Genomic DNA, 57,671 nt, shown 5'->3' with positions numbered 1-57,671 from the left:
TGCTTAAACCTGCATATCCGGGACTTAAACGATCCTTAGTGGACAGTCCACGGAGTGAACTCCAAGCCCTGAGATCCCAGTTGTTGGCGCGCCACGCGGAGCGTTCCGTCCATTCCCACTGTGGCGATCACCACACGGCCCCGGCTGTCGAACGCCGCCGCGGGCGGAACCACCGAGGGCTCCCCGGATTCTTCCCACCACACCCCGATGTCCGGTCGCCCGTCCGGGTGCGCACCGATCGCCGTCACTCCTCCGGTGCCCTCGCGCACGAGCACCGTGCAGCCCCAGCCCTGGATGTCGGCTCCCGCCACCCCGGCGACCGGCCCGATCCCCTCCGGCCCGCCGAGGCCTATCGGCACCTGCGCGCCCGGCCACCAGACGCAGACCTCGTTGCTGCCCGCGTAGCGGAAGCGCACGACTCCGCCCTCCGGGGCCACGGAGAGGCTGCCCGGGTACGGGCTCACGGGAATCCGCCGGTTCTCCACCCAGGCCGCCTTCACGTCCTGCTGGAAGAAGTGCCCCGCGGAGGCGGTGTCGCGCGCCCTCGCCACCAGCTGCACCCCGCCCTGCGCGGCCGGGAAGGCGACCAGCTCGTCGGCCACCCGCAGCCCGCCCAGCGCTTCCCAGCCGGTCATGCGGCCCTTCGGGGTCTGCCGCCGCACGCTGACGCTGTGCCCGAAGTTGCGCACGAACACGTGCAGGACGCCGTTCGCGTCGAAGGTGGCCACGGGGAAACCGGTTTCCCGGGCCATCTGCCAGCTCGACGCGTTGGGATTGCCGACCGTGGTCCAGGGGCCGAGGGGCCGGCCCGTCTGGTACTGGGCGGCGTACACCACCTCGACGTCGGAACCGCTGTCCTTGCGCTTGGTCCGGCTCAGGCCGATCAGGTACGCGTAGCCCTCGGGACCCCGCAGCACGGTCAGCGCCGGCATCAGCTCCGGGCCCTGGAGCAGTTCCGGTCCGCTCCAGCCTTCGGCCTCGGTGCGTCCCTCGGTCCAGCGGACCACGCCGGCAGCCGTCGGCAGGTACGCGGACAGTCGCCCGTCCTTGCCCGCGAGCAGCCACTGGGACGGTCTGGGGTAGCGGGAGCAGGCCGCGGCGGGCAGCGCCGGGTCCGCGCCGGCCCGACGGCAGTCCACGAACACGGGGGTGCCGACGGCAAGCTGATAGCGGCGTGCGGCCCGGAGCGTGCTGCGCGCCACCTGGCCGCGGGCGGCCGGCTCGCTGACGATCGGGAGTTTGCGCTCGCGGTCGAAGTCGGTGTGCACGGGGTCCGGATCGAGGGTGCGTACGCGCACGGGTTCGATCTCGTGGAGGACGTCGAGGATCTGGTTCGTGAGATTGCCGTCCGCCGCGTACAGGAGGAACGGTTCCCCGGGGAACCTGCACCCGCGCCGCTTCGCCTGCGCCACGGCCGCTTCCATCGCACGCTGCTCGGCGGGTGCGCCGCCGTCGAGCCAGACCAGTTCGATCACCGATCCGGCCGGTTCCGAGTTGATCAGGGGCACGGCGTCGGCGGGGCCGGCGACGACGATGGCCACCGTGGATGCCAGGCCCGCCTGTGTGGGAGAACCCTGCCGAAGCTGCTCGCCAGAGGCGTCACCGCGTCGCGCACGACGTCCGGTATTTCGGGCCATGGCTCCCACTCCCCCTCCCCCGCGCTGTGGGGACTCCGCTATTTTCCGCATCACGGCCGACCAGGAGGACGATAAGCGCACTCCCATTCGACTCGGAAATCTGCTTATAGTGCAGCGGCATCCGGCCACCTTTGCCCGCTGCCCTCCGACCCAGGGCCCCGAGGATTCGAGCAGTATGACCCAAGACACCACCGTACGCAGTCGTAGGCGAACCGGAGGGCGCGGGGTGCGTCCGCGCAGACGGCGCGTCTTGAGGATCGTCCTCCTCGTACTGGTCCTGCTGCTGCTCGGCGCCGCCGGCACCGGCTGGTGGGCGTACAACCACCTCAACGGGAACATCGACAGCGTCGACCTGGACCAGGCGATCGGTGTCGACAACCGGCCGGCGAAGGTCCCGGACAGCGGGCAGAACATCCTCGTGCTCGGCTCCGACTCGCGCGCAGGCGCCAACGGTGAGCTCGACAAGGGCGATGTCAGCGGCTCTCGCTCGGACACCAACATGCTGGTGCACATACCCGAGGGCCGCAAGAAGGCCACCGCGATCAGCATCCCCCGCGACACCCTGGTGACCCGGCCGGAGTGCAAGGACAAGAACGGCAAGTCGATCGCCGGCGCGAACCGCGTCATGATCAACAGCATCATCGGCACCGGTGGCCCGGCCTGTGTCGTCAAGACCGTCGAGCAGATGTCCGGCATCCGCGTCGACCACCTCGTGAAGGTGGAGTTCGCCGGCTTCAAGGAGCTGGTGGACGCGCTCGGCGGCGTGGACGTCACCCTCGACAAGCCCATCAAGGGCGGCCTGAACCTCGACGCGGGCACGCACCGCCTGAACGGCACGGACTCGCTCAAGTTCGTCCGCACCCGCCACGGTTACGGGGACGGCAGCGACCTCGGACGCATCGACCTGCAGCAGAAGTTCATGATCGCGATGCTGTCCGAGATCAAGAAGCAGGACGTCCTCAGCAGCCCGGCCCGGCTCTACAAGCTCGCCGACGCCGGCACCAAGGCGCTGACCACCGACGCCGAACTCGACTCCCTCAAGGGCCTGTCGGACTTCGCCCAGAGCATGAAGGGCGTGGATCCGGAGACCATGGAGACGATCATGCTCCCGGTCGCCTACGACAAGATCGACATCAACCGCGTCGTCGCCGTGGAGCCGCAGTCCGGCCAGCTGTGGGAGGCCCTGCGCAAGGACCAGCCGATCCCGGCCTCGGCCAAGAAGTCCCCCGCCACCGGCGGCTGACCGCCGCCCCCTCCGGCTCGTAGCCCCGGCCCCCCATGGGAGCCGGGGCTCGTCGGCGTTACGAGCCGTCGCCACCCAGGACCGCGCGCCAGTCGCCGCTCGCGTGCCACTGCCCCGGCGGGTACTCGAACTGCACCTCGCCGAGGAGTACGAACCCCGCCGCGCGGCATACCGCGTTGGACGCCGGGTGGTCGACGGACGGGAAGGCGTGCAGGTGGCGGCGGGTGCCGTGGACGCCCGCATGGGCGACGAGCGCCCGGGCGGCACGGGCCGCGAGCCCCCGGCCCTGGAACTCGGGAAGGATGCTCCAGCCTGCCTCATAGACCTCCTCGTCCTGCCAGACCCGCTCCCAGAAGCCGATGCTGCCCACGCTCTCCCCGTCGGCCACGACCCGGAACATCCGCCCGGCCCCCGGCTCCCGGGCGCTCAGCGCCAGGTAGCGCCGGTGCCGGTCCCGGAGCTTGGCCTCGGGCTCCGGGCCACCCAGGTGCTCCGTCATGGCCGGCTCGTTCTTGCGCAGCAGCAGCCAGAAGTCGTCTTCCGCCCAGGGTTCCAGTCCTACGGTGATCTCCATGACCTCACCGTAGGACGGGGTCATCGGCCCTCGCGCGCCGGGTTCGGGGTCATGCCCTCGCCCCGGCCCAGCCGGCTGTGCTGCCTCCCGTAGAGGAAGTAGACGACGAAGCCGATCACCATCCAGATCCCGAAGCGCAGCCAGGTCTCGGCCGGCAGGTTCAGCATCAGCCAGACCGACGCGGCGATCGACACGATGGGCACGAACGGCACCCACGGAGTGCGGAAGGACCGGTGCAGGTCGGGCCGGGTGCGGCGCAGGACCATCACGCCGAGCGCGACGACGACGAAGGCGAAGAGGGTGCCGATGTTCACCAGGGTCGCCAGCTCGTTGATGCTGGTGAACCCGGCGACGATGGCGATGATCACGCCGAGCAGGATCGTCGGCCGGTAGGGCGTACGGAACTTCGGGTGGGTCCGCGAGAAGAAGCGCGGCAGCAGGCCGTCGCGGCTCATCGCGAAGAACACCCGGGTCTGGCCGAGCAGCAGGATCATGCACACGGTGGTCAGGCCCACGGCGGCGCCGAAGCTGATGATGCCCCCGTAGACCGGATGGCCGGCGGATTTGAAGGCGTCGGCCAGCGGGGCGCTGACGGAGAGCTCCTTGTAGTTCTGCATGCCGGTCACCACGATCGACACCGCCACGTAGAGCACGGTGCAGATGATCAGCGAGCCGAGGATGCCGCGCGGCATGTCCCGCTGCGGGAGCTTGGTCTCCTCGGCGGCGGTGGCCACCACGTCGAAGCCGATGAAGGCGAAGAAGACCACGGAGGCGGCGGTGAAGATGCCCATGACGCCGAAGTTGGTGGGCTCGTAGCCGAAGAGCAGCTGGACGAGCGGGGCATCCAGTCCGGAGCCGCCCGTCTGTGGTTCGGCCGGCGGGATGAACGGCGTGTAGTTGGACTTCGTGATGAAGAACAGGCCCGCGATGATCACGATGAGCACCACCGTGACCTTGATCGCGACGACCACCGCGGTGATCCGCGCGGACAGCTTCACCCCGACGACCAGGATCACGGTCAGGACCAGGACCAGGAGGAAGGCGAGCAGGTCGAAGCTGCCGCCCGGAACGTCGGGTCCCTGGAGCGAGGCGGGCAGGTGGACGCCGGCGTTGTCCATGAGCGAGCGGACGTACCCCGACCAGCCGACGGCGACGACCGCGGTGCCGAGCGCGAACTCCAGCACGAGGTCCCAGCCGATGATCCAGGCGGGCAGCTCGCCGATCGACGCGTACGAGAAGGTGTACGCGGATCCGGCCACCGGGACGGTCGAGGCGAACTCCGCGTAGCACAGGGCGGCGAGTGCGCACACGATGCCGGCGGCCACGAACGCGAGGGCGGTGGCGGGGCCGGCGGTCTCCTTGGCGACCTTGCCCGTGAGGACGAAGATGCCGGTGCCGATGATCACACCGACGCCGAAGACGGTCAGGTCCCAGGAGGAGAGCGACTTCTTGAGCGCGTGTTCCGGCTCTTCCGTGTCGAGGATCGATTGTTCGACTGATTTGGTACGGAAGGGACCGTTCAGGTTCCTACTCACCGACGCACCTCCGCAGGGCAGACCGCATCGAAACGAAACGGGCCGGAAGGCCCACCCTCCAAGGGTGAACCTCCCGGCCCGTGGCGTGCAACCGCAGATGATCAGTCGCAGGCCGCTCGCAGGTCGGACGGCGCGGGGGGCCGCGCTCAGTCGACGGCGGCGGCCGGCTCGCTGTCGTAGCGCCCGTCCAGCTTGGCCACCAGGCCGGTGACCTGCCGCGCGATGTCCGGAGCGGTCAGACCGATCTCGGCCATGACCTCCTTGCGCGTGGCGTGGTCCAGGAAGCGCTGCGGAATGCCGAAGTCACGCAGCGGTACGTCGACCCCGGCGTCGCGCAGCGCCTGCGCGACGGCGGAGCCCACACCGCCGGCGCGGCTGTTGTCCTCGACGGTGACGACCACGCGGTGACGGTCGGCGAGCGGGGCCAGGGCCTCGTCCACCGGCTTGACCCAGCGGGGGTCGACCACGGTCGTGGAGATGCCCTGCTTGTCGAGCAGGTCGGCGATCTCCAGGCACATCGGGGCGAGTGCGCCGACCGAGACGAGCAGTACGTCCGGCCGGGTGACCTCGTCGGCCGGACGGCGCAGCACGTCCATGCCGCCGATCCTGCCGACGGCCGGGACGGCCGGGCCGACGACGCCCTTGGAGAAGCGCACGACCGTCGGCGCGTCCTTCACGAGGACGGCCTCGTTGAGCTGGGCGCGCAGCTGCTCGGCGTCGCGCGGGGCGGCCAGGCGCAGGCCCGGGACCACCTGGAGGATGGACATGTCCCACATGCCGTTGTGGGAGGCGCCGTCGGTTCCGGTGACACCGGCGCGGTCCAGGACGAAGGTGACCCCGCACTTGTGCAGGGCCACGTCCATCAGGACCTGGTCGAAGGCACGGTTGAGGAAGGTCGCGTACACCGCGAAGACCGGGTGGGCGCCGCCGGAGGCCAGACCCGCCGCCGAGGTGGCGCCGTGCTGCTCGGCGATGCCGACGTCGAAGATCCGGTCCGGGTAGGCGTCGGCGAACTTCTTCAGGCCGACGGGCTGGAGCATGGCCGCGGTGATGGCGACGATGTCCTTGCGGTCCCTGCCGAGCTTGACCATCTCGTCGGCGAAGACGGAGGTCCAGCTGGCGGCGTCGGTGGAGACGGGCAGGCCGGTGTCCGGGTGGATCACGCCGACGGCGTGGAAGCGGTCCGCCTCGTCCTGGACGGCCGGCTCGTAGCCCCGGCCCTTCTGGGTGAGGCAGTGCACGATGACCGGTCCGCTGAAGCGCTTGGCGCGCTGGAGGGCCGATTCCAGGGCCTCGATGTCGTGGCCGTCGATGGGCCCGATGTACTTCAGGCCCAGGTCCTCGAACATGCCCTGCGGGGCGATGAAGTCCTTGAGGCCCTTCTTGGCGCCGTGCAGGGTCTCGTAGAGGGGCTTCCCGACGACCGGGGTGCGCTCCAGGAGGTCCTTGCCGCGGGCCAGGAAGCGCTCGTAGCCGTCCGTGGTGCGCAGGGTGGCCAGGTGGTTCGCGAGGCCGCCGATGGTGGGGCCGTACGAGCGCTCGTTGTCGTTGACGACGATCACCAGGGGGCGGTCCTTGGCGGCCGCGATGTTGTTCAGCGCCTCCCAGGCCATGCCGCCGGTGAGGGCTCCGTCGCCGATGACCGCCGCGACGTGGTGGTCCTCCTTGCCGAGCACCTCGTTGGCCTTCGCGAAGCCGTCGGCCCAGCCCAGCACGGTGGACGCGTGCGAGTTCTCGATCACGTCGTGCTCGGACTCGGCGCGCGAGGGGTAGCCCGACAGGCCGCCCTTCGTACGCAGGCCGCCGAAGTCCTGGCGGCCGGTGAGCAGCTTGTGCACGTAGGCCTGGTGGCCGGTGTCGAAGAGGACCTTGTCCTTGGGCGAGTCGAAGACCCTGTGCAGAGCGATCGTCAGCTCGACGACACCGAGGTTGGGGCCGAGGTGCCCGCCGGTCTTGGAGACGGCGTCGACGAGGAAGGTCCTGATCTCGGCGGCGAGCCGGTCGAGCTCCTCCTGGCTGAGCCGGTCCAGATCGCGCGGTCCCTTGATGCGGGTCAGCAGCACCCGTGCCTCCTTGCAGTCGCTTGCTGGTCTGCCGAGTCTAATGTTCGCCGCTTGGGCGTCAGTAAAGCGCGGTCCCAGTCAGGTCACACCTTTGTCATACCTGTACACATCAGCACGGAGCCACACCCCCCAAAAGGGGGAATATCCGTACATTCGTACGCACACGCCTACGCGCAGGTGCCCGGCGCCACATCAAGTGGCACCGGGCACTGTGACGGTTCTTACCGCCGCGTCACACTCCGCGCACGCCGGTCAGGCGCGCCCGGCCGTCTTCTGCGTCTTGCGGGTGACCGAGTCGATCACCACGGTGGCGAGGAGGACCGCGCCGGTGATCATGTACTGGATCGGCGTCGCGATTCCCTCCAGGGCCAGACCGTACTGGATGGAGGTGATGACCATGACGCCGAGGAGGGCGTTCCAGGTCCGGCCGCGGCCGCCGAAGAGGCTGGTGCCGCCGATGACGGCCGCCGCGATCACGTTCATCAGCAGGTCGCCGGCGCCGGCGCTCTGGTTCGCCGCCGCGATCTTGGAGGCCCAGAAGAGGCCGCCGATGGCCGCGAAGGTGCCGGCGATCGCGAAGACCGTGATCCGGATCCGGTTGACGTTGATGCCGGCGCGACGGGAGGCCTCGACACTGCCACCGAGTGCGAAAACGTTTCGCCCGAACGTCGTGCGGCGCAGGACGAAGTCCGTGGCGACCAGGGCCAGTACGAACAGCACCACCGCGAGCGGCAGGCCCTTGTACTGGTTGAACACCATCGCGGGACCGAAGGTGAACACCGCGAGCAGGCCGGTGCGCAGCAGGATCTCGCCGAGCGGCCGGGACGGGACCCCGGCGGCCTCGCGACGGCGGTTGTCGAAGAAGGTGGCGAGGAAGTACCCGACCACCGCGACGGCGGCCAGTCCGTAGCCGGCGGCCACGTCCGAGAAGAAGTACGTGGTCAGCTTCCCGACCACACCCTCGGAGTCGAGGTTGATCGTGCCGTTGCTGCCGAGGATCTGCAGCATGGCGCCGGACCAGAAGAGCAGGCCCGAAAGGGTGACGGCGAAGGCCGGGGCGCCGATCTTGGCGAAGAAGAAGCCGTGGAGGGAGCCGATCAGGGCGCCTCCGGCGATCGCCGCGAGGATGGACAGCCATTCGTTGACGCCGTTGGTGACCGAGAGGACGGCCACGATCGCGCCCGAGACGCCGCTGACCGAGCCGACCGAGAGGTCGATCTCGCCGAGCAGCAGGACGAAGATGATGCCGACCGCCATCATGCCGGTGGCCGTCATCGTGATCGCGATGTTGGTGAGGTTCTCGGCGCCGAGGAAGTTGGAGTTCAGCCCCTGGAAGATGCTCCAGATGATGATCAGGCCGAGGACGACGGGCACGGAGCCCAGATCGCCGGCCTTCAGCTTGCGGCCGAACTCGTTCACGTACCCGGCGAAGCCCTGCTCGCGAACGAGCAGGCGGGGGTCCACGGCCGGGATGGCGTCGTGGGCGGCCGCCGGATTGACGGGGTCTATGTGCTTGGCACTCACTTGCGGGCCTCCCCGGTGCGGGCCGCCCGGCGGGTCACGGCGTTGTCCGTGGCCCCGGTGATGGCGGAGATGATCTCTTCCTGCGACGTGTCCTTCACGGAGAAGACGCCGTTGTTGCGGCCCAGCCGCAGGACGGCCACCTTGTCGGCCACGGCCTTCACGTCGGCCATGTTGTGGCTGATGAGGATGACGGCGTGACCGCGCTCGCGCAGCCGCTCGACCAGGTCGAGCACCTGTGCGGTCTGCTCGACGCCGAGGGCGGCGGTGGGCTCGTCGAGGATCACGAGCTGGGGCTCGCCCAGCATGGAGCGGGCGATCGCCACGGTCTGGCGCTGACCGCCGGAGAGCGAGGCGATGGGGATGCGGACGCTGGGGATCCGGATGGACAGGGTGGTGAGGAGCTCGCGTGCGCGCCGCTCCATCTCCACCTCGTCGAGGATGCCGCGCCGCTTGAGCTCGCGTCCCAGGAAGAGGTTGCCGACGACGTCGATGTTGTCGCACAGCGCGAGGTCCTGGTAGACCGTCGCGATGCCCAGGTTCTGGGCGTCGTGGGGCTTGGTGATCGAGACCGGACGGCCCTCCCACTCGATGACTCCGTCATCGATGGGGTGCACGCCGGCGATCGTCTTGACCAGCGTGGACTTACCGGCGCCGTTGTCGCCGACGAGGGCGACCACCTCGCCGGAGTGGATCTCGAGTTCTACGTCGGTGAGGGCCTGAACGGCACCGAACCGCTTCGAGACCCCTCGCAACGCCAGTACGGGCGCAGCGGACACATGAACCATCTCCTTGCCGCCTGACCGGCGGGGATGTCGTACAAAAAGAGCAGGACCACGGGGGGGATGCGAGAGAAACGTTTCTGTTCTGTCCGGCGCCCCGCCGGTGGCGGGATGGAGGCGGGAGCGCCGGACAGGCTCGGGGGCCGCTCGGCGGAGCGAGCGGCGGGGGTCTTACTTCAGGCCGGCGGTGGCGCAGGCGGCCGCGTACTTGTCGGTGCAGATCTCGTCGACGGTGTAGACGTTGTCGCGGATGACGGTGTCCTTCACGTTCGCCTTGGTCAGCGAGACGACCGGGATCAGCAGGGACGGGACGCCCTTGGTGGTGGGGCTGTCGACCTTGGCGGTGGCGGTGGTCGCGATCGGCTCACCCTTGGCGAGGGCGACGGCCATCTTCGCGGCGGCCTCGGCCTCGGGGGCGTACGGCTTGTAGACGCTCATGAACTGCTCGCCCGCGACGATCCGCTGCACGCCGGCGAGTTCGGCATCCTGGCCCGTGACGGGGGGCAGGGGGGACACGCCGGCCGCCTTGAGGGCGGTGATGATGCCGCCGGCCATGCCGTCGTTGGCGGAGTAGACGCCGATGACCTTGTCCTTGCCGAGCGCCGAGAGCGCGGCCGCCATGTTGGTGTTGGCGTTCTCCGGCTTCCACTCGACGGTGTCGTACTCCTTGCCGACGTTCACGTTGCCGTCGAGGACGGAGTGCGCGCCCTTCTTGAACAGCGCGGCGTTCGGGTCGGTGACGGAGCCGTTCATCATGACGATCTGGCCGTCCTTGGCCTTGGCGCCCAGGGCCTCCAGCAGCGCCTTGCCCTGGACCTTGCCGACCTCTTCGTTGTCGAAGGAGGTGTAGGCGTCGATCGGGCCCTCGGCGAGGCGGTCGTAGGCCACGACCGGGATGCCGGCCTCCTTGGCCTTCTTGACCGAGCCGGCGATGGCCTTGGAGTCCACCGCGTCGATGATCAGGACGTTCACCTTGTTGGTGATCATCGTGTCGACCTGCGAGTTCTGCGTGGTCGCGTCCTGCTTGGCGTTGGCGTAGACGACCTCGCCCTTGCCCGCGGTCAGGTCCTTGACCGCCTTCTCGATGAGCGGCTTGTCGAACTTCTCGTAACGCGCGGTCTGGTTCTCCGGCAGGAGCAGACCGACCTTGATCGCGCCGCCCTTGACCGCGCCGGTGGCGTTGTCCTTCTTGTCCCCGGACTCCTTCGCGCTGCCGCAAGCGGCAAGCGAGACGGCCATGGTGCCGGCGGCAACGGCGACGGCGACTCTGCGCATACGCGTGTTCATTACTTGAACCTCCCTGACGAGGCCGCAGCACTGCGGCCGAGGTGGATGTGAGTCAACCCCGGCCGCAAGTTTGCCGTCAAGGAGTGAATCCTTAACGAGATGACAACGGTGCCATCCGTTATCTAACTGAAGACAAGACGGCGGGAGCTCGTACCCCACTCCCATTTTCCGCCAAAAGCGTCGAATCGCCCATCTCACTCAGTACGAGGGCCAGCGCACCCAGTACCTCGGCGCGCCCGCCCAGGGACCCCGTGAGCACCGACAACTGTCGGGCGGCACTGGGGATCGCGTACCTCCCCACGGATTCACGGATGGGGGCCAGCACCAGTTCACCGGCGTCCGCGAGCGAGCCGCCCAGGACCACCCGGCTCGGATTCAGGAGGTTGCACAGACTGGCCACGCCGCTGCCGATGTGACGGCCCACGTCCGTGATGACCCGACGGCAGCCGGGGTCCCCGTCGCGGGCCAGCTCCACCACCCGTTCCATCGTCAACTCCGGTCCGTGGCTGCTCTGCAGGAGCGGCAGCACGTACCGGGCGGCGGCGAAGGTCTCCAGGCAGCCGCGGTTGCCGCAGCGGCAGACCGGACCCGATTCGTCCAGCGTGATGTGCCCGATCTCGCCGGCCGTGCCGCCGGGTCCGCGGTAGATCTGGCCGTTGATGACCAGCCCCGCACCGACGCCGCTGGCGACCTTGATGTAGGCCAGATCTTTCACTCCCCGGCCGCTCCCCCAAACGAGTTCACCGAGGGCTCCGAGGTTCGCGTCGTTGTCCACGTAGACGGGGACGCCCAGGCGCTGCGAGAGCTCGCGCCGCGGGTTGATCCCGGCCCAGCCCGGCAGGATCGCGGTGGACCCCAGGGTGCCGGACTCCACGTCGATGGGGCCCGGTACGCCGAGGCCGACGCCGATGACCTTGTCACGGCCGATCCCGATGCCCTCGACGAGCCGTCCCACCAGGGCTTCCGCCCGGTCGAAGCCGTCGACCCAGGAGGCGTCCACGTCCAGCGGCTCGGACTCCTCGGCCAGCACCTGGTGGGCCAGGTTCCCCACGGCCACCCGCAGGTGCGTGTGGCCGAAGTCGACGCCGATCACGATGCCGGCGTCCCCGCTGAGCGAGACGCTGCGCGCCCGCCTTCCCCCGGCGGAGGTGTCCGTGACCTCGACGGTCCCGGCCTCCTTGAGTTCCCGGACGATATTGGAGACCGTGGCCGCCGAGAGTCCGGTGCTCCGGGCGATCTCCGCCTGGGTCAGCGAACCGGCGAGCCGTACCGCCCGTACGACGCGCTCCAGATTGGCGCGATGCAGTGAAGACTGCGATCCGGGAGTCTGCACGACCCATTCACTCCTGCCCATAAGCAACGGCAAGCCGTCGCCCCCCGGCCGGGGCCGTCAGCGGCTGCATGCCCCGACTGACACGAGACCCCGGCGTCTCTCCAACTTGTGAACCTTAAGTCGAGCCTTTGCGCCTCACGACGTCAAGAGGCCGACGCAGCACGAATCGGCCACTATCGGTCATAAGTATGAGAGAGACCTCCATCCCTATCGTGCTACGGTCGCCGTGGCGCTTGTCTTCCACGGCCTTCACGGCCGGACAGGGCGTCTTCTGTAATGACAGTGCTACGCAAGGAGGTGTTCGGGATGAGTCCCGATCGAAGTCCTTGCAGCGCTCTCTTCGGCTGAGCTCCCTGAGCGGCCGGTCTCTCTTCGAGTGTGCACGCCCGCGGCCCCGCGCCGCCTCCGTGCGTTTCTGCATTCACCTTCGTAACCCCTTCCGCATGCCCTGACGCCCGTCGGGCCTGCGTCATCCATGCCCACCGGCGTGCCCCGCAGCCGTTGCCGCCGCCGCACGCCGACCCATGATCACTCCACGTGACCGCTCGGCTTCGCGCTGCCCGGACACCGTGGAGGGAGGTTTTCGTCATGACCATGCTCACCCCCCGTACCCCCACGAAGCTCGCGCCCCCGGGCCGGGCCCGCCGCGAGCGCAAGGCTGCCGAGCTGGAGGCCCGTACCCGGGTCGTCGGCGAGCGGCTCGCCGCGATCAGCGCCCGTCCGGGCGTCCAGGTCCTGCAGGAGGTGGACGCCTCCCGCAACGGCCTCACCCACGCCGAGGCCGCGCTGCGCCTGGAGCGCCACGGCTCCAACGTCATCGCCCAGGAACGCGCCCCGCGCTGGTACGTCCAGCTCGCGAAGGCGTACGCGAACCCCTTCATCGCCGTCCTGGTCTTCCTGGCCGCTGTCATGTACTGGCAGGAGCCCGGCGACCCCGGCGTCGTCATCCTCTCGGTGATGGTCGGGATCAGCGGCCTGCTGCGCTTCTGGCAGGAGTACCGTTCGGGCCGGGCGGCCGACGCCCTCAAGCAACTGGTCACCACCACCTGCGCGGTACAGCGCCGGGCCGGCAGCGGCTCCGGACCCACCACCTTCGAGATCCCGATGGACCGGGTGGTCCCGGGCGACGTGGTCAAGCTGGCCGCCGGGGACCTGATCCCGGCCGACCTGCGGATCATCACCGCCAAGGACCTGATGGTCAGCCAGGCCGCCCTGTCGGGAGAGTCCCTGCCGGTCGCCAAGGCCGACACCCGGACGGACGACCTCGGCCAGAGCGGGACCACCGACCCCGTCGAAGCCGACAACCTCTGCCTGATGGGCACTTCCGTGACCTCCGGCACCGCCACCGGGCTCGTCGTCGCCACCGGCTCCGACACCTACTTCGGCTCGATGGCCGGCTCCCTGGTCGGCGAGCGCCCGGAAACCAACTTCGACACCGGGGTGCGCAAGGTCAGCTTCCTGCTGATCCGCTTCATGCTGGTGATGGTCCCCGTCGTCTTCATGATCAACGGCTTCACCAAGGGCGACTGGGAGGCCGCCTTCCTCCTCGGCATCGCCGTGGCGGTCGGCCTGACCCCCGAGATGCTGCCGATGGTCGTCTCCGCCAACCTGGCGCGCGGCGCGGTGGCCATGTCCAAGCGCAAGGTGGTCGTCAAGCGGCTCAACGCCATCCAGAACCTGGGCGCGATGGACGTGCTCTGCACGGACAAGACCGGCACCCTCACCGAGGACCGGATCGTCCTGGACCGCTACCTCGACGTGCACGGCGACGAGGACAACGAGGTCCTGGAGTACGGCTACCTCAACGCGCACTTCCAGACCGGCTTGAAGAACCTGATGGACCAGGCGGTCATCGACCGCGTGGGCGAGGCCGAGGAGGTTGTCGTCGATGCTCGCTTCTCGATGGTCGACGAGATCCCCTTCGACTTCGCCCGGCGCCGGATGTCCGTGGTCCTGAACCGCAACAGCATCGTGGGCGACCTCGGCCGCTCCGAGCACGTCATGATCACCAAGGGCGCCGTCGAGGAAGTCCTCGACCTCTGCACCCACATGACGGACCGCGGGCAGAAGGTCGAGCTGACCGAACAGCGGCGGTGGCACGTCTCGCGCATCGCCGAGGACAACAACCGCAAGGGCCTGCGCGTCCTGGCCGTCGCCACCCGCACGATGGACACGCCGCGCGACACCTACACGGTCGCCGACGAGGACCAGCTGACCCTGGTCGGCTTCCTCGCCTTCCTCGACCCGCCGAAGGCCGACGCCGCACGGGCCCTGCAAGGCCTGGCCGACAAGGGCATCGCGGTCAAGGTGGTGACCGGCGACAACGAGCTCGTCGCCGCCCGGGTCTGCGCCGATGTCGGCCTCACGGTCGGCCACGTGGTGGGCGGCGCCGAGATCGACGGCCTGGACGACGCCGAACTGCGCGCGCTGACCGCCCGTACGACGGTCTTCGCCAAGATCAACCCGGTCCAGAAGGCCCGGATCGTACGGGCCCTGCAGGCCGACGGCCACACGGTCGGCTTCCTCGGGGACGGCATCAACGACGCGGCCGCGCTGCGCGACGCGGACGTCGGCATCTCGGTGGACACCGCCGTGGACATCGCCAAGGAGTCCGCCGACATCATCCTGCTGGAGAAGGACCTGACCGTCCTGGAGCAGGGCGTGATCCAGGGCCGGACCACCTTCGGCAACACGATCAAGTACATCAAGATGACGGCCAGTTCCAACTTCGGCAACGTCTTCTCCGTGCTGGTGGCGAGCGCCTTCATCCCGTTCCAGCCGATGCTGGCGATCATGCTGCTGGTGCAGAACCTGGTCTACGACATCGCCCAGCTGGCCACCCCGTGGGACCGCATGGACGAGGAGTACCTGCGCAAGCCCCGCAACTGGGACGCCAAGGGCATCGGCCGCTTCATGCTCTGCATCGGCCCGATCAGCTCGATCTTCGACATCGCGATGTTCGTCATCATGTGGAACGTCTTCGCCGCCAACACCGAGGCGAACCAGGCGCTCTTCCAGTCCGGCTGGTTCATCGAGGGACTGCTCTCGCAGACCTTGATCGTCCACATGATCCGTACCCGCAAGATCCCCTTCATCCAGTCGCGGGCATCCTGGCCGGTGATGGTGATGACCGTCCTCGCGGTGCTGACCGGGCTCTTCCTGCCCTTCTCGCCGCTGGCCGCCTCGCTGGGCTTCGTACCCCTGCCCGCGAGCTACTTCCCGTGGCTGATCGGCGTGCTGCTGGCGTACTGCACGCTCACGCAGCTGCTGAAGACCGTGTACATCCGCAAGTTCAACAGCTGGCTGTAGCAAGAAGGGAGACAGGCCGATGATGCTCACCGAATGGGAGATGGCCGGGCACCTGGTCGCGGCGCTCGGATTCGGGGCGGCCATCGGCCTGGAACGGCAGTGGCGGGCCCGGATGGCGGGTCTGCGGACCAACGCCCTGGTGGCGGGCGGGGCCGCGCTGTTCGTACTGCTCTCGCAGTACGGGTTCATGAGCGGGGTCTCGCAGGTCCAGTACGACGGCTCGCGGGTCGCCGCCCAGATCGTCTCGGGGATCGGCTTCCTGGGCGCCGGCGTGATCATGCGCGACGGGCTGAGCGTCCGGGGCCTGAACACGGCCGCCACCCTGTGGTGTTCGGCGGCCGTGGGCGCTCTCGCGGGCACCGGGATGTTCGTCCTGGCGGCCTGCGGCACGGTGGGCGTGGTGGGGGCGAACCTCCTGCTGCGCCCGCTGGGCCGGCGGATGGACCGCGAGCCGGGCGGCGGAGCCGAGGTGGCCACCGACTTCCACTTCGAGGCCGTGTGCCTGGAGGCGGAGGAGGCCCACATCCGCCACCGGCTGGTCGACGCACTGGGCCGGCCGGGCTACCAGCTGCGCTCGATCCGCAGCCAGGACGGCCCGGAGGCCGGCCTGGTGACGGTGTCCGCACGGCTGACCGCCGAGGGCGAGGGGGGTCGGATGCTCGAGGAAGCCGTCAGCAACCTCTCTCTCGACCCCTCCGTCTCGGCGGTCAGCTGGTCGGTCGTGCCCGACCCGTCCGCTGCGTGAGCGGCCGTGCCGGGTGAGCGGCCGTACTACTTGAGCGTGGCGGAGGTCAGACCGGCCTGGATCTGCCGCTGGAAGGACAGGTAGACCACCAGCATCGGGATCATCGCGATGGTCACACCGGCGAACAGCACCGGCAGGTCCGTCTCGTAGCCCATCTGGTACTGCAGCTGGATCAGGCCCTGGGTGAGCATGTAGCGCTCGGGGTCCGATCCGGTCTGCGGCTGCATCAGCACGGAGGGCAGGATGTACTGGTTCCACTGGCCCAGGACATTGAATATCCCCACGCTGATCAGGCCGGGCTTGGCCATGGGCAGCATCACCTGGAAGAAGATCCGGGTGTGCGAGGCCCCGTCGATCACCGCCGCCTCGTGCACGGCCGTCGGCAGCGTCCGGAAGAAGGAGTGCATGAAGAAGACGGTGAACGGCATCGAGTACGCCACGTACACCAGGATCAGGCCCTGGTACGAGTTGAGCATGTCCAGCCGCTTCACCATGAAGAACAGCGGGACGAGCGCCAGGAAGACCGGGAACATGGCCCCGCTGACGAAGAAGTAGTAGATCGGCCGGTTGCCCCAGAAGGGGTAGCGGGCCAGGACGTACGCGGCCATCGAGCCGAGCAGCATCGTCAGCGGGACCGAGAACACCATCACGATCAGCGTGTTGGCGAAATAGTCCCCGATGCCCTTGTTCCAGGCGCGGGGGAAGGCGTCGAAGTGCCAGTTGGCCGGCCAGCTCAGGGCCGATTCGCCGATCTGCACGTCGGTCTTGAACGAACCGAGCACCAGCCAGATGAGGGGCAAGATGATCAATATCGCCCACACGGCGAGGAAACCGTGCGAGAAGACGTTGAGGACCATGCCCTCGGAACCGCCGTCGCGCTTCCCGCGGGGGTGCCCGGTGGCGGCGGAGCGCTTCTTCTCGGCTGCCGCCTCGCCCGGTGCTTTGACAACTGTGGTCATCGTGGTCTCCCGCTAGAACTCGACGTGCTCGCGGCGAGTGGCCCGCAGCGTGATGGCGGAGAGGATCAGGGTCAGGACGAGCATCACGACCCCCATGGCGCAGGCGTAGCCCGCATTGCCGAAGTAGAGGAAGTTCCGCATCAGCACCGTCGCCATGACCTCGCTGTGGTGGTCCGGTCCGCCGCCGAACTGGCCCGAGGTCATGGTCGACACGAGGACGAACATGTCCATCGCGGCGATGCCCAGATAGACCGCGGAGGTCTGCACAGAATCCCACAGCAGGGGCAGCGTGACCTTGAAGAAGGTCTGGGCGCGCCCCGCGCCGTCGAGCAGTGCGGCTTCGTAGATGTCCTTGGGGACCGACTGCATGGCGGCCGAGAACAGGACGAGGTAGAAACCGACCCCGTGCCAGACGACCACGAGCAGCAGGCACCAGAGGACGAAGTTGGGCTCGTTGAGCCATTCGATGGGGTGGGCCGGGTCGACCAGGCCCAGTTTGGTGAGGAACCCGTTCAGCAGGCCCCCCTCGTCACTGCGGTACACGGCTCCGAAGAGCACCGCGAGGATGGCGAGGGAGAGCACCTGCGGGAAGAAGTAGATCACCTTGTAGAGGGCGGAACCCGCCACCCCCTGGACTCCGCCTGCTCCGCTGCGCCCGCCGGCGTTCAGCATGAAGGCGAAGAACAGGGAGATCAGGATGGTGACCGCCGGGACGAACACCAAGAGCAGCAGGTTGTGCAGCAGCGCGCCGCCGAAGACCTCGTCCTTCATCAAGGCCGAGTAGTTGTCCAGCCCGACGAAGTCGAAAGTCGGTGACTGACCCGTCCAGTTGGTGAAGGAATAGCCGAACGTCTGAATGTACGGCCAGATGACAAAGGTCAGGTACAGCGCAAGGGGCAGGATGAGGAAGCCGGCGATGAAGCCGCCCCGCCCCTTGCTGTTTGCTACGTGGCTCATGGTGTCCGTCCCTGGTGTTTCCGGGTGCCCGGTGGACGCGGTGTCAGCTGCGCTTGTTGTTCTTGGCGTTCGGGTCCTCGGTCGCCTTGTTTACCGCAGCCTGGGCCCGCTTGATCCATTCCTTGGGCTGGATGCGCTTGGCCATCAGCTCATTGGACGCGTTCTCGAGCTCGGTGCCCATCGCGCTGTACCAGTCGGCGTAGCGGTAGTTGAACGTGTTGTCCCCGGCCGCCTTGAGGGCGGCGACGGCCGACTGGGTGCCCGGACGGAGCTTGACCGTCGGGTCCACGCCGTCCTTGAGGACGGTGAGGGAGTTGGCCTGCTGGGCGAACAGGGTCGACCACTCGCGGGACAGCATCGAGCGGAGGAACTCCAGGCCACCGGCCTTGTTGGCGGCCTTCTCCGGGACGATGAAGGGCTCGCCGGCGCCGGCGCGGATGGCCTCGAAGGGCAGCTTGGACCCGGGCAGCACCGGCATCGGCAGGAACTGCATGTCGAAGTCGTCCGGGGTCTGCTTGAGCTGCTCGTTCTCCAGCCAGGAGCCGGAGGTGATGAAGGCGGCCTTGCCCTGGTTCCACTGGGTCTGCGACTCGGTGTGCGTCAGGCCGTTGGTGCCCGGCATGAGGAGGTCCTTCTCGACCAGCTCGTAGACCGCCTCGACGGCCTCCAGCGCGACCGGGTTGTCCGCGAAGGCGTTCGGCTCCAGGTTGTCGATCGCCTTCATGGCATCCAGGCCGCCCTTCTTGGCGATCAGGTCCATGATGGCGACGTTGATGTAGTACGGGTACTTGCCCTGGTGGGCCAGACCGCCGATGCCGGCCGCCTTGGCCTTCTGACAGATGTCCATGAACTCCGCCCAGGTCTTCGGCGCGGCCCAGCCCTTCTCCTTGAAGAGCTTGCCCGAATACCACAGACCCCAGACGGTGTAGACGTACTGCAGCGCGACGAACTTGCCGCCGATCATGCCGCCTTCGACGGTCCCGGGCATCAGCGTGTCCCGGACCTTCTTGGTCGGGTCGTCGAGCGACGGGGCGTCGAGCACCACGGTGAGGTCGGCGAGCTGGTTGCCCTTGGCGAGCACGTCCAGCTTGATCTGCTGGGCGCCCGAGTCGTCGACGACGTCCGGCGGGTTGCCGCCGTTGAAGCGCGGCTGCAGCTTGGAGGTGATCTCCTGGGTGGAGAGGTGCGAGGAAGTGGTGCCCCACTTCTTGTCGAACGCCGCTTCCCAGGCCTTGGCGTAGTCGTCGCCGTAACCGCCCTTGAAGACCACGACGTCGAGCTTGCCGCCCTTGGCGACGCCGAACGGGTTCTCCTTGGTGACGGCCACCTTGGACTCGTTGCCCTTGGTCGTCTCGTCAGAGCCGGAGGCGCACGCGGACAGGAAGCTCATCGTCGGTACGGCGATCAGGCCGAGTGCCGCGGAGCGCTTGATCAGGTCCCGGCGGCCGAAGCCCTCACCGTTGCTGTGCTCGCCGTGGGCGGAGGTGGATCCCATGCTCAAGTCCTCGCCTTCGTCAGGAGTGTGAAGGAGGAAGGAAAGTGCGACTGCTGCCGCCCAGCGGACATCACCGCAGGTCCCCGCCATCCCCCCGTCCGGGGCCGCTCGTTTCGCGGTGACCCGGACGGGCACAGGTATAGTCCACTTCCGCTCCTGTGAGCAAGATCATGTACCGGTATGGGCCCCGGCTTTTCCGAGTTGAGACCTCACCGTCACCTGAGCTGGACCGTCGGAGCCGCCCGCAGAAACGGAAGGGCCGTACCTCCTTAACGGAAGTACGGCCCTTTGGTGCCGATTTGCGCTTAGCCGCGAATGAGGTTGCGGAGCACGTACTGCATGATTCCGCCGTTGCGGTAGTAGTCCGCCTCACCCGGGGTGTCGATGCGGACGACCGCGTCGAACTCCACGCCGGTGTCGGTGCTGACCTTCACCGTGCGGGGGGTGGTGCCGTTGTTCAGCTCCTCCACGCCGGTGAAGGAGAAGGTCTCCTCGCCGGTGAGGCCCAGGGAGGCCGCCGTGGCGCCCTCGGGGAACTGCAGGGGCAGGACGCCCATGCCGATCAGGTTGGAGCGGTGGATGCGCTCGTAGGACTCCGCGATGACGGCCTTGACGCCGAGCAGGGCGGTGCCCTTGGCGGCCCAGTCGCGCGACGAGCCCGAGCCGTACTCCTTGCCCGCCAGGATGACCAGCGGGATGCCGGCGGCCTGGTAGTTCTGCGAGGCGTCGTAGATGAAGGCGACCGGGGAGCCCTCGACGGTGAAGTCGCGGGTGAAGCCGCCCTCGGTGCCCGCCGCGATCTGGTTGCGGAGGCGAATGTTGGCGAACGTACCGCGGATCATGACCTCGTGGTTGCCGCGGCGGGAACCGTACGAGTTGAAGTCGCGGCGCTCGACGCCGTGCTCCGTGAGGTACTTGCCGGCCGGGGTGTCGGCCTTGATGGCACCGGCCGGGGAGATGTGGTCGGTGGTGACCGAGTCGCCCAGCTTCGCCAGCACGCGGGCGCCGGCGATGTCGGAGACCGGGGTGGTCTCCATCGTCATGCCCTCGAAGTAAGGGGGCTTGCGCACGTAGGTGGACTGCGGGTCCCACTCGAAGGTGTTGCCGGTCGGGATCGACAGGGCCTGCCACTGGGCGTCGCCCGCGAAGACGTCCTGGTAGGACTTGTTGAACATGTCTTCGCCGATCGCGTTCGCGACGACGTCGTTGACCTCGGCCTCGGTGGGCCAGATGTCCGCGAGGAAGACCGGCTTGCCCTCGGAGTCCGTGGCGATGGCGTCCCTGGTGATGTCCACCTTCATGGAGCCCGCGATGGCGTACGCGACGACCAGCGGCGGGGAGGCCAGGTAGTTCATCTTGACGTCGGGGTTGATGCGGCCCTCGAAGTTGCGGTTGCCCGAGAGGACCGAGGTCACCGCGAGGTCGGCGTCGTTGATCGCCTTGGAGATCTCCTCCTCCAGCGGACCCGAGTTGCCGATGCAGGTGGTGCAGCCGTACCCGACGAGGTTGAAGCCCATCTTGTCGAGGTACGGGGTCAGGCCGGCCTTGTCGAAGTAGTCGGTGACGACCTTCGAGCCCGGGGCCAGGGTGGTCTTGACCCACGGCTTGCGGGTCAGGCCCTTCTCGACGGCCTTCTTCGCCACGAGCGCCGCGGCAACCATGACGTAGGGGTTCGAGGTGTTGGTGCACGAGGTGATCGCGGCGACGGTGACGGCGCCGTGGTCGATCTCGAAGGAGGTGCCGTCGGCCAGGGTCACCGGGGTGGGCTTGGTGGGCACACCGTTGGTGGACGCCGGGGAGTCGGACGCCGGGAAGGACTCCTTGCCGGACTCCTCGTCGTCGTTGACGTAGTTGCGCACGTCCTGCGCGAACTGCTGCGAGGCGTTCGCGAGGACGATGCGGTCCTGCGGGCGCTTGGGACCGGCGATGGAGGGGACGACCGTGGAGAGGTCGAGCTCCAGCTTCTCGGAGAAGTCCGGCTCGGCGGCCGGGTCCAGCCACAGGCCCTGGGCCTTGGCGTAGGCCTCGACGAGCGCGACCTGCTGGGCGTCGCGGCCGGTCAGGCGCAGGTACTTCAGGGTCTCGCCGTCGATCGGGAAGACGGCGGCGGTGGAACCGAACTCCGGCGACATGTTGCCGATGGTGGCGCGGTTCGCGAGGGAGGTGGCGGCGACGCCCTCACCGTAGAACTCGACGAACTTGCCGACGACGCCGTGCTTGCGGAGCATCTCGGTGATGGTCAGCACGAGGTCGGTGGCGGTGGTGCCGGCCGGCAGCTCGCCGGTCAGCTTGAAGCCCACGACGCGCGGGATCAGCATGGAGACCGGCTGGCCGAGCATCGCGGCCTCGGCCTCGATGCCGCCGACGCCCCAGCCCAGTACGCCCAGGCCGTTGACCATCGTGGTGTGCGAGTCGGTGCCGACGAGGGTGTCGGGGTACGCCTGGCCGCCCCGGACCATGACGGTGCGGGCCAGGTGCTCGATGTTGACCTGGTGGACGATGCCGGTGCCCGGGGGGACGACCTTGAAGTCGTCGAAGGCGGTCTGGCCCCAGCGCAGGAACTGGTAGCGCTCCTTGTTGCGGCCGTACTCCAGCTCGACGTTCTGGGCGAACGCGTCGGCCGTACCGAACTTGTCGGCGATGACCGAGTGGTCGATGACCATCTCGGCGGGCGAGAGCGGGTTGATCTTCGCCGGGTCGCCGCCGAGGGCCTTCACGGCCTCGCGCATGGTGGCGAGGTCCACGACGCAGGGGACGCCGGTGAAGTCCTGCATGATCACGCGGGCCGGCGTGAACTGGATCTCCTCGCTGGGCTGGGCCTGCGAGTCCCAGTTTCCGAGCGACCGGATGTGGTCGGCGGTGATGTTCGCGCCGTCCTCGGTACGGAGCAGGTTCTCCAGCAGGACCTTCAGGCTGTAGGGAAGGCGGGCGGAGCCCTCGACCTTGTCCAGCTTGAAGATCTCGTACGACTCGTCGCCCACCTGCAGCGTGCTGCGGGCGTCGAAGCTGTTCGCCGACACGACAGTCTCCTTCATGCATGAATTCGCGCGTATTGCCGCAATCCTGCCGCGAGGCACTCTGGCCTTTCCGCTAAGGTGAGGCTAAGTTAGGTAACCCTTACCAGCGGGGCGGCTGCGGCACGTCCGGGGCAGATATCTCGATGTCGAGATAACTCTAGTACATGCCGGGGGGCCGGGACGAGGCACGCACCCTCAGCCCCGCCGGTACGGTCAGCCGCCCAGTGGATTCCGCATGTCCGGATTCGACGAGCTTGACCAGGGACGAAACTGCCGATTCGGCGATCCGCTCCGGATCGAAGGTGACGGTGGTCACGGAAGGTTCGTTCTCGGCGTACGCCGGGTCCTCGCTGGCGCAGACCAGCAGCAGGCCCTCCTCCCCCGGGCCGGCGCCCTTCTCCCCCGGGCCGGTGCGCGGTCCGCCACCGGGGACGGCGATGCCGTGGCGCGCGGCGGCGGCCAGCACCTGCCGGCCCCCCGGGTCGTACACGCAGTACACGGCGTCGGGCCGGTCCGGCCCCGTGAAGGCGGAGTCGAAGACGTGCCCGGCGTCGTCATTGGGGTCGAAGGGGACCACGAGCGGAGCCCGGCGCCGCTCGGCGCACCAGTGTTCATAGGCTGACGTGACGGCCCCGGTGTAGAACTCCCGGCCGTAGCCCGCGTGCAGCGCGATCCGCCGCGCGCCGGAGGCCGCCAGGTGCTCGAGCACCTCGCGGGTGGTGGCGGTGTGGTCGTTGTCCACCCACACGTCGCCCGGCCGCGGATCGGCCGGCGGCCCGTCGAAGACCACCGGCAGCCCCCGCGCCCGCAGGGCGCGCAGCACCGGGTCGTCGGCCGGGCTGTCGATCAGCAGCATCCCGTCCACCGCCAGGGTGTGCCACAGCGGCTCGGCGCCGCGGTCGGCGGGCAGCGTGGTCAGGGCGTAGCCGTGGGCGTGCGCCGCCGAGGTGGCGGCGATGAGCAGCCGGGCGTAGTAGGCGATCCGCGCGAAGTCCCAGGCGAAGCCGGCGTACGTGGTCACGGCGATGCCCAGACTGCGGTTGTGCGGGCCGCGCCGGGCTCCGTAGCCGAGGGCCCCGGCGACCTCGCGCACCCGGCGACGGGTGGACTCGCCGACGCGGCCGGTGCCGTTGAGCGCGTGGGAGACGGTCGCGGTGGAGACCTCGGCGGCGCGGGCTATGTCGGCGAGGGTCGGGCCCGGCACCGGCACCGGCGCGGGCGCGGGCATCGGGACCGAGCCGGAGGCGTGAAGGGGGGCGGGCACGGCGCCATCGTACGGATTTCGTCGCCGGAGGCGGCTTTTGGTTAAGCCCTTAATCAAACAGCGTCCTGGCCACGCAAACGTTTGGGAGTGTGCATGTCGTCTTCTCCTTCCCTCCGGTCCCCGTTTTCCACCCGATCCACGGTGTCCCCGCTGTCCGCGGCGTCCTTGCCGTCCGCGGTGTCCGCTGCGTCCTCGCCGGCCTCGCTCTCGCGGCGGGGGCTCCTCGCGGCCGCCGGAGCCGCGGGCGCGGCGGGTCTGCTGGGAGCGGGGCCCGCAGCGGCCGTCTCCGCCCCGCCCGCCGGCGGGCGGAACTCGGCCGCGCTGGTGCTGCGCAACGCCTCGGTGTTCACCGGGACCGACCACCGGGGGCCCGTGCGGGCCGTCGCGGTAGGCCGGGACGGGAAGATCCTGGCCACCGGGACCGACGCCGCGCTGCGACGGTACGTGGGCCGGGACACCGAGGTGGTCGACGCCCGCGGCAACACCGTGATGAGCGGGATCCACGACGGCCACGTCCACCCGCTCGGGGCCGGCGAGCGCTCGCTGTCCCCCTCGTTGGAGAGCGCGGAGACCACCCCGGCCGAGCTGCTGGAGATCCTCACCGGCTTCCTCGCCGACACCGGCGGCGCGGGCGCCGAGCCCGACGGCTGGCTGGTGGTGGAGGACTGGAACCCGGTCGGGCTGCTCCCCACGGGCACCGCTCCGCACCACTCGATGCTGGATGCGCTCCCGACCCGGCGGCCGGTCGTCCTGATCGGCGGCGACGGGCACAACCTGTGGGCCAACCGGCGGGCGCTGGACATCGCCGGGATCACGGCGGCCACGCCCGACCCGGTCGGCGGCAAGGTGGTCAAGGGTGCGGACGGGAAGCCGACGGGCGTCCTCAAGGACGACGCCCAGGGGCTGGTGCGGCGCCTGATACCCGAGCACACCCGCGCCGAACTCGTCGCGGCGTGCGCCGAGGTGCTGGGGCTGGCCGCCGCGTCCGGGGTCACCACCATGATGGACGCCCTGGTGGGGCGGCACGAACTGGAGCTGTACCAGGCGCTCTCCGCCGCGGGCAAGCTGCCGCAGCGGATCGTCCCCGCGATCCGGCTCGACGCGGACCAGGCCAAGGACCCGGCGGGCTCACTGGCGTACGCACGGGGCCTGCGGCGGGAGTTCGAGGGCGTGCGGGGGCTCCGGTTCGGGATGGTCAAGGTGTTCCTGGACGGGGTCATCGAGTACCCGGCGCAGACCGCCGCCCTGCTGGAGCCGTACCTCGACGGGAACGGCAAGCCGACCTCGAACCGGGGCGAGCTCTACACCTCGGCGGCGGACTACGGCCGGCTCAGCGCCGCCTTCAACCGGGCGGGCTGGCAGATGCACGCCCATGGGCTCGGGGACCGGGCGGTACGCACCGCTCTGGACGGGTACGCGTACGCCCGGCGGGTCACGGGGCAGCGGGACGCCCGCAACGCGGTGGCGCACCTGCAGCTCGTGGACCCCGCGGACCTGCGGCGCTTCGCGCAGCTCGGGGTCGCGGCGTGCATGCAGCTGCAGTGGGCCGCGCGGGACACCTGGACGGTGGAGGCGCTGCTTCCCTACATCGGGCCCGAGCGCCACCGGTGGCTGTACCCGGCGCGCAGCCTGGAGAAGGCGGGCGCACGGCTGACGGGCGGTTCGGACTGGCCGGTGGACGCCCTCCAGGTGTGGAACCAGCTCCGGACGGCGATCGACCGGCAGGGCGCGGAAGGGGCCGGCGAGCTGTACCGGGAGCGGGAGGCGCTGAGCCGGGACACCACCTTGCGGATGCACACGTCGGGAACGGCGTGGCAGCTCCGCCAGGAGCAGCTGACCGGCACCGTGGAGCCGGGCAAGGCGGCGGACCTGGTGCTCCTGGACCGGGACGTGACGCGCTGTCCGGTGGCCGACATCAGCGGGACGGGCGTACGGATGACCCTGGTCGGCGGCCGCGTGGTGCACGAGGCGGATTCGGCGTCGGGCCGGGCGGCTTCGGCCCGGCTGGCCCGCGCCGCGGCGGCGGGCGCGCGCCCGGCCTCGTACGCCTCGGTCCACGGCGGCGGCAAGGGCCGGCACCACGCCTGCGGGCACTGAGGGCTCCGGGGCGGGGGCTTCCCGGGCGGGGGCTTCCGGAGCGGGGGGCTTCCGGAGCAGGGGGGCTTCCGGAGCAAGGGGCTTGCTGAACCCCCGCCCCGGGCGGCCGGCGCTCAGCCCGCAAGGCCGTGGCGTGCGGCCCAGGCCGTGACGGCGGCGGCGATCTCCTCGGGCCGGTCCTCCGGGCAGAGGTGGGCGGCGGCGCCGCAGTACTCGCTCTCCAGCGCGGAAATGTTCTCCTCGCTCCACGCGACCAGCTCCGGGCCGACCATCAGCGCGGGCGAGCCGTCGAAGTGCAGCAGGAGCTTGGGCACCTGCGGGCTGGCGGCCAGCCAGGCGTCGTACTCCTCGATCCGGGCGAGCACGTCCGCCGGTTCGCCGCCGATCGGCAGGGAGCGGGCGAACCGGAGCAGGGGGACCCGGCTCTCGGGGGTCGGGTAGGGGGCGGCGTAGACGGAGTGGTCGGCCTCGCTCATGGGGTTCAGCACCGTCTTGCCGATGCTGTCCTCGATGAAGAGGTTCCGCTCCAGGATCATCTCCTCCCCCACCCCCGGGGTACGGATCGCCTCGAACCGGGCGCGGGCGGCGGGCGGGTACTCCTCCCAGGTCATCGGCCGCAGGATCGTCTCCATGAAGGCGAGCCCGCGGACCTGCTCCGGGTGCCGGGCGGCCCGGTCGAAGGCGAGCGCCCCGCCCCAGTCCTGGCCGACGAGGACGACCTCGTCGAGGCCGAGGGCCTCGAACCAGGCGTCGAGGTAGCGGGCGTGGTCGGCGAAGCGGTACTCGCCGCCGGGCTTGCCGGAGCGGCCCATCCCGATGAGGTCGGGGGCGAGGACGCGGACCCGGCCACCGATCCGGGGCAGTACGCCCCGCCACAGGTGGGAGGAGGTCGGGTTGCCGTGCAGGAAGACGAAGGGGACGCCGTCGGGGGCGCCGAGCTCCTCGTAGTGCATCGTCGAGTCGCGTACGTCGATGACGGGCATGGGGAACCATCCGTTCTAGTTCGTTGGTGCCACAAACGTTCGTGACACCAACGAACTTAAATCGTTAGTGCCCCGAACGCAAGGGGTACGATCCCGCCATGACCACGGAAGAGGACCAGGGCGCCTCCGCCCTCCCGGCGCGCCTGCGCGAACTGCCCAGCCGACTGCTCTCACAGGCCTCGGCGCACGCCACGCGGCTCGTCACCGAGGGGCTGAGCGGGGCGGACGCCCGCAAATGGCACTACGCGACCCTGGTCGCCCTGGACGAGTTCGGACCCGCGAGCCAGGCAACCCTCAGCGGCCGCACCGACATCCACCGCAGCGACCTGGTCGCCGTCATCAACGAACTCGCCGCACGCGAGCTGGTCGAGCGGACCCCCGACCCCGCCGACCGGCGGCGCAACGTCATCACCCTCACGACCGCCGGCCGGCGCCGACTGCGCAAGCTGGAGCAACTGCTCGCCGCGGCCCAGGAGGAGCTTCTGTCCCCTTTGTCCGCACCGGAGCGCGAGCAGCTCGTCGACCTGCTCGGCCGGCTCGTCGCGCACCACGCACACGGCGGCCCCACCATGGGAGCTGACGACCGGTAAGTCCGGTTTCATGTACGTTGACACCCGTCTGCCACACCCAGCGCGAGCAACATCTCATATCTGAGATACGGTGCATCCATGGCAGACGACTACCTCGTACGCATCGGCAAGCTCATCCGTGACGCTCGGCAGCACCGGGGCTGGACACAGAGTCAGCTCGCGGACGCCCTCGGCACCAGCCAGAGCGCCGTGAACCGGATCGAGCGCGGCAACCAGAACATCAGCCTTGAGATGATCGCGCGCATCGGGGAAGCCCTCGACAGCGAAATCGTCTCCCTGGGCTACGCCGGTCCGATGCACCTGCGCGTGGTCGGCGGCCGCCGTCTGTCCGGCGCGATCGACGTCAAGACGAGCAAGAACGCGTGCGTGGCCCTGCTGTGCGCCTCGCTGCTCAACAAGGGCCGCACGGTCCTTCGCCGGGTCGCCCGCATCGAGGAGGTCTACCGCCTCCTGGAGGTCCTGAACTCCATCGGCGTCCGCACCCGCTGGATCAACGACGGCATCGACCTGGAACTCGTACCGCCGGCCCGCCTCGACATGGACGCCATGGACGCGGACGCGGCCCGCCGCACCCGCAGCATCATCATGTTCCTGGGCCCCCTGCTCCACCGGATGGACCACTTCAAGCTGCCCTACGCGGGCGGTTGCGACCTCGGCACCCGCACCATCGAGCCGCACATGATCGCCCTGCGCCGCTTCGGCCTGGACATCACCGCGACCGAGGGCATCTACCACGCCCAGGTCGAGTCCGGGATCTCCCCGGACCGCCCCATCGTGCTGACCGAGCGCGGGGACACCGTCACCGAGAACGCGCTGCTGGCCGCCGCCCGGCACGACGGCACCACCGTCATCCGCAACGCCTCCTCCAACTACATGGTCCAGGACCTGTGCTTCTTCCTGGAGGCGCTCGGCGTCCGGGTCGACGGCGTCGGCACCACGACCCTGACGGTGCACGGCGTCCCGAACATTGACGTGGACGTGGACTACTCCCCCTCCGAGGACCCGGTCGAGGCGATGAGCCTGCTGGCCGCGGCGGTCGTCACGGAATCCGAACTCACCATCCGCCGGGTCCCGATCGAGTTCATGGAGATCGAGCTCGCGGTCCTGGAGGAGATGGGCCTCGACCACGACCGCTCCCCCGAGTACACGGCCGACAACGGCCGCACCCGCCTGGTGGACCTCACCGTCCGCCCGTCGAAGCTCGAAGCGCCGATCGACAAGATCCACCCGATGCCCTTCCCCGGGCTGAACATCGACAACGTCCCCTTCTTCGCCGCCATCGCGGCCGTGGCCCAGGGCCAGACCCTGATCCACGACTGGGTGTACGACAACCGCGCCATCTACCTCACGGACCTCAACCGCCTCGGCGGCCGCCTCCAACTCCTGGACCCCCACCGCGTCCTGGTCGAGGGCCCCACCCGCTGGCGCGCGGCAGAAATGATGTGCCCCCCGGCCCTGCGCCCGGCGGTTGTCGTCCTCCTGGCGATGATGGCGGCCGAGGGCACCTCGGTCCTGCGCAACGTCTACGTCATCAACCGCGGCTACGAGGAACTGGCGGAGCGCCTCAACTCGGTGGGCGCGCAGATCGAGATCTTCCGCGACATCTGAGCCGGCCCCGGGTCGAGACGGTTTCCGTCCCGCCCGTGCCGTCCGTCGGCCGTCGCCGGTGTCCCCGCCTTGCCCGGGGGGCACCGGCGGCGGCCTTTCGCGTTCCGAGAATCACCCTGCCCCGGACGTACGCCAAGACCCGCGCGGGCTTCTTCATGCGCGGGATGTTTCCAGGAGCGGTGGGCCGGAGCACAGGCTTCCGGCCCACCGTCACGTGCTCAGCCCGGGTAGTTGGTGCGCCAGGGCTCGTAGTGCGGGTTGTCCTCGCAGCGGTCCATGATTTCCACCTTCTTCACCGTGTCCACCGGGCAGACGGCCACGATGAAGGAGCGGGCGATGCCGCCCGGGAAGGCCACCTCGACCTGGGAGGCGTACTTGTGGGTGTCGCCGATGGTCTGGTTGACGTCCACCCCGCCCGGGGCGTCGATGTAGTAGTTCCAGCCGCTCTTCCAGGACTTGTACAGGTCGTGGTTGTAAGTGGTGGAGACGTACGGGGAAGGCTGGTTGACCAGGACGTAACTCTCGATGTCGTATTGGCCGTTCACGGTGTCCCTGGGCAGGAAGCCCTCCTCGAAGACCACCGCCGGCGGGCGGCCGTCCGAGCGGTAGAGCTGCTTGCAGTTGATCCGCCAGGACGGGGAGGGCGTGATGCGCTCCACCTCCACGCGCTCGTCGGCGGCGGCGAAGAGGTGGTTCTGGACCCGGGGGCAGGAGTTCGCGGGAGCCGCGGCGTGGAGCGATCCCCGGGCCGCGGCGGGGGCGGAGGCAGAGGCGGACGCGGATGCGGAGGCCGGGGGCAGCAGGGCGGCGGCGAGGGCGGTCGCGAGCACGGCGGCGCGACGGCGCAGGGCGCGGAGGGTGATCATGGGCCCACCCTGGCGTCATCGCGCCGCGCTCGGCGGCACCCTCACTCGTTGGTGAGTGTGTCGGATTCCCTCTCGACTGGCCTGGATTGAGAGTGAGTTGATGACGGAACGATCCTGCGGAGCCGAAGCGCGCCCGGGGGCCTGGGTAGGCTCCCGTGCCAAGGCGGTTCGACGCCGCGTGTTCCTGGGGGGGTCAACTTCATGCCCGAGCATCGAGGCATCGCCATAGCCGCCGCCGCGGCGGCCGCCGTCCTGCTCCTCGCCGGGTGTGGGGAGCCGGCTGCCTCGAAGGGCAAGGACTCCGGGAAACCGGGATCCGCGCCCGCCCCGAGCGCGTCCCCCGGGCCCACGATGCCCGAGCTCATCGGGAAGACGTCCGCCGAAGCCGAGGCCCTCGTCAAACCGCTGCTTCCCAAGCCGGTCGAGGCCCGCAGCGCCTACGACGACGTCCCGCTCGCCGCCGACCACGGGTCGTGGGCGGTCTGCTTCCAGACCCCGGCTGCCGCCACCCCCGTGACGGGCGACGCCTCCGTCGAGATCTCGCTCGTCGCGCCCGGGACACCCTGCCCGGCCGCCGCCGGCGCCTCCCTGCATCCGCCCAAGGGGTCGAGCCCCGCCAAGACCCCGGTCCCCTCCGCGGACCCGGGCCATCCGAAGCCGAAGCCGCCGAAGCCGCCGACGTCCGGCCCGACCCCGGCCCCCGGCCCGAAGGACGTGAGCTACCGGAACTGCGCCGAGGCCAGGGCCGCCGGCGCCGCCCCGATCCGGCGCGGCCGGCCCGGCTACGCCCGGCACCTCGACCGCGACGACGACGGCGTCGCCTGCGACTAGGGCCTGTCGTCAAACTCCCTTCTGCCTCGCGGCGCCTGGCACGCGCTCTCGCCGCACCGGGCGAAAGCCAAGTACGTCCAGTACGCAGGCTTCCGCCCAGCGCGCCGAGAGCACGCACCAGACGCCGCGAGGCCTCCCTTCGGGCGACGACGGGAGTTTGACGACCGGCCCTAGGTCGTCTCTTTCGGATCTTGTCGGTCAGGCCCGGGAGAGGGGCCCGCGCTGCGGCGATATTCGGCCTGATGGTCCGTCGGCCCTCGCCCCCGGCGGGCGACCGACCGCAGAATCGCCCTTTCGGCACAGTTGTGAGGGCGGAGCCATGGCAGCAGCGCAAGCACCACGGGCAGGCAGCAGCGACCGTACGGGGATACCCCGGCTGGAGGGCGTCCCGCTGCTCGGGTCGCTCGCCGATCTGAAGTCGGACGCCCTCGGTACGTATCAGCGGGCACGGCACCTGCACGGCGACATCGTGCGGATCACGGCCGGTCCGCCGGGGCTGCGCACCGAGCTGCACTGCGTGTTCTCGCCGGAGGGGGCGCAGCAGGTCCTGGCCACGCAGGCGGCCAATTTCCGCAAGGACAACGCCCTGTACCAAGAGGTCCGCGACGCCCTCGGCAACGGTCTACTCACCAGCCAGGACGAGGACTACCTGCGCCAGCGGCGGCTGGTGCAGCTGCTGTTCACCAAGCGCCGGGTGGACGGGTACGCGGACGCCGTCGCGACCGAGACCGCTTCCACCCTGGCCGCCTGGGAGGCGGCCCCGGACGGGGTCGTCGACGTCGCGGACGAGATGATGACCCTGGCGCTGCGCGCCGTCGCCCGGATCCTCTTCGGCACCGACGTGGACGCCACCGCCGACGTCGTGGACCGGTCCTTTCCGGTCATCACCGCCTATGTGATGCGCCGCGGCTACTCCCCCGTCAACATCCCCCGCGACTGGCCCACTCCGGGCAACAAGCGGGCGGCCGCCGCGATGGACGAGCTGTACGCGGTGTGCGACGGGATCATCGCCGAGCGCCGCAGCAGTGGCAGTGGCAGTGGCAGTGGCAAGGAAGCCGGAGCCGGAGCCGGCGAGGACCTGCTGTCGTTGCTCGCCGCCGCGAGCAGCGACGACGACGGGGAGTTCGACGCCACCGAACTGCGCGAACAGGTCCTGATCTTCCTGCTCGCCGGGCACGAGACGACCGCCACCTCGCTGGCCTTCTCCCTCCACCTGCTGGCCCGCCATCCCGAGTTCCAGGACCGGGCCCGCGCCGAGATCGCCGCGGTGCTGGGCGACCGTACGCCCGGGGCCGCCGACCTCGACCGGCTCCCGTACCTCACCCAGGTGCTCAAGGAGGCCATGCGGCTCTACCCGGCGGCCCCGGTCCTCGGCCGGCGCTCGGTGGCCGCGGCCGAGGTCGACGGGCACACCATCCCGGCCGGCGCCGATGTGATCGTGGCGCCCTGGGTGACCCACCGCCACCCCGACTACTGGCCGGACCCGGAGCGCTTCGATCCCGACCGGTTCACCCCGGAGGCGGAGGCGGCCCGGCCGCGCTACGCCTGGCTGCCCTTCGGCGGCGGACCGCGCGCCTGCATCGGGCAGCACTTCTCCATGCTGGAGTCGGTGATCGCGCTGGCCATGCTGCTGCGGGCCTACGAGTTCGAGGCGGTGGACACCGAGGTGTCCGTCACCGCCGGGATCACCCTGCGCACCACCGGTCCGGCGCGCTGCCGGATCCGTCGCGCGGGCCCCTGAGCCAACCGGCCGGCCGTGAACCGGACGCCCGCCCGCGGGGTCAGGTCCCCGCGGCCGGTGTGTGGTTGCCCTGGAGACGGGCGAGGTCCGAGGGCCGCACCTGGATGACGAAGAGCGCGATCAGCGCCGTGACCAGGGTGAACACGGCTGCCGCCACGAAGGCGGCGCTGACGCCGGAGGTGAGGACCTGGTCGCTCCAGGGCTTCGGGTACTGCTTCGTCTTGGCGAAGAAGAGCTTCTGTTCGGGTGTGGCGGTGCGCAGGAAGGAGCCCACCTGGTCCTTGGCCTCGTTGCGGCTGGCCGTGCCGAAGACCGTGACCAGGATGGACAGGCCCAGCGAACCGCCCACCTGCTGCATCGCGTTCAGGAGTCCGGAGGCCGCGCCCGATTCCCGGTCGGGGACGTTCGAGAGGGCCATCAGGGTCAGGGACACGAACTGCATGCCCATGCCCGCGGCGAACAGCAGCATCGGGCCCAGGATGCTGCCCAGGTACGTCGAGTGGACGTCGGTCTGCGTGAGCCAGGCCAGTCCGGCGGCCGAGAACAGGGAGCCGCCCACCATGAACGGTTTGGGCCCGAACTTCGGCAGCCCCTGGGAGGTGATCCCCGCCGTCACCGCGATCATCGCGCTGACCGGCAGGAAGGCGAGCCCGGCCCGCAGCGGGCTGAAGCCCAGCACGTTCTGCACGAACAGGGTCAGGAAGAAGAACATGCCGAAGATCGCGCAGGCGAAGAAGAGCATGATCGCGTACGTGCCGGCCCGGTTGCGGTCGGCGAACATGTGCAGCGGCGTGATGGGTTGGGGCGAGCGCCGTTCGTTGATGACGAAGAGGGTCAGCAGGACCACGGCCGCGGCGAAGGAGCCGAGCGTCAGCCCGTCCAGCCAGCCGTCCTGGGACGCGCGGATGAATCCGTAGACCAGTGCCACCATGCCCAGGGTGGAGAGCAGGGCGCCCGCGAGGTCGAAGTGTCCGGGACGGCGTGCGGATTCACGGATCACCCTCGGGGTGACCAGGGCGATCAGCAGCGCGATCGGGACGTTGACGAAGAGCACCCAGCGCCAGTTGAGCCACTCCACGAGCACGCCGCCGGCCAGCAGGCCGATCGCGCCGCCGCCGGCCGAGACGCCGGCGAAGACGCCGAAGGCCCGGTTGCGTTCGGGGCCTTCGCGGAAGGTGGTGGTGATCAGCGCGAGGGCGGTCGGAGAGGCGATGGCGCCGCCGACGCCCTGGAGGGCGCGGGCGCCCATCAACTGGCCGGCGTTCTGGGCGAATCCGCCCAGCAGTGAGGCCAGGCCGAAGAGCAGGACGCCGAAGATGAAGACGCGCCGCCGGCCGAGGATGTCGCCGGTGCGGCCGCCGAGGAGCAGCAGGCCGCCGAAGGTGAGGGTGTAGGCGTTGACGACCCAGGACAGGCTCTCGGTGGAGAAGTCGAGTGCGGTCTGGATGTGCGGCAGCGCGATGTTCACGATGGTGATGTCGAGAACGACCATGAGCTGGCAGGAGGCGAGCACGAGCAGAGCTAGTCCGTGATGGCCTTCGCTGCCTTGGACCTTGCCGTCGGTCCCGGTGCTGGTACTGCTCGGCGTAGCGTTCGGGTCCACTTTCTCGACGCTAAACCTGTACCGGGGGTGTCACCACTCGAACGGCCTAGGCCATGCGGCATATGCTGTGTGATATATACCGTGTAGTATTTCACATGACACACTGATTCCATGGATCGCATGGATGACTTCCTCAGGCTCTCCGCGAGCACCGCCCGGTTCGCCTACGGCGCCCCGCGCGCCTTCGCCTTCGGCGACGAAGGCCGGCTCCTCTGGTTCCTCCGCTCCACCGGCCCCACCGATCCCTTCGACAGCCTCTGGGTCCTGGACACCGCCACCGGCGCCGAAACCCGGCTCGCCGACCCCCGCGAACTGTCCCCCGAGCCCGCGCCCCTCCCCGTCGTCGAGCGCCGGCTGCGCGAACGCTCACGGCTCGTCGCCGCCGGGATCGGCTCGTACGCGCTCTCCGCCGACGGGCTCACCGCGGTGTTCGCGCTCTACGGGCGCCTGTACTGTGCCGCGTACGAAGGCGCCCGCGCGGCGGGCGCCGGAGCGCCCGCGCAGCCCAAGGAACTCCCCACCGCCGGGCCCGTCTTCGACCCGCGCCCCAGCCCCGACGCCTCGCGCATCGCCTACGTCACCGGCGACGCCCTGCACACCGTCCCCGGCGGCCGGGTCAGCCCCGACGACGGAGCCCGCTGGGGCGTCGCGGAGTTCGCCGCCGCCGAGGAACTCGACCGGCACCGCGGGCACTGGTGGTCCCCCGACGGCGAGCGCCTGCTGGCCTCCCGCGTCGACGAATCCGCCCTCCAGCGGCGCTGGTTCGCCGACCCGGCGCACCCGGAGCTGCCGGCCGAGGACTTCGCGTACCCCGAGGCGGGCGGCCCCAACGCCGACGTACGGCTCTGGGTGCTCGGACCGGGCCCGGACGCCGCCGTGCGGCTCGACTGGGACACCGAGACCTACCCCTACTTCTCCGACGCGCAGTGGGACTCGCCCGCCGAGATCCTGCTCACCGTGCACGACCGGCTCCAGCGAAACGTCCTGTTGCTCTCCGCCGACCCGGACACCGGCCGCACCCGGGAGCTGTCGCGCACCACGCACCCCCAGTGGGTGGACCCCATGCTCCCCGGTACCCCGGCGCGCCTGGCCGACGGCCGGATGCTCACCTCGGCCGACACCCCCGGCGGGGCCGCCCGCGCGCTCGCGCTGGACGGCACACTCCTCACCGGGGACGGGATCCAGGTCCGCAAGGTGGCCGGCACCCACGGGAACCGCCTGCTGATCGAGGCCGGGCAGCGCGACCCCTCCGAGCAGCAGGTGCTCCTCCTGGACCCGGACACGGGCGAGGTGACCCCGCTCGCGGACGGGCCCGGGGTGCACTCCGTCCAGGCCGCAGCCGGGGCGCTGCTGCTGACCTTCGCCGACGCCGACGGGATCCGGCGCGTCCTGCGGACCGCCGACGGCAGGGAGTTCACGCCCGGCGACCTGTCGCAGCCGCTGCCGTACCGGGTGGCCCCGGTGCTGGAGCGGGTCACCGAGCACGCGGTGCCCACCGCCCTGGTCCTGCCGCGCGGGCACGTCCCCGGCACGCGGCTGCCCGTCCTGATGGACAGCTACGGCGGCCCCGGCATGCAGGACGTCAGCGCCGAGCCGCGCCGCTGGCAGCACCGGCAGTGGTGGGCCGACCAGGGCTTCGCCGTGGTCACCGTCGACAACCGCGGCACCGCGTACGTCTCGCCGCAGTACACGCACGCCATGTACCGGGGCTTCTCCGAGGTCACCCTGGAGGACCAGGTCGCCGCCCTGCAGGCGCTCGGGGCGCGCCACGACGACCTCGACCTGACCCGGGTCGGCGTCCGCGGCTGGTCCTACGGCGGGTACCTGTCCGCGCTCGCGGTGCTGCGCCGCCCGGACGTGTTCCACGCGGCGGCGGCCGGAGCCGCGCCGACCGACTTCCGGCAGTACGACACGGCGTACACCGAGCGGTACCTGGGTCTGCCCCAGGAGCACCCGGAGGTGTACGAGCGGGACAGTCTGCTCTCCGACGCCGCGAGTCTGCGCCGGCCGCTGCTGCTGGTCACGGGGCTGGCCGACGACAACGTCCACCCCTCGCACACCCTGCGGCTCTCACAGGCACTGACCGACGCGGGGCGCCCGCACCAACTCCTCGCACTGCCGGGGGTCACCCACATGACCCCGGGCGGGGTGCGGGAGAAGGTCATGGCGCTGGAGCTGGAGTTCTTCCGCAAGGAGCTGGGCCTGGCCTGAGGTGCGGTGGCCCGGCCCCCGAGCCGGGCCACCGGCACCTGAGGCGCCGCCGGAACGAAGGAACGAAGGAAACGAAGGAAACGAGGAAGGGCCCCGGAGCGAGATCATCGCTCCGGGGCCCTTCCCGTACCCGGGTTCCCCGCCGGTCCCCCGGGCGTCCGCGGCTACGCCATGTGGCAGGCCACCTCACGGGAGGCGACCGTCCGCAGCAGCGGCCGTTCGGTGCGGCAGATCTCCTGCGCCACGGGGCACCTGGGATGGAAGGTGCAGCCCGGGGGCGGGGCGGCCGGACTCGGCGGATCGCCGAGCAGCACGATCCGCTCGCGCCGCCGCTCCGCCGCCGGGTCGGGCAGCGGTACGGCGGACAACAGCGCCCTGGTGTACGGGTGCTGGGGGTTCTCGTAGAGCGACTTCTTGTCGCCCATTTCCACGATCCGGCCGAGGTACATGACGGCGACCCGGTCGCTGACCCGCTTGACGACGGAGAGGTCGTGCGCGATGAACACGTAGGCCAGGCCCAGTTCGGCGCGCAGCCGCTCCATCAGGTTGACGATCTGCGCCTGGACGGAGACGTCGAGCGCCGAGACCGGTTCGTCGGCGACGATCAGCCGGGGGTTGGTGGCGAGCGACCGGGCGATCCCGATGCGCTGCGCCTGGCCGCCGGAGAACTCGTGCGGATAGCGGTCGATGTGCTCCGGGATCAGTCCGACGAGCTCCATCAGCTCGGCGGCCCGGCGGCGGGCGTCCGCCGCGCTCGAACCCTGGACCAGCAGCGGGTCGGAGATGATCCGGGCCACCGTCTGGCGGGGGTTGAGGGAGGAGTGCGGGTCCTGGAAGACCATCTGGAGGTTCCGGCGCAGCGGGCGCAGGGCGCGCTGGGAGAGCCGGCTGATGTCCTTGCCGTCGAACTCCACGCTTCCGGAGGTCGGTTCGAGCAGCCGGACCAGCATCCGCCCGGTGGTGGACTTGCCGCAGCCCGACTCCCCCACGAGGCCCAGGGTGCGGCCGGCCTCCAGGTCGAAGGAGACTCCGTCGACGGCGCGCACGGGCGCCCCCCGGCGCCCGGTCGCGGACCGTTTGCCGGGGAAGGCCATCGTGAGGTCGCGGACGCTCAGCAGTGGCGGCGGGACCTCGGCGCGGGCCGCCGGGACCCGGGCGGTGCGGGGGCCCGTCTGGTTCGGTGCGGTCATCGGGTCACCTCCCGGACGGCGCCCGCGAAGTGGCAGGCCGTCTCGCGGCCGGCGTCGCCGTAGGGCCGGAGTTCGGGCCGTACCGTGGCGCAGCGCTCCCGGTCCTCCTCGCCGCTCGCGGCGGCCACGGCGCACCGCGGGGCGAACGCGCAGCCGGGGGCGGGGGCGAGCAGGGAGGGCGGGGAGCCGGGGATGGCCCGCAGCGGCTCGTCGTCGGCGTCGTCCAGCCGGGGCAGGGAGTCGAGCAGCCCCCGGGTGTACGGGTGCGCCGGGTCGGCGAACAGGTCGTCCACCGGCGCCTGTTCGGCGGCCCTGCCGCCGTACATGACGAGGACCTCGTGGGCGACCCGGGCGACCACGCCCAGATCGTGGGTGATCATGACGACGCCGAGCCCGCGCTCCTGCTGGAGCCCGGCGATCAGCTCCAGGATCTGCGCCTGCACGGTGACGTCGAGCGCGGTGGTGGGCTCGTCGGCGATGAGCAGGTCGGGTTCGCAGGCGAGCGCCATCGCGATCATCGCGCGCTGACGCATGCCGCCGGAGAACTGGTGCGGGTACTCCCCCGCCCGGCGGGCGGGTTCGGGGATGCCGACTTCGCCGAGCATGTCGACGGCGCGCCGCTTCGCGGCGGCCCGGCCGGCCCGGAAGTGGACCCGGAAGTGCTCGGCGATCTGCTCGCCGACCGTGTAGTAGGGGTGCAGGCTGGACAGCGGGTCCTGGAAGATCATGGCCATCTTGCGGCCGCGCAGCTTGGAGAGCTCCTTCTCGGACTTGGTGGTCAGCTCCTGTCCGTCGAGGGCGATGGATCCGCCGATCTCGGCGCCCCGGTGCAGGCCCATGACGGCGAGGGAGGTGACGGACTTGCCCGAGCCGGACTCGCCGACGATGCCGAGCGTGCGGCCGGCCTCGACGGTGAAGCCGAGGGAGTCGACGGCGCGTACGGTGCCGCGCGGTGTGGTGAACGTGACCTGCAGGTCGCGCACTTGGAGCAGGGGGGTTGGCGGCGTTTGGGAAGGCGGAGCCATCAGTACCTCACCCTCGGGTCGATGACGGCGTACAGGAGGTCGACGGCGAGGTTCGCGACGACGATGAAGAAGGCGGCCAGCAGGGTGACCCCGAGCACCACGGGCTGGTCCGAGCTGACCAGGGCTCCGTAGAACAGCCTTCCGATGCCCGGGAGTCCGAAGATGGACTCGGTGATGACGGCTCCGGCGAGCAGGCTGCCGAGGTCCATGCCGAAGATGGTGAGGATCGGGGTCATTCCGGAGCGCAGCCCGTGTTTGACCACGACGGTGCGCTCGGGCATTCCCTTGGCGCGGGCGGTGCGGATGTACGGCTCGGCCATGGCCTCGATCATCGAACCGCGGCTCTGGCGGGCGTACATGGCGGCGTAGAGCAGGGCGAGCGCGGTCCAGGGCAGGAGCAGGTTGCTCGCCCAGGCGAGGGGGTTGTCGGTGAAGGCCTGATAGCTGGGGTAGGGCAGGATCCCGGCGATGCGGATGACTCCGTAGATGAGCATCACGGAGGTGAAGTACACGGGCAGGGAGGCCGCGGCCACGGCGCCGACCATGAGGACCTTGTCCGTGGCCGTGTCCTTGCGCAGGGCGGCGGTGACTCCCGCGCCGAGGCCGAGGACGAGCCAGAGGGCGGCCGCGCCGACGGCGAGGGAGGCGGAGACCGGGAGCCGGTCCATCAGCAGGTCCCATACGGGCAGGGAGTTCTCGTACGAGTAGCCCAGGCAGGGGAAGTCGCACTGGACGGCGTACTGGCCGGTGCCGAGGGTGCGTCCGGTGAAGATCCCGGTGAGGAACTCGCCGAACTGCCGCCACAGCGGCCGGTCCAGGCCGAGGTAGGCGCGTACGTCGGCCAGCCGCTCGGCGCTGCAGGTCTTGCCGCAGGCGGCCGCGGCCGGGTCTGAGGGGAGCACGTAGAAGATGAGGAAAGTGACGGCGGCGATGGCCAGGAGGACGCCGGCGAGGGCGATCAGCCGGCGCGCGAGGTAGAGGATCACGTCCGGCCCCCCCTCGGGTCGAGGATGTCGCGCAGGGCGTCGCCGAGCAGGGTGAAGGCGAGGACCGCGAGGAAGAGGAAGAGGCTCGGGATGACGAAGTACATGGGGTCGGTCTCGTAGAAGGCCACGGACTCGGCGATCATCTGGCCCCAGGAGGGGGTGGGCGGGCGGACGCCGACACCGAGGTAGCTGAGCGCGGCCTCGGTGCTGATCATGCCGGGGATGAGCAGGGTGGTGTAGGCGATGACCGGGCCGGAGACCCCCGGGAGGATGTCCCGGGTCAGGATCCGCCAGGAGCTCGACCCGCCGACGCGGGCGGCGTCCACGTACTCGCGGTGTTTGAGCGAGAGGGCCTGGCCGCGGACGACGCGGGCGACGCCGGGCCAGCCGAAGACGCCGATGACGACGGTCATGAGGACGATGCGGTTGACGTCCTTGGCCACCGACAGCATCGCGATCATGAAGATGAGGGACGGGAAGGACATCGTCAGGTCCATCAGCCGGGACAGGACGGCGTCCGTGCGCCCGCCGAAGTAGCCGGCGGCGATTCCGGCGGCGGTGCCCGCGACGACCACGATGGCGGTGGCGGCGAAGGCGATGAGCAGCGAGACCTGGGCGCCGTGGACGACGCGGGCGAACAGGTCGCGGCCGCTGACGGGTTCCACGCCGAGCCAGTGGTCGGGGCTGATCCCGCCGAAGGAGCCCAGCGGCTGGCCGCCGAGGTAGGGGTCGATGGCGGACTTGTCGAACTCGTCCGGGGACCAGCCGCCCAGCGCGCCCAGCCAGGGGGCGGTGGCGGCCATCAGGACGAAGAGGAGGACGACGCAGAGGCTGACGCGGACGGCGGGGCGGCGGCGGAGTTCCCGCCGGGCGAGCTGCCAGGGGCTGCTGCCCGGGGGGACGGTCCCGGCCGGTGCGCCGTCCGGGGCTGCCGGACGGGCGGCGCCCGGTCCGGCGGCGCCCGGTGCGGTGGTGGTCATGGTGTCAGGGCCCCCCGCGTCCTCAGCCCTGGCTCTTCGACGGATCCTTGAGGCCGATGGTGGCGTAGTCGAGCTGGCCGACCCAGACGGGGTGGCCGAAGGCGCCGGCGATGTTGGTGCCGACGAGCAGCGGCTTGCGCTCCAGCAGGAGGGGGATGGCCGGGGACTTCTTCATGATCTCGGCGTCGAGGTCGATCCAGGCCTGGTTGGCCTGCTTGGCGTCGGCCATGGCGTTGATCTCGTCGATCCGCTTCATCGTGGCTTCGTCGCGGAACTGGGCGTTGTTGCCCTGGTTGCCCTTGTCCTTGATGGTGCGTCCGTCGAAGACGAAGGGGATCCAGGTGGAGCCGGACGGGTAGTCGGGGCACCAGCCGGCGAGTGACATGTCGGGGGTGGTGGACAGATCGCCGATGACGTCGTAGTAGGCACCCGGGTCGACCGTGTCGATGACGACCTCGACGCCGGCACGGGCGAGGCCCTGCTGGAGGGCCTCCGCCTTGCCCTTGTCGCCGGTGGAGACGGCGAGCGAGACCTTCAGGGTCTCCTTGCCTGCGGCCTTGAGGAGCTCCTTGGCTTTGGCGGGGTCCCCGGAGGGGGTGATCTTGAGTGTGTCGGCCTGCTTGCCGCCGGACATGGCCGGGGGCAGGTAGGCGGTGGCGATCTCGTTGAGGGCAGGGCCGCCGCCCGCGGTGATCACGGCCTCCTTGTCCACGGCGTACTGCATGGCCTCGCGGACCTTGGGGTCGTTGAAGGGGGCGCGGGAGTTGTTGAGGTGGAGCATCTCGGTACAGCCCTGCGACTCGGCCAGCAGCCGCGACTTGATCTCCGGCTTGGGCAGCACCTTGGGGGCGCTCTCGGGCCGCATGTCGGACCACTGGACGGAGGAGGCGTCGGCGCCCTCCCCGGCGATGATCCGGTCGTCGATCTGGCCGCCCTTGAGGCCCATGACGACCACGAACTTGTCGGGGTAGGCCTTGCGGACGGTGTCGGTCTTGGCGTCCCAGTGCTCGTTGCGGACCAGGACGAGCTTCTTGTCGCGGTCGTACGACTCGATCTTGTACGGGCCGGAGGAGAACGGGCGGGCGTCGTACTGGGCGCCCTTCTCCTGCGACTCGGGGACCGGGGCGAAGGTGGGGAGGGTCGCGGTCGCGGAGAACTCGGCGACGGGCCGCTTCAGTTCGAAGACGATCGTGCGGTCGTCGGGGGTCTTGACGGAGTCGAGGTGCTTGCCCTGGAGCGGGCCCTTGTAGCCCTCGGCGCCGGCGAGGTACTGGGCCGCGTAGTCGGGGCCGCCGGTGAGGTCGGGGGCCATGGAGCGCTCGACGTTGTACTTGATGTCCTGCGCCTTGATGGGCGATCCGTCCTCGTACTTCACCCCTTCCTTCAGGGTGAAGGTCCAGGTGCGGCCGCCGTTGGAGGGGGTGCCGAGGTCGGTGGCGAGGTCGGGGACGAGCTCGCTGCCGGCCTTGCCCGGTTCGGCCTTGAAGGTGACCAGGGTGCGATAGAGGAGGCGGGTGCCGAAGTCCATGGTCGGCATGACCCAGTTGCGGGCGGGGTCGAGGTGGGCGAAGTCCTGGTTGGACAGGACGGTGATGGTGCCTCCCTTGACGGGTGCGCCGCCGAGGATCTTCCCGTCGTTGGCGGAGGCGGGGTTGGACGCGCCGCCGCCTCCGGCGGAGCCCTTCTTGGGGTCGGAGCAGCCCGAGGCGCCGAGTGCGAGTGCGGCCACCAGGGCGGTGGCGAGGGCGAGTTGGGTGCGCTTGGTCATGGGTCACTCCAGTGAAGGGCCGCGCTCTATGATGTGACCGGTAACATAGTAATGTGAAATTGTACTGACAAGGGGTTGGACCCAGGTTGGACCCACCGTTATCCAGCCGTGTCCAAATCAGTACGGGCAACAGGGTGTTGGGCATGCCGAACGCCGGGCGCGCCACTGCTGCGCCCGGCGTCGTGGGGGCCCGGGGTTCGCTCCGGACCCGGGGCGGGACCTGCCGCTAGAGGCCCGAGCCCAGGCGGCCCTTGGTGCGGCCCACCGGTTCGTCGCGGCCCTGGGCCCAGAGGGAGCGGACGTGGCCCAGGTGACGGGTCATGCAGGCTTCGGCCGCCTCCGCGTCGCCGCTGAGCATCAGGTCCAGGAGCTCGAGGTGTTCCTCGGCGGAGGAGACCAGCTTGCCGGCCTCGTCCAGGCCCGTCAGGCCGTACAGCCGGGAGCGCTTGCGCAGGTCGCCCACGGTTTCCACCAGGCGGTCGTTGCCCGAGAGGCCGAGCAGCGTGAGGTGGAAGCGGCGGTCGGCCTCCAGGTAGCCGATGAGGTTGTGCTCGCGCGCGCTGGTGACGATCTCCTGCGCGATGGGGCGCAGGGCCTCCAGGGACTCCGGCGTGGCGATCTTCGTGATCCGGCCGATGGTCGGGACCTCGATCATCGTGCGCAGCTCGGTGTACTGGTCCAGATCGCGCTCGCTGACCTCCGTGATGCGAAAGCCCTTGTTGCGGACCGGTTCCACCAGGCCCTCGCGGGCCAGGTCGAGCATGGCCTCGCGCACCGGGGTGGCCGAGACGCCGAGCTCGGCTGCGAGGCCGGGGGCGGAGTAGACGCTCCCGGGGCGCAGTTCACCCGCTATCAGGGCTGCCCGCAGGGCGTGGCCGACCTGGTCGCGGAGCCGTTCCTGAGCCTTGATGAGACTGTGCTGCTTCAGGTCACCCATTGCATTTCCTCCGAGACCGCTCACACCACCGGCGTGCGGAGGAACAGCGTACAATGTCACGTTGCGCTCGCTCCTCAGTGGACACCGCTCCCGGCGGCCTCGAACAATGCGACCGCCACAGCGAGATCTTCCCAGGCCATGCCCACACTCTTGAAGAGCTGTGGACAACTCGCTGCCCCAGCCCCCGGCATCCGGCCCGCGACCAGGTCGGCCAGGGTGCCGCTGATATGACCGGCGCCGATCGCCCCTTCCGCCTCCGGCACCAGCAGGTCCCCCGCCTCGCGCAGAGCCGCCGCACGCGACTCCACGTACACGGCAGCCCGCCGGACCAGCGCCGTGTCCACCTCGCGGGCGTCCGGCTCGTGCGAGCCGACGGCGACCACGGTGGCGCCCGGCGCGATCAGCCGTCCGTCGAAGAGGGGTTCGCGGGAGGTGGTGCAGCAGATCACCAGGTCGGCGTCGGCCACTTCCGCCGCCGTCCCCGTCCGGGCGGGGACGCCCAGCCCCCGCGCGTGCGCCGCCAGCTTCTCCGCGCGGCCGGCGCTGTCCGCGGACCCCGCACGGGCCACGACCACCACCTCCGCCAGCTGCCGCATCGCGTGCACCGCTTCGAGGTGCCCGTACGCCTGCGGTCCCGATCCGAAGAGCAGCAGCCGCAGCGGCCGCCCGGCCGGGGCCAGGTGGCGCAGCGCGAGCGCCGAGACCGCCGGGGTGCGCAGGGTGGTCAGCGCCGCCCCGTCGAGCAGGGCCACCGGACGCAGGGTGGGCCCGTCCAGGAGGAGGTAGGACCCCGTGATCCGGGGCAGCCCGAGCGCCGGGTTCCCGGGGGCCACCCCGGCGATCTTCACGCCGGCGTAGGCCCCGGTGGCGGCCGGCATCAGCAGCAGCTCCCCGCCGCCGGGCACGGGCAGGGCGCTGCGCGGCGGGCAGGTCTCCGGGTCCAGCCCGGCCCGAAGGGCGCCGGCCAGCGCGTCCGCGGCGGCGGCCGGGGTGAGCAGCCCGGCCATCTCGGCGCCCGACAGCTGGGGGATCACAACAGGAACCCGGCGCCGAGCGCGTCCTGCGGGTCGACGCTGAAGAGGTGTTCGCCCGTGCGGTACGCCGTACCGGTGACCTCCGTGACCACGCCCTCCGCCACCCGTGCGGCGACGCGGCCGGTGAACACCGTGCCCACGACCGACTCGTGCAGCAGGTCCTCCCCCTCCCCCAGCCGCCCGTCCTCGGCCAGCAGCGCGAGCCGCGCCGACGTGCCGGAGCCGCAGGGCGAGCGGTCGATCTGCCCGTCGGCGAAGACGGTGACGTTGCGCTGGTGCGGCCCGAAGGGGGTGTCGGGGAGCTCCTCGTACAGGGTCACCCCGTACACCCCGGAGAGCAGCGGCCCGTCCGGGTGCCAGGTCCCGGGGTGGGTGGCGAGGGCGGCCCTGATCTCCTTCCCGGCCCGCACGAGCGCGGGCAGGGAGGCCGGGGTCACGTCCAGGCCGAGGTCCCGGGCGGGCAGGGAGGCGTAGCAGGCCCCGCCGTGCGCGATGTCCACCTCGGCCATGCCGAGGGTGGTGGCGACGGGCACCTTGCGGGCGCTGCTACGGGCCGGGACGTTGCGGAAGGTGACCCCGGTGGTGCGGCCCCCCGAGCGGTGCACGGTCGCGGCGACCCGCCCCGAGGGCACGTCGATCCGTACCTGGACGTCCCCGTCGTCCGGGGCGGCGACCCGGCCGGTGTCCACGGCCCAGGCTCCGAGGGCCATGGTGCCGTGGCCGCAGGCGGTGGAGTAGCCGTCCTTGTGCCAGAACAGCACCCCGAAGTGGGCCCCGTCGTCGTCGGGCGGGACCACGAAGCCCCCGTACATCCCGGCGTGCCCGCGCGGCTCCTGCACGAGGAGCCGGCGTACGTCGTCCAGGGGGCCCCGCCGGGGGGCGGTGCCCGATCCCCCCGGTCCGATGGCGGTGGCGCAGCGCTCGGCGACGGTGTCCCCGGGCACGGGCGGCGCTCCCCCGGAGGTGAGGTCGACGATGCGGAAGGGCTCGCCGGCGGTGTGGTAGTCCACGGTTCGTACGACGGTCACAACAGGAACCCTCCGGGGAACGGGTCGGACGGGTCGAGGAAGTACTGGGCGGTGCCGGTGATCCAGGCCCGTCCGGTGACGGTGGGCACGAGGGCCGGGCGGCCGGCCACCGTGGTCTCGCCGATGAGGCGGCCGGTGAACTCGGTGCCGATGAAGGACTCGTTGACGAAGTCCGTGTCCAGGGGCAGGAGTCCGCGGGCGTGCAGCTGCGCCATGCGCGCGCTGGTTCCCGTACCGCACGGCGAGCGGTCGAACCAGCCGGGGTGGATGGCCATCGCGTGCCGGGAGCGGCGGGCGTCGGAGCCGGGGGCGGCGAGGTAGACGTGCTTGACCCCGCCGAAGGAGGGGTTCTCGGGGTGGACGGGCCGGTCCGGGGAGGCGTTGATCGCCTCCATGACGGCCAGTCCGGCGGCGAGCAGGTCGTCCCCGCGCTCCCGGTCGAAGGGGAGCCCGAGGGAGTCGAGTTCGACGAAGGCGTAGAAGTTGCCGCCGTAGGCGAGGTCGTAGGTGACCGTGCCGTACCCGGGGACCTCGGCCTTGAGGTCGAGGCCGACGCAGAAGGCCGGGACGTTGGTGAAGGTGGCGGCGGTGGCCGCCCCGTCCTCGACCCGGACGTCGACGCTGACGAGCCCGGCCGGGGTGTCGAGCCGGACGGTGGTGACCGGCTCGACGACGGGCACCATGCCGGTCTCCACCAGGACGGTGGCGACCCCGATGGTGCCGTGCCCGCACATGGGGAGCAGGCCCGACACCTCGATGTAGAGGACGCCGAAGTCGGCGTCGGGGCGGGTCGGGGGCTGCAGGATGGCGCCGCTCATCGCGGAGTGGCCGCGCGGCTCGTACATGAGCAGGGTCCGGAGGTGGTCCAGGTGCTCGATGAAGTGGAGCCGCTTGTCGGCCATGGTGGCGCCGGGGATCACCCCGACTCCTCCGGTGATCACCCGGGTGGGCATGCCCTCGGTGTGCGAGTCCACCGCGTGGTAGATGTTTCGGGTGCGCATCAAGTCCCCCTCGGACTGGCTTAGTTGAGACCCTCGGCGAGGGCCTTCTCGGTGGCGGCGCGGACGCCGGCCTCGATCTCGCCGGTGAGCGGGAAGCGGGGCGGGCGGGTGGGGCCTCCGGGGCGTCCGGCCAGGTCCATGGAGAGCTTGATGGCCTGGACGAACTCGGTCTTGGAGTCCCAGCGCAGCAGGGAGTGCAGGGACTTGTAGAGCGGCAGGGCGGTGTCGAGGTCTCCCGCGACGGCGGCGCGGTAGAGGGTGGCGCAGGCCTGCGGGAGCGCGTTGGGGTAGCCGGCGATCCAGCCGACGGCGCCGGCCAGGGCGAGTTCGAGCAGGACGTCGTCGGCGCCGATCAACAGGTCGAGGCCCGGGGCGAGTTCGGCGATCTCGTAGGCGCGCCGCACGTCCCCGCTGAACTCCTTGACGGCGACGATCGAGCCGTCGGCGTGCAGCCGGGCGAGCAGGGAGGGGACGAGGTCGACCTTGGTGTCGATGGGGTTGTTGTACGCGACCACGGGCACGCCGACGCGGGCGACCTCGGCGTAGTGGGCGCGCACGGCGTCCGCGTCGGCCCGGAAGGCGTTCGGCGGCAGCAGGAGCACGGATCCGGCGCCGGCCTCGGCGGCCTGCTCGGCCCAGCGGCGGGATTCGGCGCTGCCGTAGGCGGCGACTCCGGGCATCACGCGGGCCCCGTCGCCGGCGGCCTCGACAGCGGTACGGACGACGCGGGCGCGCTCCTCGTCGGTGAGGGTCTGGTACTCGCCGAGGGAGCCGTTGGGGACGACGCCGTCGCAGCCGTTGGCGATCAGCCAGGCCACGTGTTCGGCGTAGGCGTCGTGGTCGACGCTCAGGTCTTCCCGCAGGGGCAGGGTCGTGGCGACCATGATGCCGTGCCAGGGGCGGGTGCGGGTGTCCGTACCGGCGGGCGCGGGGGTGTGCGCGTGGGTCATGAGGATGCTCCCTAGGGTGATGTGTGACATTTTACTAGTGGGTATGACGTGGCCACAAGAGGTGCGGCCGCCCTGTCGGCGGTCCGTCAGGGAAGTTCGTCCGAAAGCGCCTCAGCGAGACGGTTCGGCGGGAAGTGCGGCGAGGTGGCGGAGGGGGACCGGGCAGGACAGCGGCCTGCGGTCGGGGGCGGGGTCGGTCCCGGCGAGGGCGGCGACGGCCGGCCCGCACATCCGGCCCTGGCACCAGCCCATCCCGGCCCGGGTGAGGAGTTTGACCGTACGGGCGTCCCGCGCGCCCAGGTCTTCGACGGCCTCCCGGATCCGGCCCGCCGGGACCTCCTCGCAGCGGCACACGTCGGTGTCCTCGCGCAACCAGCCGGTCCAGCCGGGGCCCGGCCGGTGCGCGCCGGCCATCGCGGCGGCGAAGGCGCGCAGCCTCGTACGAGTACGGGCGAGGCGTGCCGGGACGGGCCGGCCCGCGATGGAGTGGGCGGCGATCTCCCCTTCGGCCAGGGCCAGTTGGGCGCCGCCGATGCCGCCGGTCTCCCCGGCGGACCAGATCCCGGGGACGGAGGTGCGCTGCTCGGCGTCCAGCTCCAGGGCGACGGTGGCGTCCGGGCTCGGGCGGGTGGCGCAGCCGAGACCGGTGGCCAGCTCCAGCTGGGGCACGAGCCCGTGGCCGACGGCCACGGCGTCGCAGGGGATGCGCCGGGCGGTACCGGGGAGCGGGCGCCAGTCGCGGTCGAGGCGGGCCACGGTGACGGCCTCGACCCGGTCGGTGCCGTGGGCCTCGGTGACGGCGTGCCGGGTGAGCAGGCGCACCCCGTGGCGAACCAGCGCCCCGCCGTACGTGGCGCCTTCCACCAGCTTGCCCGGGTTGCGGAGCAGGGCGGGGGCATGGGCGGAGTAGCCGGTGTACGCGGCGGCCTCCACGACGGCGGGCACCCGGGCTCCGGCGGCGGCGAGCGAGCCGGCCACGGCGAGCAGCAGCGGCCCGCTCCCGGCGACCACGACCCGGCTGCCCGGGAGCACGAGCCCGGCCTTGAGCATGGCCTGCGCCCCACCGGCTCCGACGACCCCGGGCAGGGTCCAGCCGGGGAAGGGGAGCTGGCGCTCGTAGGCGCCGGTGGCAAGCAGGACGGTACGGGCCCGGACGGTGGCGGGGGCCTCGTCGGAGCCGGCGACGGCGTGCAGGGTCCAGGCGGGGCCTGCGCCCGGGTCCGGGGTCACCGTCCAGACGTGGTGCTGGGGGAGGTACGTGATCCGGCCGGCCGCCACATGCTCCTGCAGGGCGGCTTCGCGCGAGGCGAAGGCGGACCATCCGTGGTGCAGGGCCTCGGGGCGGGCCGCGCCGAGGCCTGGCGCGGGGTGACGGAAGTACTGCCCGCCGGGCCGCTCCCCCGCGTCCAGGAGGATGACGCGCAGGCCCAGTCCGGCGGCCGTGACCGCGGCGGCGAGACCGGCGGGGCCGGCGCCGACGACGGCGAGGTCGGACGGGGAGTCAGACGGCGAGGTCGTCATGGCCGGTCCCTTCCTGGGTGGTGACGTGGTCGCCCGGGCGGGCGGGGACGAGGCACGCGCGCTGGTTCGGGCGGCCGTTGACGGTGACGAGGCAGTCGTAGCAGCTGCCGATCCCGCAGAACGCTCCGCGGGGGGCGGCGGTTTCGCGGGTGGTGCGCCAGGCGAGGATGCCGGCGGACCAGAGGACGGCGGCGATGCTCTGTCCGGACTGGGCCGGGAGTTCGCGGTCGTCGAAGCGGAGGCTCCAGGTTTCCGCGGGGGTGCCGCCCACCAGGTCGCGGGGTGACCTTCGCCGGCCCCTCGTCGCTTCGCTCATCGCTTCCGTCCTCCTCGATTCCTCTGCCGCGGCGCGTGTTCCGCACTGCGGTGTGCCCTGCGGGGCCGTCCCCGCCCCACCCTTCCACCGTTCCCCGGGCCGGCCCGGACCCGGTCCTCAAATGCCGGACGGGCTGGAGGGGTACCGGGCTGCGCCCGGACCCCCTGGGGCTCCGCCCCAGACCCCGCGCCTCAAACGCCGGCGAGGCTGGATCGGCCGGGGACGGGGGCGGGGTGGGGTGTTGGCCGGGACGTAAAGCGTGATGTGTGGCGCGAGAACACCCCTCACCCTGCCTACGTAGGGCACAGGGCGCCTAAATCATGCAGTCCAGGCCGACACCCCACCCCGCCCCCGGCAACGGCGCCTCACCCCCGGTCATCGCGGGGACTCCGCAAACCGCGCCGGAGCAAAGGGAGCCGGGTCCAGGGCAGGAGCCGCACCCGTCAGCGCCGCCGCGATCAGCGCTCCCGTCCCCGGCGCCAGCCCGATCCCCGCACCCTCGTGGCCGCAGGCGTGGAACAACCCCGGAACCCGGGGGTCCGGACCGATCGCCGGAAGGTGGTCCGGCAGGTACGGCCGGAAGCCGTGGTACGCACGCAGGACGCGCACGTCCGCCAGCACCGGAAAGAGGGCCGCCGCCTGCGCCGCCAGCCGCCGCAGCGCCTCCGTCGACAGCGAGCGGTCGAAGCCGACCCGCTCGCGGGTGGCGCCGATCAGGACCGGCCCCGCCGGGGTGCCCTCGACCACCGCCGAGGACTGCAGCGCCGCCGACCCGCTCGCGACGTCCGCAATGTAGTCCGCGGCGTAGACCTTGTGCCGCACCACCCTCGGCAGCGGCTCCGTCACCAGGACGAAACCCCTCCGGGGCAGCACCGGAAGTCCGACTCCGGCCAGCGCGGCCACCGCCCCGCCCCAGGTGCCGGCCGCGTTGAGCACCGCCGGGGCGAGGAGGTCGCGGCGAGCCGTGCGGACTCCGCGGACTTCGCCCGCCGGGCCCCGGAGGAACTCCGTGACCTCCTCCCCGAGGTGGAGCACCACGCCCGGCGCCGCGGCCAGCAGCTGCGCCGCCGCTTGGGCCGGCTGGACCTGGGCGTCCTGCGGGTAGTGGAAACCGCCCGCCAGGTCCGGGGCGAGGTGGGGCTCCAGTTCGCCCAGCTCTCCCGGTCCCACCTCGACCGCGTCGACGCCGGCCGCGCGCTGGCCGTCCGCGAAGCCCCGTAGGGCCTTCACGGTGGCCTCGTCCGCGGCGACGACCAGGCCGCCCTTGGCCTCGTACTCGATCTCCCCCGGGAGTTCGAGCGCGAGCTCCCGCCAGAGTCGCGCCGAGAGCAGCGCGAGGTCCAGCTCGGGGCCCGCCTCCTTGTCGGAGACGAGCAGATTGCCTTCGCCGGCGCCGGTCGTGCCACCGGCGACCGGGCCGCGGTCGACGACGGCCACGCGGAGTCCGGCACGCGCCGCGTAGTACGCGCACGCGGCTCCGACGACGCCTGCGCCGATGATCACGAGGTCCAGGGGGTGTCTCTTGGGCACGGCAGTAATATGTCACATATCTCTAGAGGCGGACAGAGGCGGCCAGGGGTGGACCGAGCCCGGGCCGAGATGGCCCGGGACGGCCCAGGTCAGCCGCGGAGCGGGCCCTCGCAGCTGTAACTCGACGTACCCGCAACACGGTTGGTCCAGACGTCCAGCGCACCGAAGGAGCAGTTCATGTCGGCCAGGTTGTTCGAGGCCGCGCCCGCACGGTCGAGGATGAAGTAATCGACCGTCTCGGACATGTCCTTGAAGTTCTGGTCGTCGCTGCGCCAGTCCTTCAGGTTCGCCGTGATCCTGCCGGTACAGGTGAACCGGCGCTTGCCCGGCTCGCCGTTCTCCACGCAGTCCGGCGTGTTGTACGTGGCCGTCGCGAAGGTGGACTTCACGTCCGCGAGCGCCGCGTCGCGCAGCTGCGCGTTCGGGGTGAAGGAGGTGTTCGGCACGAACAGCTGGTCGACCCTGGCGATCTGGGCGTCCAGGAACCGGTCGTAGCCGGTCTGGACGGCCGCGTCCCGGCCCATCCTGGTCCGCCAGGCGTCGAAGCCCGCCGGGTCGTTGGCGCGCAGGTAGCCGTACATCTCCCGCAGCTTCGAGGGCTGCTCGGTCCACAGGAACTCGAAGAAGGCGCCCGAGTACCCGTAGAAGCGGAAGCCGTCGTTGGCGTACGTGGCGTGCAGGAGCTGGTCCACCGACATGCGCGGGCCGCCGCCCGCCGTGTCGGCGATGATGCTCTTGATCAGGGACTTGCGTACGGCGATGCCGTTGTCGCGGGTCGCGCCGTCGAAGAACTCGGCGGTGCCCTCGTCCATGGCGGTCGTGCGGTCGCCCTCGTACCAGGCGCCCTGGCCGAAGGTGCCGGGGACGGCGAAGCGGCCGTTGAGGTAGTGCGTGTACTCGTGGCGGAAGAGCTCTTCCAGGGTGAGCTGGGAGTCCTGCGGGACGCGGCGCTGGTAGGTGTAGAAGGTGGCGCCGTTCTCGATGTAGATGCCGCCGTTGTTGGTGCCGTAGCCGGTGAGGATCGGGTGGTAGTTCACGTAGTCCGCGCGGGAGGCGTAGAGCACGATGTTCAGGGTGGTGTTGACGTCCCCGGCGATCGGCTGGTCGGTGCCCACGACCCGGTGGTACTGGGTCTTGACCTGCTTGCTCGCGTAGTAGAGCTGGTCGACGGTGGCCCGGTCGAGGGCGGTGCGGACCTTGATGGCGCCGCTGTCGTACGTGTAGGTGTTCGGGAAGAGCTCCCGCTCGATGTCCTCCTTGCACACCCCGTACGGCTTGCACGCCTGGTAGAAGTTGAGCCAGGAGACGGCCTTCGCCCACGGCTCGCTGCCGTCGCCGAAGGCGGCCCTGGCCGGCGCGAGGAGCGCGCCGAGGTCGGCGGTGGTCCCGTCCTTCAGGCCCGCGATCTGGCCGAAGCGGCCGAACTCGGCGATGGCGTCGCGCGCCACCCAGGCGTTCGCGGTGCCCTTGAGGTGGGCGTACGTGGCGAAGTTCTTGAAGGTGGCGCGGTACGGGGCGTCGGCGGCCGCCGCCGCGTGGAACGCGGTGTCGTTGTTGTACACGCCGAGGTAGTTGACGGAGAGGGCGGCGAGCGCCGCGCCCGCCCAGGCGGTGTCCAGGTGCGTCGCGGTGTGCGACGGGTCCATGGTGGCCAGGACGTTCTTGATCAGGCCGAGCTGGTGGTGGCGCAGGCCGGGGGCGCTGCCGGTGTAGAGGGCCTCGCGCAGGGTGCGGGCGTTGGAGCCGGTGGCGTCGAAGGTGCGGGCGGCGCCCGCGAAGGCGGCGATGGCCCGGCGCATGGCGTCGACGGTCGGGGCGTCGGTGACGTCGATCTCGCTGCGGGAGTGGTCGTGGTAGGCCACGGCGTGCAGGTAGGTGAACATCTCCTCCAGATGGGAGGAGTTCAGTCCGTCGTGAGAGGCGGCCAGGCCGGATATCCGGCGGGAGACGGCCTGCACGTGGGCGTCCGACATGACGGGGGCCAGGCGGGCGTCCCAGGTCCAGATGAGGCCCGAGAGGCAGCCGCCCTTGGCCGCCGTGACGGCCGGGTCGGCGAGGAAGTCGGCGAACTGCTCCGGGGTGAGCCCGGTGATCCCGTCGAGGGTGCACGGGACGCCCGCGGCGGTGCCCTGGGCGGCGGCGGCGAGCCGGCCGCTCTTCGTGGCCGTCACGGCGGCGGGTGCGGTGACGGCGCCGGGCACCTTGCCTTCGGCGACGGCCTGGCCGCCCGGGGTCTGGCCGCCGGGGGCCGGCGCGGGCGCGGGGGCGGCCTGCTGTGCGTCGGCGAGGTGCTCGACCTCGTCGAACGGGTTCGCACCGGCCTCGGTACCCGCGGCGCCCCCGGTGAAGGCACCGGGCGCGGTGGGACCCGCTGCGTTGGCGCGGGCGCCGGTCTCGGCGGCCTGGGTCACGGCCTGGCCGGCAGTGGCGAGGAGGGTGACCGCGACGGCGGCGGAGAGGAGGGACGTGCGCACAACTCTGTGCTGGGACACCAAGAACTCCTGGCTGGGAGGGGCGGTGGGGGAAAGTGCGGAACTGCCCTGCTTCACGCGGCGTTTGGCGGGGATTAACGTGGCGCGGTGTGAGCTGTAACATAGTAATGTGAAATTGCACTGACAAGACCTGTGTGCCCACCAGTTCGCATCTTCTTGAGGGAGCCCCTGTGACCGACACCCCCTCCCGCCCCACCGCCGGGCTCAACATCGGCAGTCACGACCTGCCGGTATCAGCCGAGTTGTCCCGCTTCATGGCGTCGGACTGGGCGGCCTCCCCCCTGCCGGACGCCACGCGCGTCCCCTCGTACGCCGTCACCCCCGCCCGCCGCGCACGCCTCTCCGCCCGCTTCCCCGGCGAGCGGCTGATCATCCCCGCGGGCGAGCTGAAGGTCCGCAGCCACGACTGCGACTACCGCTTCCGCCCGCACAGCGCGTACGCCTGGCTGACCGGACTCACCGGCGAGGACCAGGTCGGCCACGTCCTGGTCCTGGAGCCGGCCGGCCCGCACGGGCACGAGGCCGTCCTCTACCTGCGCCCGCGCTCACTGCGCAGCGGCGGCAACGAGGAGTTCTACCGCGACCGCCGCTACGGGGAGTTCTGGGTCGGCCGCCGGCCCGACCTCGCGGAGGCGGAGCGGCTCTCCGGCATCCGCTGCGCCCACCTGGACGCGCTGGGCTCCCCGACGGGGCGCAATGCCGCCGCGGACCCGGAGCTCGCCGTCGCCCTCTCCGAACTGCGCCTGGTCAAGGACGCCTGGGAGGTGGCCGAGCTGCAGCTCGCCGTCGACCACACCACGGCCGGGTTCGAGGACGTCGTACGGGACCTCCCGCGCGCCCTGGCACACCCGCGCGGCGAGCGGTGGATCGAGGGGGTCTTCAACCGCCGCGCCCGGGCCGAGGGCAACGGCACCGGCTACGAGACGATCGCCGCGTCGGGCGCGCACGCCTGCGTACTGCACTGGATCCGCAACGACGGCCGGCTGAACGCGAGCGACCTGCTCCTGATGGACGCGGGCGTGGAGACCGACGGCCTCTACACGGCGGACGTCACCCGCACCCTCCCGCTGTCGGGCCGGTTCTCCCCCGTCCAGCGGCAGGTGTACGAACTGGTCCTGGCCGCCCAGGACGCGGGCATGGCGGCGCTGCGGCCGGGCGCGAGCTTCCGCGACTTCCACCGGGCCGGGATGCGGGTGATCGCGGAGGGGCTCGCGGAGTGGGGGGTGCTCAAGAACGCCGAGGGCGATCTGCACCGGCGCTACACCCTGTGCAGCAGCGGTCACATGCTCGGGCTCGACGTGCACGACTGCGCGCAGGCGCGCGCGGACACCTACCTGGACGGGGTGCTCGAAGAGGGCCAGGTCCTCACCGTGGAGCCGGGGCTCTACCTCCAGCCCGACGACGAGACCCTCCCGCCGGAGCTGCGCGGCATCGGCGTCCGCATCGAGGACGACCTGGTGATCACGGCCGAGGGCGCCCGGCTGATGTCGGGCGCCCTGCCGCGCACGGTGGCGGGCATCGAGGAGTGGATGGGGAACCTGCTGGAGGACGGCGGCCGGTAGCGGGCCGCGGGGCGGGGCGGGCCCCGGCGCGGTTCACCGCGCCCGGGCCTCGCGCCCCTGTACGCCTGGGTCCCGTTACGCCTGGGTCCCGTTACGCCGGGTCCCGGGCGGTCAGTCAGTCGTTCCAGTTGTTCCCGTTGCGGTTGCCGCCGTCGTTCCAGCCGCCGTCACGCCAGTTGTTGCCGTTGTCGTGGTTCCAGTTGCCGTTGTCGTGGTTCCAACTGTCGTTGTCGTTCCAGTTGCCGTGGTTCCAGTTGTCGTGGTCCCAGCGGTCGTTGCTCCAGTTGCTGTTGTCCCAGTTGCTGTTCCAACTGTCGTTGTCCCAGTTGCTGTTGTCCCAGCACCAACTGGGACGGTCGTTACCGCGCGAGGGGTCGCAGCAGTAGCGCCACCAGTCGCCCCCACGCCACTCGTTGCCGCGCCAGTCGGCACACCGGTCGTACGTCTGCGGCAGACCCGAGGCAAAGGCACTGCCGAGCGGCATCAGGCCGAGCGTGATCCCGGCGGCCCCTGCCACGGCTGCCGCAATGAACCCACGGCGCATAGTCATACACCTCCGAGAATGAAGGGTCGATTCGTCCGGATTACTCCGTTTATGAGCCGATTCCACCCTCCACCCTCCCCTGCCCACTGTCAAAGGCACCCACGCTCACCAGCGGAAAGGCCTACGGGAGCACCGCCAGGCCGTCCAGCTCGACGAGCGCCGCCTCGTCCCACAGTCGGACCACGCCCACGACCGCCATCGCCGGATAGTCCCGGCCCGCCAACCGCCGCCAGATCAGCCCCAGTTCGGGGGCGCAGTCCCGGTAGTCGGCCACGTCCACGGCGTAGACGGTGACCCGTGCCAGATCGGCCGGTGCGCCGCCCGCCCCCGCCAGTGCGGCCAGCAGGTTCGCCAGCGCCTGCTCGAACTGCTGCGGCAGCGTCGTCCCCACCACCTTCCCCGCGCCGTCGAGCGCCGTCTGCCCGGCCAGGAACACCAGCCGGCCCCCGCTCGCGACGACGGCGTGCGAGAAGCCCGTCGCCGGGGACAGCTCCTCCGGGTTGATCCGCTCCAGGCTCACGCCTCCCCCACCTCCTGCGCCTCCTGCGCCTCCCGCATCTCCTGCGCCTCCTGCATCTCCCGCGCCTCCCGGTAGAGCTCCTTGGCGATGATCGTGCGCTGCACCTCGCTCGCCCCCTCGTAGATCCGCGGCGCCCGCACCTCCCGGTACAGGTGTTCCAGCAGGTGGCCGCGGCGCAGGGCGGTCGCCCCGTGCAGCTGCACCGCGTGGTCGACGACGTACTGGGCCGTCTCGGTGGCCAGCAGCTTCGCCATGGCCGCCCGCCTGGGTACCTGCGGGGAGCGCGCGTCCGCGTCGTAGGCCTCCGCCGCCGCGTAGACGAGGAGGCGGGCGGCCTCGGTCCGGGTGGCCATCTCGGCCACCCGGTGCGCCACGGCCTGCAGGTCGCCCAGTACCCCGCCGAAGGCGGTACGGACGGCCGTGTGCGCCACCGTGGCGTCCAGGGCGGCCCTGGCCATCCCGACGGCGAAGGCGCCCACGCTGGGGCGGAAGAGGTTCAGGGTGTCCATGGCCACCCGGAAGCCCCGGCCCGGCTCCCCCAGCAGGTCGGCCGGGCCCACCGGGACCCCGTCGAAGGCGAGCGCGCCGATCGGGTGCGGGGAGAGCATGTCGAGGGCCTCTCCCGAGAGCCCGGGCCGGTCCGCCGGGACCAGGAAGGCGCTGACCCCCTTGGCTCCCGGACCTTCGCCGGTGCGGGCGAAGACGGTGTAGAAATCGGCCTCGGGCGCGTTGGAGATCCAGCACTTCTCCCCGCTGAGCCGCCAGCCCCCGCCGCCACCCCCACCACCGTCGGCCACGGCTTCGAGCGCCAGCGCCCCCGCGTCCGATCCGGCCCCCGGCTCGCTCAGCGCGAAGGCCGCCACCGTGCGCCCGGCCCGCACGCCGGGCAGCCACCGCTCGCGCTGCGCGTCGCTGCCCGAGCGCAGCACCGGGTACGCGCCCAGTCCCTGGAGGGCGAGGGCCGTCTCCGCCTCCGTGCAGCCGTAGGCGAGGGATTCGCGCAGCAGGCACAGTTCCAGCGCGCCCGAGGTGAACACCCGCCCCAGCAAGCCCTCTTCGCCTAGTGCGGCGAGCAGTGGCCGGTTGACCCGGCCCGGCTCCCCCTTGTCCGCCAGCGGTCGCAGCCGCTCCGCCGCCAGTGCGCGCAGCCGCGCGCACCAGTCCTCCTGGTCCGCCCCGAGCGCGAATCCCGTGAATCGGGTCATCCGTATGCCCCAGCCTCTATCGCGTCCTGTTGACTCCCGTCACCACGACGATACGCTCGTGCTGCGTTCGCACGGCCCGGCTCTTCCACTTCGGTCCACAGTCCATACGCAGGGTCCGGCCCCCACCCGGGGCGCGGGCCGTCGCAAGGGGGCGAACCCGCCTTGGAGCTCAAGCCTTCCGCTCACCGAGACACCTTCGCGCGCGACCACCTGCCGCCCGCGCACGCCTGGCCGCGGCTCCTCTTCGAACTCCCCGGGCTGGCCTACCCCGACCGGCTCAACTGCGGCGTGGAGCTGCTCGACGCCACCATCGCCCGGCTGGGCCCCGACCGCCCCGCCTTCCGCGGCGCGGACGGCACGGTGTGGACGTACGGGGAGCTGCACGCCCGCGTGGACCGGCTCGCGCACGTGCTCACCACCGATCTCGGTGTGGTCCCCGGCAACCGCGTGCTCCTGCGCGGCCCGACCGGCCCCTGGCTCGCCGCGTGCTGGCTGGCGGTGATGAAGGCGGGCGCGGTGGCCGTCACCGTCCTGGCCCAGCAGCGGGCGCAGGAGCTGGCCACGGTGTGCTCGATGGCCCGGGTGAGCCACGCCCTGTGTCAGGCGGAGGTGGTCGACGACCTGGTGAAGGCAGGCGTGCCGGGTCTGCGGATCACCGCGTACGGCGGTGCGGATCCGGGCGACCTGCTGCGCCTGGCCGAAGCCGAACGCCACGCGGAGCCCTTCCCGGCGGTGGAGACCTCCGCCGACGACGTGGCGCTGATCGCCTTCACCTCGGGCACCACCGGGCGTCCCAAGGGCTGCATGCACTTCCACCGCGATCTCCTCGCG

General features: G+C 71.0%; 44 protein-coding genes (1 of these 44 only partly in view). 11 read left to right on the top strand and 33 right to left on the bottom strand.

The annotated features are described in order from the left end of the window. Window positions 1-35 precede the first annotated feature (35 nt). Window positions 36-1,541 carry a hypothetical protein gene (locus ACFVX6_RS09510; protein ID WP_389689623.1) on the bottom strand — a complete coding sequence of 502 codons (1,506 nt, stop codon included), beginning with the start codon at window positions 1,539-1,541 and terminating at the stop codon, window positions 36-38. A 271-nt stretch (window positions 1,542-1,812) separates the two neighbouring features. Here ACFVX6_RS09510 and ACFVX6_RS09505 point away from each other — a divergent pair, with 271 nt between their 5' ends. Continuing rightward, the gene (locus ACFVX6_RS09505) at window positions 1,813-2,880 is read left to right on the top strand and encodes an LCP family protein (protein WP_389689621.1); all 1,068 of its coding nucleotides are present in this window, start codon (window positions 1,813-1,815) and stop codon (window positions 2,878-2,880) included. Between the two features lie 58 nt (window positions 2,881-2,938). Here ACFVX6_RS09505 and ACFVX6_RS09500 read toward each other — a convergent pair whose 3' ends face one another. From ACFVX6_RS09500 to ACFVX6_RS09470, 7 genes are all read right to left on the bottom strand, one after another. Continuing rightward, window positions 2,939-3,454, bottom strand: coding sequence for a GNAT family N-acetyltransferase (locus ACFVX6_RS09500; protein WP_389689619.1), 516 nt, complete (start codon window positions 3,452-3,454; stop codon window positions 2,939-2,941). A 20-nt stretch (window positions 3,455-3,474) separates the two neighbouring features. Beyond that, window positions 3,475-4,989 carry an amino acid permease gene (locus ACFVX6_RS09495; RefSeq protein ID WP_389689617.1) on the bottom strand — a complete coding sequence of 505 codons (1,515 nt, stop codon included), beginning with the start codon at window positions 4,987-4,989 and terminating at the stop codon, window positions 3,475-3,477. A gap of 146 nt (window positions 4,990-5,135) precedes the next feature. Beyond that, window positions 5,136-7,052 (bottom strand): 1-deoxy-D-xylulose-5-phosphate synthase, encoded by a 1,917-nt coding sequence (dxs, locus tag ACFVX6_RS09490; RefSeq protein ID WP_389689615.1) that lies wholly within the window; start codon window positions 7,050-7,052, stop codon window positions 5,136-5,138. Window positions 7,053-7,304: 252 nt separating this feature from the next. Next, window positions 7,305-8,576, bottom strand: coding sequence for a sugar ABC transporter permease (locus tag ACFVX6_RS09485; protein WP_389689613.1), 1,272 nt, complete (start codon window positions 8,574-8,576; stop codon window positions 7,305-7,307). Then, window positions 8,573-9,361 (bottom strand): ATP-binding cassette domain-containing protein, encoded by a 789-nt coding sequence (locus ACFVX6_RS09480; RefSeq protein ID WP_112447331.1) that lies wholly within the window; start codon window positions 9,359-9,361, stop codon window positions 8,573-8,575. Before ACFVX6_RS09480 ends, ACFVX6_RS09485 begins: the two co-directional genes overlap by 4 nt. A 165-nt stretch (window positions 9,362-9,526) precedes the next feature. Then, window positions 9,527-10,630: a substrate-binding domain-containing protein gene (locus ACFVX6_RS09475; RefSeq protein WP_389689610.1), complete on the bottom strand. Its 1,104-nt coding sequence runs from the start codon at window positions 10,628-10,630 to the stop codon at window positions 9,527-9,529. A gap of 130 nt (window positions 10,631-10,760) precedes the next feature. Continuing rightward, window positions 10,761-11,975, bottom strand: coding sequence for an ROK family protein (locus ACFVX6_RS09470; RefSeq protein WP_389443119.1), 1,215 nt, complete (start codon window positions 11,973-11,975; stop codon window positions 10,761-10,763). 588 nt (window positions 11,976-12,563) lie between these two features. Here ACFVX6_RS09470 and mgtA point away from each other — a divergent pair. Then, window positions 12,564-15,284: a magnesium-translocating P-type ATPase gene (gene mgtA / locus ACFVX6_RS09465; RefSeq protein WP_389689608.1), complete on the top strand. Its 2,721-nt coding sequence runs from the start codon at window positions 12,564-12,566 to the stop codon at window positions 15,282-15,284. Window positions 15,285-15,303: 19 nt separating this feature from the next. Beyond that, window positions 15,304-16,029: an MgtC/SapB family protein gene (locus ACFVX6_RS09460; protein ID WP_389689606.1), complete on the top strand. Its 726-nt coding sequence runs from the start codon at window positions 15,304-15,306 to the stop codon at window positions 16,027-16,029. Window positions 16,030-16,055: 26 nt separating this feature from the next. Here ACFVX6_RS09460 and ACFVX6_RS09455 read toward each other — a convergent pair whose 3' ends face one another. The 5 genes from ACFVX6_RS09455 to ACFVX6_RS09435 all read right to left on the bottom strand — a co-directional run bounded on the left by ACFVX6_RS09455 (window position 16,056) and on the right by ACFVX6_RS09435 (window position 23,721). Next, complete coding sequence (locus tag ACFVX6_RS09455; protein WP_389689604.1) at window positions 16,056-16,988, bottom strand: carbohydrate ABC transporter permease; 933 nt, start codon at window positions 16,986-16,988, stop codon at window positions 16,056-16,058. 12 nt (window positions 16,989-17,000) lie between these two features. Then, on the bottom strand, window positions 17,001-17,945 hold the full coding sequence (locus ACFVX6_RS09450) for a carbohydrate ABC transporter permease (protein ID WP_389689602.1): 945 nt from the start codon (window positions 17,943-17,945) through the stop codon (window positions 17,001-17,003). A gap of 43 nt (window positions 17,946-17,988) precedes the next feature. Then, the gene (gene ngcE, locus ACFVX6_RS09445; RefSeq protein ID WP_389689600.1) at window positions 17,989-19,440 is read right to left on the bottom strand and encodes an N-acetylglucosamine/diacetylchitobiose ABC transporter substrate-binding protein; all 1,452 of its coding nucleotides are present in this window, start codon (window positions 19,438-19,440) and stop codon (window positions 17,989-17,991) included. Between the two features lie 305 nt (window positions 19,441-19,745). Beyond that, window positions 19,746-22,460: an aconitate hydratase AcnA gene (acnA, locus tag ACFVX6_RS09440; protein ID WP_389689598.1), complete on the bottom strand. Its 2,715-nt coding sequence runs from the start codon at window positions 22,458-22,460 to the stop codon at window positions 19,746-19,748. A 154-nt stretch (window positions 22,461-22,614) separates the two neighbouring features. Next, window positions 22,615-23,721: a LacI family DNA-binding transcriptional regulator gene (locus ACFVX6_RS09435; RefSeq protein WP_389689596.1), complete on the bottom strand. Its 1,107-nt coding sequence runs from the start codon at window positions 23,719-23,721 to the stop codon at window positions 22,615-22,617. Window positions 23,722-23,898: 177 nt separating this feature from the next. Between ACFVX6_RS09435 and ACFVX6_RS09430 the strand changes: the two genes are divergently transcribed. Then, a complete protein-coding gene (locus ACFVX6_RS09430) occupies window positions 23,899-25,818 on the top strand; it encodes an amidohydrolase (protein WP_389689595.1) in 1,920 nt (639 codons plus the stop codon). A 113-nt stretch (window positions 25,819-25,931) separates the two neighbouring features. Here the strand turns inward: ACFVX6_RS09430 and ACFVX6_RS09425 are convergent, their stop codons facing one another. Next, the gene (locus tag ACFVX6_RS09425) at window positions 25,932-26,801 is read right to left on the bottom strand and encodes a haloalkane dehalogenase (RefSeq protein WP_389689593.1); all 870 of its coding nucleotides are present in this window, start codon (window positions 26,799-26,801) and stop codon (window positions 25,932-25,934) included. Window positions 26,802-26,899: 98 nt separating this feature from the next. Here ACFVX6_RS09425 and ACFVX6_RS09420 point away from each other — a divergent pair, with 98 nt between their 5' ends. After that, entirely contained in the window at window positions 26,900-27,391 is a 492-nt protein-coding gene (locus ACFVX6_RS09420) for a MarR family winged helix-turn-helix transcriptional regulator (RefSeq protein ID WP_389689591.1), read from the top strand. Between the two features lie 78 nt (window positions 27,392-27,469). Continuing rightward, window positions 27,470-28,999 carry a UDP-N-acetylglucosamine 1-carboxyvinyltransferase gene (locus ACFVX6_RS09415; protein ID WP_250742068.1) on the top strand — a complete coding sequence of 510 codons (1,530 nt, stop codon included), beginning with the start codon at window positions 27,470-27,472 and terminating at the stop codon, window positions 28,997-28,999. 218 nt (window positions 29,000-29,217) lie between these two features. Here ACFVX6_RS09415 and ACFVX6_RS09410 read toward each other — a convergent pair whose 3' ends face one another. Then, window positions 29,218-29,865: an ADP-ribosyltransferase gene (locus ACFVX6_RS09410; RefSeq protein ID WP_389689590.1), complete on the bottom strand. Its 648-nt coding sequence runs from the start codon at window positions 29,863-29,865 to the stop codon at window positions 29,218-29,220. A gap of 201 nt (window positions 29,866-30,066) precedes the next feature. Between ACFVX6_RS09410 and ACFVX6_RS09405 the strand changes: the two genes are divergently transcribed. After that, on the top strand, window positions 30,067-30,696 hold the full coding sequence (locus ACFVX6_RS09405; protein WP_389689588.1) for an excalibur calcium-binding domain-containing protein: 630 nt from the start codon (window positions 30,067-30,069) through the stop codon (window positions 30,694-30,696). A gap of 319 nt (window positions 30,697-31,015) precedes the next feature. Continuing rightward, complete coding sequence (locus tag ACFVX6_RS09400) at window positions 31,016-32,437, top strand: cytochrome P450 (RefSeq protein ID WP_389689586.1); 1,422 nt, start codon at window positions 31,016-31,018, stop codon at window positions 32,435-32,437. Window positions 32,438-32,477: 40 nt separating this feature from the next. Here ACFVX6_RS09400 and ACFVX6_RS09395 read toward each other — a convergent pair whose 3' ends face one another. Then, window positions 32,478-34,040, bottom strand: a complete 1,563-nt coding sequence (locus tag ACFVX6_RS09395; RefSeq protein ID WP_389689584.1) for an MFS transporter — start codon at window positions 34,038-34,040, stop codon at window positions 32,478-32,480. Window positions 34,041-34,151: 111 nt separating this feature from the next. Between ACFVX6_RS09395 and ACFVX6_RS09390 the strand changes: the two genes are divergently transcribed. Further along, a complete protein-coding gene (locus tag ACFVX6_RS09390; RefSeq protein WP_389689582.1) occupies window positions 34,152-36,251 on the top strand; it encodes a prolyl oligopeptidase family serine peptidase in 2,100 nt (699 codons plus the stop codon). A 164-nt stretch (window positions 36,252-36,415) separates the two neighbouring features. Here the strand turns inward: ACFVX6_RS09390 and ACFVX6_RS09385 are convergent, their stop codons facing one another. The 14 genes from ACFVX6_RS09385 to ACFVX6_RS09320 form a co-directional block, all read right to left on the bottom strand. Beyond that, window positions 36,416-37,441: an ABC transporter ATP-binding protein gene (locus tag ACFVX6_RS09385; RefSeq protein WP_389689580.1), complete on the bottom strand. Its 1,026-nt coding sequence runs from the start codon at window positions 37,439-37,441 to the stop codon at window positions 36,416-36,418. Further along, on the bottom strand, window positions 37,438-38,466 hold the full coding sequence (locus ACFVX6_RS09380) for an ABC transporter ATP-binding protein (RefSeq protein ID WP_389689578.1): 1,029 nt from the start codon (window positions 38,464-38,466) through the stop codon (window positions 37,438-37,440). Before ACFVX6_RS09380 ends, ACFVX6_RS09385 begins: the two co-directional genes overlap by 4 nt. Next, entirely contained in the window at window positions 38,466-39,452 is a 987-nt protein-coding gene (locus ACFVX6_RS09375) for an ABC transporter permease (protein WP_389689576.1), read from the bottom strand. The genes ACFVX6_RS09380 and ACFVX6_RS09375 overlap by 1 nt, the downstream gene beginning before the upstream one ends. Then, on the bottom strand, window positions 39,449-40,432 hold the full coding sequence (locus ACFVX6_RS09370) for an ABC transporter permease (RefSeq protein ID WP_389689574.1): 984 nt from the start codon (window positions 40,430-40,432) through the stop codon (window positions 39,449-39,451). The genes ACFVX6_RS09375 and ACFVX6_RS09370 overlap by 4 nt, the downstream gene beginning before the upstream one ends. A 22-nt stretch (window positions 40,433-40,454) precedes the next feature. Beyond that, window positions 40,455-42,200 (bottom strand): ABC transporter substrate-binding protein, encoded by a 1,746-nt coding sequence (locus ACFVX6_RS09365; RefSeq protein ID WP_389689572.1) that lies wholly within the window; start codon window positions 42,198-42,200, stop codon window positions 40,455-40,457. Between the two features lie 226 nt (window positions 42,201-42,426). Next, complete coding sequence (locus tag ACFVX6_RS09360; protein ID WP_389689570.1) at window positions 42,427-43,137, bottom strand: GntR family transcriptional regulator; 711 nt, start codon at window positions 43,135-43,137, stop codon at window positions 42,427-42,429. Window positions 43,138-43,211: 74 nt separating this feature from the next. Further along, on the bottom strand, window positions 43,212-44,144 hold the full coding sequence (locus tag ACFVX6_RS09355; protein WP_389689639.1) for an ornithine cyclodeaminase family protein: 933 nt from the start codon (window positions 44,142-44,144) through the stop codon (window positions 43,212-43,214). 23 nt (window positions 44,145-44,167) lie between these two features. Beyond that, window positions 44,168-45,199, bottom strand: coding sequence for a proline racemase family protein (locus ACFVX6_RS09350; protein WP_389689568.1), 1,032 nt, complete (start codon window positions 45,197-45,199; stop codon window positions 44,168-44,170). After that, window positions 45,196-46,200: a proline racemase family protein gene (locus tag ACFVX6_RS09345; RefSeq protein WP_389689566.1), complete on the bottom strand. Its 1,005-nt coding sequence runs from the start codon at window positions 46,198-46,200 to the stop codon at window positions 45,196-45,198. The genes ACFVX6_RS09350 and ACFVX6_RS09345 overlap by 4 nt, the downstream gene beginning before the upstream one ends. Before the next feature lie 20 nt (window positions 46,201-46,220). Beyond that, window positions 46,221-47,150 carry a dihydrodipicolinate synthase family protein gene (locus tag ACFVX6_RS09340; protein ID WP_250742083.1) on the bottom strand — a complete coding sequence of 310 codons (930 nt, stop codon included), beginning with the start codon at window positions 47,148-47,150 and terminating at the stop codon, window positions 46,221-46,223. Window positions 47,151-47,261: 111 nt separating this feature from the next. Then, entirely contained in the window at window positions 47,262-48,671 is a 1,410-nt protein-coding gene (locus ACFVX6_RS09335; RefSeq protein WP_389689564.1) for an NAD(P)/FAD-dependent oxidoreductase, read from the bottom strand. Beyond that, complete coding sequence (locus tag ACFVX6_RS09330) at window positions 48,652-48,987, bottom strand: (2Fe-2S)-binding protein (protein ID WP_389689562.1); 336 nt, start codon at window positions 48,985-48,987, stop codon at window positions 48,652-48,654. The genes ACFVX6_RS09335 and ACFVX6_RS09330 overlap by 20 nt, the downstream gene beginning before the upstream one ends. A gap of 375 nt (window positions 48,988-49,362) precedes the next feature. Next, window positions 49,363-50,517 (bottom strand): NAD(P)/FAD-dependent oxidoreductase, encoded by a 1,155-nt coding sequence (locus tag ACFVX6_RS09325; protein ID WP_389689560.1) that lies wholly within the window; start codon window positions 50,515-50,517, stop codon window positions 49,363-49,365. A gap of 89 nt (window positions 50,518-50,606) precedes the next feature. Beyond that, window positions 50,607-53,009, bottom strand: coding sequence for a collagenase (locus ACFVX6_RS09320; RefSeq protein WP_389689558.1), 2,403 nt, complete (start codon window positions 53,007-53,009; stop codon window positions 50,607-50,609). Between the two features lie 170 nt (window positions 53,010-53,179). Here ACFVX6_RS09320 and ACFVX6_RS09315 point away from each other — a divergent pair, with 170 nt between their 5' ends. Then, window positions 53,180-54,571: an aminopeptidase P family protein gene (locus tag ACFVX6_RS09315; protein ID WP_389689556.1), complete on the top strand. Its 1,392-nt coding sequence runs from the start codon at window positions 53,180-53,182 to the stop codon at window positions 54,569-54,571. Window positions 54,572-54,686: 115 nt separating this feature from the next. Here the strand turns inward: ACFVX6_RS09315 and ACFVX6_RS09310 are convergent, their stop codons facing one another. The 3 genes from ACFVX6_RS09310 to ACFVX6_RS09300 form a co-directional block, all read right to left on the bottom strand. After that, window positions 54,687-55,115, bottom strand: coding sequence for a hypothetical protein (locus ACFVX6_RS09310; protein ID WP_389689554.1), 429 nt, complete (start codon window positions 55,113-55,115; stop codon window positions 54,687-54,689). Window positions 55,116-55,236: 121 nt separating this feature from the next. Further along, complete coding sequence (locus ACFVX6_RS09305; protein WP_389689552.1) at window positions 55,237-55,635, bottom strand: RidA family protein; 399 nt, start codon at window positions 55,633-55,635, stop codon at window positions 55,237-55,239. Beyond that, the gene (locus tag ACFVX6_RS09300; protein ID WP_389689550.1) at window positions 55,632-56,840 is read right to left on the bottom strand and encodes an acyl-CoA dehydrogenase family protein; all 1,209 of its coding nucleotides are present in this window, start codon (window positions 56,838-56,840) and stop codon (window positions 55,632-55,634) included. The genes ACFVX6_RS09305 and ACFVX6_RS09300 overlap by 4 nt, the downstream gene beginning before the upstream one ends. 162 nt (window positions 56,841-57,002) lie before the next feature. Between ACFVX6_RS09300 and ACFVX6_RS09295 the strand changes: the two genes are divergently transcribed. Beyond that, window positions 57,003-57,671: the start of an AMP-binding protein gene (locus ACFVX6_RS09295; protein WP_389689548.1), read on the top strand. It continues 984 nt past the right edge of the window; 669 of the gene's 1,653 nt are visible here — the first part of the coding sequence; it begins with the start codon at window positions 57,003-57,005; its stop codon lies off the right edge, out of view.

This window comes from Streptomyces sp. NPDC058289 (assembly GCF_042880975.1).
GTDB classification, from domain to species: domain Bacteria; phylum Actinomycetota; class Actinomycetes; order Streptomycetales; family Streptomycetaceae; genus Streptomyces; species Streptomyces stoeckheimensis.
The sequence above is the reverse complement of the archived record's forward strand: the minus strand, read 5'-3'. Positions and strand labels throughout refer to the sequence as shown.

Coding starts and splice junctions, on each gene's coding strand:
- ACFVX6_RS09385 (WP_389689580.1), bottom strand. CDS start 37,441: ATGACCGCACCGAACCAGACGGGCCCCCGCACCGCCCGGGTCCCGGCG.
- ACFVX6_RS09460 (WP_389689606.1), top strand. CDS start 15,304: ATGATGCTCACCGAATGGGAGATGGCCGGGCACCTGGTCGCGGCGCTC.
- ACFVX6_RS09370 (WP_389689574.1), bottom strand. CDS start 40,432: ATGACCACCACCGCACCGGGCGCCGCCGGACCGGGCGCCGCCCGTCCG.
- ACFVX6_RS09345 (WP_389689566.1), bottom strand. CDS start 46,200: ATGCGCACCCGAAACATCTACCACGCGGTGGACTCGCACACCGAGGGC.
- ACFVX6_RS09340 (WP_250742083.1), bottom strand. CDS start 47,150: ATGACCCACGCGCACACCCCCGCGCCCGCCGGTACGGACACCCGCACC.
- ACFVX6_RS09450 (WP_389689602.1), bottom strand. CDS start 17,945: ATGAGCCACGTAGCAAACAGCAAGGGGCGGGGCGGCTTCATCGCCGGC.
- ACFVX6_RS09405 (WP_389689588.1), top strand. CDS start 30,067: ATGCCCGAGCATCGAGGCATCGCCATAGCCGCCGCCGCGGCGGCCGCC.
- mgtA (WP_389689608.1), top strand. CDS start 12,564: ATGACCATGCTCACCCCCCGTACCCCCACGAAGCTCGCGCCCCCGGGC.
- ACFVX6_RS09360 (WP_389689570.1), bottom strand. CDS start 43,137: ATGGGTGACCTGAAGCAGCACAGTCTCATCAAGGCTCAGGAACGGCTC.
- ngcE (WP_389689600.1), bottom strand. CDS start 19,440: ATGGGATCCACCTCCGCCCACGGCGAGCACAGCAACGGTGAGGGCTTC.
- ACFVX6_RS09330 (WP_389689562.1), bottom strand. CDS start 48,987: ATGAGCGAAGCGACGAGGGGCCGGCGAAGGTCACCCCGCGACCTGGTG.
- ACFVX6_RS09300 (WP_389689550.1), bottom strand. CDS start 56,840: ATGACCCGATTCACGGGATTCGCGCTCGGGGCGGACCAGGAGGACTGG.
- ACFVX6_RS09425 (WP_389689593.1), bottom strand. CDS start 26,801: ATGCCCGTCATCGACGTACGCGACTCGACGATGCACTACGAGGAGCTC.
- ACFVX6_RS09310 (WP_389689554.1), bottom strand. CDS start 55,115: ATGCGCCGTGGGTTCATTGCGGCAGCCGTGGCAGGGGCCGCCGGGATC.
- ACFVX6_RS09390 (WP_389689582.1), top strand. CDS start 34,152: ATGGATCGCATGGATGACTTCCTCAGGCTCTCCGCGAGCACCGCCCGG.
- ACFVX6_RS09415 (WP_250742068.1), top strand. CDS start 27,470: ATGGCAGACGACTACCTCGTACGCATCGGCAAGCTCATCCGTGACGCT.
- ACFVX6_RS09365 (WP_389689572.1), bottom strand. CDS start 42,200: ATGACCAAGCGCACCCAACTCGCCCTCGCCACCGCCCTGGTGGCCGCA.
- ACFVX6_RS09475 (WP_389689610.1), bottom strand. CDS start 10,630: ATGCGCAGAGTCGCCGTCGCCGTTGCCGCCGGCACCATGGCCGTCTCG.
- ACFVX6_RS09400 (WP_389689586.1), top strand. CDS start 31,016: ATGGCAGCAGCGCAAGCACCACGGGCAGGCAGCAGCGACCGTACGGGG.
- ACFVX6_RS09410 (WP_389689590.1), bottom strand. CDS start 29,865: ATGATCACCCTCCGCGCCCTGCGCCGTCGCGCCGCCGTGCTCGCGACC.
- ACFVX6_RS09500 (WP_389689619.1), bottom strand. CDS start 3,454: ATGGAGATCACCGTAGGACTGGAACCCTGGGCGGAAGACGACTTCTGG.
- ACFVX6_RS09420 (WP_389689591.1), top strand. CDS start 26,900: ATGACCACGGAAGAGGACCAGGGCGCCTCCGCCCTCCCGGCGCGCCTG.
- ACFVX6_RS09380 (WP_389689578.1), bottom strand. CDS start 38,466: ATGGCTCCGCCTTCCCAAACGCCGCCAACCCCCCTGCTCCAAGTGCGC.
- ACFVX6_RS09355 (WP_389689639.1), bottom strand. CDS start 44,144: ATGGCCGGGCTGCTCACCCCGGCCGCCGCCGCGGACGCGCTGGCCGGC.
- ACFVX6_RS09335 (WP_389689564.1), bottom strand. CDS start 48,671: ATGACGACCTCGCCGTCTGACTCCCCGTCCGACCTCGCCGTCGTCGGC.
- ACFVX6_RS09480 (WP_112447331.1), bottom strand. CDS start 9,361: ATGGTTCATGTGTCCGCTGCGCCCGTACTGGCGTTGCGAGGGGTCTCG.
- ACFVX6_RS09505 (WP_389689621.1), top strand. CDS start 1,813: ATGACCCAAGACACCACCGTACGCAGTCGTAGGCGAACCGGAGGGCGC.
- ACFVX6_RS09455 (WP_389689604.1), bottom strand. CDS start 16,988: ATGACCACAGTTGTCAAAGCACCGGGCGAGGCGGCAGCCGAGAAGAAG.